The sequence below is a fragment of the Paraburkholderia sp. J10-1 genome (genome assembly GCF_905220165.1).
In the GTDB taxonomy this organism is placed as follows: Bacteria; Pseudomonadota; Gammaproteobacteria; order Burkholderiales; family Burkholderiaceae; genus Paraburkholderia.
Genome location: NZ_CAJMYW010000004.1, coordinates 341213 through 396748 on the forward strand (window position 1 = coordinate 341213; position 55536 = coordinate 396748).

The 55536-nt window shown below is 65.9% G+C and carries 57 protein-coding genes (2 of these 57 only partly in view); 44 read left to right on the forward strand and 13 right to left on the reverse strand.

Annotated elements, in window-relative coordinates; translation table 11 throughout:
• The 3 genes in view from U5A65_RS16685 to U5A65_RS16695 are tightly spaced (at most 53 nt apart) and all read right to left on the reverse strand, a layout consistent with a single transcriptional unit that may run on beyond the window.
• Positions 1 to 234: the 5' portion of a hypothetical protein gene (locus U5A65_RS16685; protein WP_321934373.1), read on the reverse strand. The gene continues 6 nt to the left of window position 1, outside the view; only the first 234 of its 240 coding nucleotides appear in the window; the start codon lies at positions 232 to 234; its stop codon lies beyond the left edge, outside the window.
• A gap of 53 nt (positions 235 to 287) precedes the next feature.
• Positions 288 to 1079 (reverse strand): type III pantothenate kinase, encoded by a 792-nt coding sequence (locus tag U5A65_RS16690; RefSeq protein WP_321946829.1) that lies wholly within the window; start codon positions 1077 to 1079, stop codon positions 288 to 290.
• Complete coding sequence (locus U5A65_RS16695) at positions 1076 to 1987, reverse strand: biotin--[acetyl-CoA-carboxylase] ligase (protein ID WP_321946830.1); 912 nt, start codon at positions 1985 to 1987, stop codon at positions 1076 to 1078. The genes U5A65_RS16690 and U5A65_RS16695 overlap by 4 nt, the downstream gene beginning before the upstream one ends.
• Positions 1988 to 2327: 340 nt before the next feature.
• Here U5A65_RS16695 and U5A65_RS16700 point away from each other — a divergent pair, with 340 nt between their 5' ends.
• The 10 genes from U5A65_RS16700 (at position 2328) to U5A65_RS16745 (ending at position 11646) form a co-directional block, all read left to right on the forward strand.
• Positions 2328 to 3461, forward strand: a complete 1134-nt coding sequence (locus tag U5A65_RS16700) for an ABC transporter permease (RefSeq protein ID WP_321907550.1) — start codon at positions 2328 to 2330, stop codon at positions 3459 to 3461.
• Between the two features lie 50 nt (positions 3462 to 3511).
• Entirely contained in the window at positions 3512 to 4393 is an 882-nt protein-coding gene (locus U5A65_RS16705) for an ABC transporter ATP-binding protein (RefSeq protein ID WP_321907811.1), read from the forward strand.
• A 49-nt stretch (positions 4394 to 4442) separates the two neighbouring features.
• Positions 4443 to 5408, forward strand: a complete 966-nt coding sequence (locus tag U5A65_RS16710; protein ID WP_321907552.1) for an MlaD family protein — start codon at positions 4443 to 4445, stop codon at positions 5406 to 5408.
• Between the two features lie 105 nt (positions 5409 to 5513).
• On the forward strand, positions 5514 to 6152 hold the full coding sequence (locus U5A65_RS16715; protein ID WP_415765070.1) for an ABC-type transport auxiliary lipoprotein family protein: 639 nt from the start codon (positions 5514 to 5516) through the stop codon (positions 6150 to 6152).
• Positions 6153 to 6245: 93 nt separating this feature from the next.
• On the forward strand, positions 6246 to 7616 hold the full coding sequence (locus tag U5A65_RS16720) for a VanZ family protein (protein ID WP_321946832.1): 1371 nt from the start codon (positions 6246 to 6248) through the stop codon (positions 7614 to 7616).
• A gap of 167 nt (positions 7617 to 7783) precedes the next feature.
• Complete coding sequence (locus U5A65_RS16725) at positions 7784 to 8110, forward strand: (2Fe-2S) ferredoxin domain-containing protein (RefSeq protein WP_321907556.1); 327 nt, start codon at positions 7784 to 7786, stop codon at positions 8108 to 8110.
• Between the two features lie 47 nt (positions 8111 to 8157).
• Positions 8158 to 8790, forward strand: coding sequence for an alpha/beta hydrolase (locus tag U5A65_RS16730; RefSeq protein ID WP_321907557.1), 633 nt, complete (start codon positions 8158 to 8160; stop codon positions 8788 to 8790).
• A gap of 290 nt (positions 8791 to 9080) precedes the next feature.
• Positions 9081 to 10385, forward strand: a complete 1305-nt coding sequence (locus U5A65_RS16735; protein ID WP_321907558.1) for a D-alanyl-D-alanine carboxypeptidase family protein — start codon at positions 9081 to 9083, stop codon at positions 10383 to 10385.
• Positions 10385 to 11356, forward strand: coding sequence for a D-amino acid aminotransferase (locus tag U5A65_RS16740; RefSeq protein WP_321946833.1), 972 nt, complete (start codon positions 10385 to 10387; stop codon positions 11354 to 11356). Before U5A65_RS16735 ends, U5A65_RS16740 begins: the two co-directional genes overlap by 1 nt.
• A gap of 2 nt (positions 11357 to 11358) precedes the next feature.
• Positions 11359 to 11646: a DUF493 family protein gene (locus U5A65_RS16745; RefSeq protein ID WP_407671784.1), complete on the forward strand. Its 288-nt coding sequence runs from the start codon at positions 11359 to 11361 to the stop codon at positions 11644 to 11646.
• Positions 11647 to 11724: 78 nt separating this feature from the next.
• Here U5A65_RS16745 and U5A65_RS16750 read toward each other — a convergent pair whose 3' ends face one another.
• The gene (locus U5A65_RS16750; RefSeq protein ID WP_321907563.1) at positions 11725 to 12702 is read right to left on the reverse strand and encodes a transcriptional regulator GcvA; all 978 of its coding nucleotides are present in this window, start codon (positions 12700 to 12702) and stop codon (positions 11725 to 11727) included.
• A 101-nt stretch (positions 12703 to 12803) separates the two neighbouring features.
• Here U5A65_RS16750 and U5A65_RS16755 point away from each other — a divergent pair, with 101 nt between their 5' ends.
• The 9 genes from U5A65_RS16755 (at position 12804) to U5A65_RS16795 (ending at position 23280) form a co-directional block, all read left to right on the forward strand.
• Complete coding sequence (locus tag U5A65_RS16755) at positions 12804 to 13130, forward strand: DUF2917 domain-containing protein (RefSeq protein ID WP_321907564.1); 327 nt, start codon at positions 12804 to 12806, stop codon at positions 13128 to 13130.
• 108 nt (positions 13131 to 13238) lie between these two features.
• The gene (gene lipB, locus U5A65_RS16760; RefSeq protein ID WP_321934367.1) at positions 13239 to 14099 is read left to right on the forward strand and encodes a lipoyl(octanoyl) transferase LipB; all 861 of its coding nucleotides are present in this window, start codon (positions 13239 to 13241) and stop codon (positions 14097 to 14099) included.
• Positions 14100 to 14112: 13 nt separating this feature from the next.
• Positions 14113 to 15102 (forward strand): lipoyl synthase, encoded by a 990-nt coding sequence (gene lipA / locus U5A65_RS16765; protein ID WP_158756805.1) that lies wholly within the window; start codon positions 14113 to 14115, stop codon positions 15100 to 15102.
• A 243-nt stretch (positions 15103 to 15345) separates the two neighbouring features.
• Positions 15346 to 16398 (forward strand): taurine ABC transporter substrate-binding protein, encoded by a 1053-nt coding sequence (tauA, locus tag U5A65_RS16770; protein WP_321934366.1) that lies wholly within the window; start codon positions 15346 to 15348, stop codon positions 16396 to 16398.
• 16 nt (positions 16399 to 16414) lie between these two features.
• Positions 16415 to 17260 (forward strand): taurine ABC transporter ATP-binding protein, encoded by an 846-nt coding sequence (locus tag U5A65_RS16775; RefSeq protein WP_321946834.1) that lies wholly within the window; start codon positions 16415 to 16417, stop codon positions 17258 to 17260.
• Positions 17257 to 18153, forward strand: a complete 897-nt coding sequence (locus tag U5A65_RS16780; protein WP_321946835.1) for an ABC transporter permease subunit — start codon at positions 17257 to 17259, stop codon at positions 18151 to 18153. Before U5A65_RS16775 ends, U5A65_RS16780 begins: the two co-directional genes overlap by 4 nt.
• Before the next feature lie 302 nt (positions 18154 to 18455).
• A complete protein-coding gene (locus tag U5A65_RS16785; RefSeq protein WP_321907572.1) occupies positions 18456 to 19739 on the forward strand; it encodes a dicarboxylate/amino acid:cation symporter in 1284 nt (427 codons plus the stop codon).
• A gap of 220 nt (positions 19740 to 19959) precedes the next feature.
• Positions 19960 to 21885, forward strand: coding sequence for a sensor histidine kinase (locus tag U5A65_RS16790; protein ID WP_321907573.1), 1926 nt, complete (start codon positions 19960 to 19962; stop codon positions 21883 to 21885).
• Between the two features lie 45 nt (positions 21886 to 21930).
• Positions 21931 to 23280: a sigma-54 dependent transcriptional regulator gene (locus U5A65_RS16795; RefSeq protein ID WP_321907575.1), complete on the forward strand. Its 1350-nt coding sequence runs from the start codon at positions 21931 to 21933 to the stop codon at positions 23278 to 23280.
• Between the two features lie 101 nt (positions 23281 to 23381).
• On the opposite strand, the gene U5A65_RS16800 is transcribed toward U5A65_RS16795, so the two are convergent.
• Entirely contained in the window at positions 23382 to 23867 is a 486-nt protein-coding gene (locus tag U5A65_RS16800; protein WP_415765071.1) for a TlpA family protein disulfide reductase, read from the reverse strand.
• Between the two features lie 197 nt (positions 23868 to 24064).
• Between U5A65_RS16800 and U5A65_RS16805 the strand changes: the two genes are divergently transcribed.
• Positions 24065 to 24661: a hypothetical protein gene (locus U5A65_RS16805; protein WP_321946836.1), complete on the forward strand. Its 597-nt coding sequence runs from the start codon at positions 24065 to 24067 to the stop codon at positions 24659 to 24661.
• Between the two features lie 421 nt (positions 24662 to 25082).
• Here U5A65_RS16805 and U5A65_RS16810 read toward each other — a convergent pair whose 3' ends face one another.
• Positions 25083 to 26732 carry a YifB family Mg chelatase-like AAA ATPase gene (locus U5A65_RS16810; RefSeq protein WP_321946837.1) on the reverse strand — a complete coding sequence of 550 codons (1650 nt, stop codon included), beginning with the start codon at positions 26730 to 26732 and terminating at the stop codon, positions 25083 to 25085.
• 192 nt (positions 26733 to 26924) lie between these two features.
• Entirely contained in the window at positions 26925 to 27182 is a 258-nt protein-coding gene (locus tag U5A65_RS16815; protein ID WP_028201802.1) for an accessory factor UbiK family protein, read from the reverse strand.
• A 529-nt stretch (positions 27183 to 27711) separates the two neighbouring features.
• Between U5A65_RS16815 and U5A65_RS16820 the strand changes: the two genes are divergently transcribed.
• The 7 genes from U5A65_RS16820 to ptsP all read left to right on the forward strand — a co-directional run bounded on the left by U5A65_RS16820 (position 27712) and on the right by ptsP (position 35670).
• On the forward strand, positions 27712 to 28050 hold the full coding sequence (locus U5A65_RS16820; RefSeq protein ID WP_028201804.1) for a P-II family nitrogen regulator: 339 nt from the start codon (positions 27712 to 27714) through the stop codon (positions 28048 to 28050).
• Positions 28051 to 28102: 52 nt separating this feature from the next.
• On the forward strand, positions 28103 to 29599 hold the full coding sequence (locus U5A65_RS16825; protein ID WP_321907586.1) for an ammonium transporter: 1497 nt from the start codon (positions 28103 to 28105) through the stop codon (positions 29597 to 29599).
• Positions 29600 to 29990: 391 nt separating this feature from the next.
• Complete coding sequence (gshA, locus tag U5A65_RS16830; RefSeq protein WP_321907588.1) at positions 29991 to 31280, forward strand: glutamate--cysteine ligase; 1290 nt, start codon at positions 29991 to 29993, stop codon at positions 31278 to 31280.
• Between the two features lie 101 nt (positions 31281 to 31381).
• Positions 31382 to 32335: a glutathione synthase gene (gshB, locus tag U5A65_RS16835; protein ID WP_321907589.1), complete on the forward strand. Its 954-nt coding sequence runs from the start codon at positions 31382 to 31384 to the stop codon at positions 32333 to 32335.
• 431 nt (positions 32336 to 32766) lie between these two features.
• The gene (locus tag U5A65_RS16840) at positions 32767 to 33363 is read left to right on the forward strand and encodes a PTS sugar transporter subunit IIA (RefSeq protein WP_321907591.1); all 597 of its coding nucleotides are present in this window, start codon (positions 32767 to 32769) and stop codon (positions 33361 to 33363) included.
• 85 nt (positions 33364 to 33448) lie between these two features.
• The gene (locus U5A65_RS16845; RefSeq protein ID WP_028201809.1) at positions 33449 to 33718 is read left to right on the forward strand and encodes an HPr family phosphocarrier protein; all 270 of its coding nucleotides are present in this window, start codon (positions 33449 to 33451) and stop codon (positions 33716 to 33718) included.
• A 212-nt stretch (positions 33719 to 33930) separates the two neighbouring features.
• On the forward strand, positions 33931 to 35670 hold the full coding sequence (ptsP, locus tag U5A65_RS16850; protein WP_321907594.1) for a phosphoenolpyruvate--protein phosphotransferase: 1740 nt from the start codon (positions 33931 to 33933) through the stop codon (positions 35668 to 35670).
• 82 nt (positions 35671 to 35752) lie between these two features.
• Here ptsP and U5A65_RS16855 read toward each other — a convergent pair whose 3' ends face one another.
• The 3 genes from U5A65_RS16855 to gpmA all read right to left on the reverse strand — a co-directional run bounded on the left by U5A65_RS16855 (position 35753) and on the right by gpmA (position 39369).
• Complete coding sequence (locus U5A65_RS16855; RefSeq protein ID WP_321907596.1) at positions 35753 to 36514, reverse strand: molybdopterin-synthase adenylyltransferase MoeB; 762 nt, start codon at positions 36512 to 36514, stop codon at positions 35753 to 35755.
• Positions 36515 to 36691: 177 nt separating this feature from the next.
• Positions 36692 to 38275: a S41 family peptidase gene (locus U5A65_RS16860; protein ID WP_321946838.1), complete on the reverse strand. Its 1584-nt coding sequence runs from the start codon at positions 38273 to 38275 to the stop codon at positions 36692 to 36694.
• Between the two features lie 344 nt (positions 38276 to 38619).
• Positions 38620 to 39369, reverse strand: coding sequence for a 2,3-diphosphoglycerate-dependent phosphoglycerate mutase (gpmA, locus tag U5A65_RS16865; RefSeq protein ID WP_321907599.1), 750 nt, complete (start codon positions 39367 to 39369; stop codon positions 38620 to 38622).
• Between the two features lie 211 nt (positions 39370 to 39580).
• Between gpmA and U5A65_RS16870 the strand changes: the two genes are divergently transcribed.
• From U5A65_RS16870 to U5A65_RS16890, 5 genes are all read left to right on the forward strand, one after another.
• On the forward strand, positions 39581 to 40006 hold the full coding sequence (locus tag U5A65_RS16870) for a rhodanese-like domain-containing protein (protein WP_042270087.1): 426 nt from the start codon (positions 39581 to 39583) through the stop codon (positions 40004 to 40006).
• Positions 40003 to 40263, forward strand: coding sequence for a glutaredoxin 3 (grxC, locus tag U5A65_RS16875; protein WP_321907600.1), 261 nt, complete (start codon positions 40003 to 40005; stop codon positions 40261 to 40263). Before U5A65_RS16870 ends, grxC begins: the two co-directional genes overlap by 4 nt.
• 240 nt (positions 40264 to 40503) lie before the next feature.
• A complete protein-coding gene (gene secB / locus U5A65_RS16880) occupies positions 40504 to 40968 on the forward strand; it encodes a protein-export chaperone SecB (RefSeq protein ID WP_133185322.1) in 465 nt (154 codons plus the stop codon).
• A 46-nt stretch (positions 40969 to 41014) separates the two neighbouring features.
• Positions 41015 to 42013 (forward strand): NAD(P)H-dependent glycerol-3-phosphate dehydrogenase, encoded by a 999-nt coding sequence (locus tag U5A65_RS16885; protein ID WP_321907603.1) that lies wholly within the window; start codon positions 41015 to 41017, stop codon positions 42011 to 42013.
• A 74-nt stretch (positions 42014 to 42087) separates the two neighbouring features.
• Positions 42088 to 42621: an O-acetyl-ADP-ribose deacetylase gene (locus U5A65_RS16890; RefSeq protein WP_321946839.1), complete on the forward strand. Its 534-nt coding sequence runs from the start codon at positions 42088 to 42090 to the stop codon at positions 42619 to 42621.
• 8 nt (positions 42622 to 42629) lie between these two features.
• Here the strand turns inward: U5A65_RS16890 and trmL are convergent, their stop codons facing one another.
• Together trmL and U5A65_RS16900 are read right to left on the reverse strand one after the other, a co-directional pair.
• Positions 42630 to 43100: a tRNA (uridine(34)/cytosine(34)/5-carboxymethylaminomethyluridine(34)-2'-O)-methyltransferase TrmL gene (trmL, locus tag U5A65_RS16895; RefSeq protein ID WP_321907606.1), complete on the reverse strand. Its 471-nt coding sequence runs from the start codon at positions 43098 to 43100 to the stop codon at positions 42630 to 42632.
• A 42-nt stretch (positions 43101 to 43142) separates the two neighbouring features.
• On the reverse strand, positions 43143 to 43904 hold the full coding sequence (locus tag U5A65_RS16900) for a ComF family protein (RefSeq protein WP_415765073.1): 762 nt from the start codon (positions 43902 to 43904) through the stop codon (positions 43143 to 43145).
• A 168-nt stretch (positions 43905 to 44072) separates the two neighbouring features.
• On the opposite strand from U5A65_RS16900, the gene U5A65_RS16905 reads away from it, so the two are divergent.
• The 8 genes from U5A65_RS16905 to U5A65_RS16940 all read left to right on the forward strand — a co-directional run bounded on the left by U5A65_RS16905 (position 44073) and on the right by U5A65_RS16940 (position 51475).
• Positions 44073 to 45068 (forward strand): methyltransferase domain-containing protein, encoded by a 996-nt coding sequence (locus U5A65_RS16905; RefSeq protein ID WP_321907608.1) that lies wholly within the window; start codon positions 44073 to 44075, stop codon positions 45066 to 45068.
• Between the two features lie 267 nt (positions 45069 to 45335).
• On the forward strand, positions 45336 to 45812 hold the full coding sequence (locus U5A65_RS16910; protein ID WP_158756827.1) for a DUF2244 domain-containing protein: 477 nt from the start codon (positions 45336 to 45338) through the stop codon (positions 45810 to 45812).
• Positions 45813 to 45901: 89 nt separating this feature from the next.
• Complete coding sequence (gene coxB / locus U5A65_RS16915) at positions 45902 to 47554, forward strand: cytochrome c oxidase subunit II (RefSeq protein WP_321907610.1); 1653 nt, start codon at positions 45902 to 45904, stop codon at positions 47552 to 47554.
• A 177-nt stretch (positions 47555 to 47731) separates the two neighbouring features.
• Complete coding sequence (gene ctaD / locus U5A65_RS16920; RefSeq protein ID WP_321934358.1) at positions 47732 to 49345, forward strand: cytochrome c oxidase subunit I; 1614 nt, start codon at positions 47732 to 47734, stop codon at positions 49343 to 49345.
• A gap of 148 nt (positions 49346 to 49493) precedes the next feature.
• Positions 49494 to 49634 (forward strand): cytochrome oxidase small assembly protein, encoded by a 141-nt coding sequence (locus U5A65_RS16925; RefSeq protein WP_208867222.1) that lies wholly within the window; start codon positions 49494 to 49496, stop codon positions 49632 to 49634.
• Between the two features lie 40 nt (positions 49635 to 49674).
• A complete protein-coding gene (locus U5A65_RS16930; RefSeq protein WP_321946840.1) occupies positions 49675 to 50253 on the forward strand; it encodes a cytochrome c oxidase assembly protein in 579 nt (192 codons plus the stop codon).
• A gap of 34 nt (positions 50254 to 50287) precedes the next feature.
• A complete protein-coding gene (locus tag U5A65_RS16935; protein ID WP_321907615.1) occupies positions 50288 to 50515 on the forward strand; it encodes a DUF2970 domain-containing protein in 228 nt (75 codons plus the stop codon).
• Between the two features lie 102 nt (positions 50516 to 50617).
• Positions 50618 to 51475, forward strand: coding sequence for a cytochrome c oxidase subunit 3 (locus tag U5A65_RS16940; RefSeq protein ID WP_321907617.1), 858 nt, complete (start codon positions 50618 to 50620; stop codon positions 51473 to 51475).
• 143 nt (positions 51476 to 51618) lie between these two features.
• On the opposite strand, the gene U5A65_RS16945 is transcribed toward U5A65_RS16940, so the two are convergent.
• Complete coding sequence (locus U5A65_RS16945; protein WP_028201826.1) at positions 51619 to 51828, reverse strand: twin transmembrane helix small protein; 210 nt, start codon at positions 51826 to 51828, stop codon at positions 51619 to 51621.
• Between the two features lie 105 nt (positions 51829 to 51933).
• On the opposite strand from U5A65_RS16945, the gene U5A65_RS16950 reads away from it, so the two are divergent.
• The 4 genes from U5A65_RS16950 to cyoE all read left to right on the forward strand — a co-directional run.
• Complete coding sequence (locus U5A65_RS16950; RefSeq protein ID WP_321934356.1) at positions 51934 to 52740, forward strand: SURF1 family protein; 807 nt, start codon at positions 51934 to 51936, stop codon at positions 52738 to 52740.
• Positions 52741 to 52844: 104 nt separating this feature from the next.
• Positions 52845 to 53501: a cytochrome C oxidase subunit I gene (locus U5A65_RS16955; protein WP_321907622.1), complete on the forward strand. Its 657-nt coding sequence runs from the start codon at positions 52845 to 52847 to the stop codon at positions 53499 to 53501.
• A gap of 38 nt (positions 53502 to 53539) precedes the next feature.
• Positions 53540 to 54649 carry a COX15/CtaA family protein gene (locus U5A65_RS16960; RefSeq protein ID WP_321907623.1) on the forward strand — a complete coding sequence of 370 codons (1110 nt, stop codon included), beginning with the start codon at positions 53540 to 53542 and terminating at the stop codon, positions 54647 to 54649.
• 9 nt (positions 54650 to 54658) lie between these two features.
• Positions 54659 to 55536 carry the 5' portion of a heme o synthase gene (gene cyoE / locus U5A65_RS16965; protein WP_321946841.1) on the forward strand. It continues 28 nt past the right edge of the window, so the window shows 878 of its 906 coding nt (coding positions 1-878); the start codon lies at positions 54659 to 54661; its stop codon lies beyond the right edge, outside the window.

The following is a 55536-nucleotide window of genomic DNA, read 5'->3' on the forward strand; positions in this document are numbered from 1 at the left end:
CGTCAGGGTCGACGCCTGCACCGCCGGGTCCGCCACCGGGCCGCCGACGGTCGGCACGTCGGCTGATTCGGAGGGCCGGATCGCCTTCACCACGAGCCGCTCGGGGTGGATCTGCCGGTTCAGGTGCTGGGTTTCGCGCGTGCCCGACGCGGGCGTCGGGCCGAACACGCCGCCAATGGCCGCAAAAGCCAGTCCGTTGGCGAGAATCAGAATGGCGATCAGCCAGCGCAGCATCGTGTGAAGCTCCTTCGAAATCGTTCGTTCAGTTTCAGGGCCGGGGTCGCAGCTCAGCACTGCGCCGCGATGAGCGCCAGGCCCGACAGCACCAGTGCGTCGTGGCGAGTATGCGGCACCTTGAGCGCCGCTGTCACTTCGGCTGCGGCGCCGCCGCTCACCACGAGCCGAACCGGGATTCTCCACGCGTCCTGTAAATCGGCCAAGGCGCGCTCGACGAGCGCCGCCTGCGCGAGCGCGCATCCCGCCGAGATCGAGCTTCGCGTGTCGGTGGCGAAGGCAATGCCCGGGTGGGCCGCATTCGCCATGCCGCCGGCGACCACGGGCAGTTGCGCGGTGTGCTCGCCGAGCGAGCGCATCATGAGCGTGAAGCCCGGCGCGATCATGCCGCCCACGAACGTGCCGTCGGCGCGCAGGGCTTCGAGTGTGGTGGCCGTGCCGAATGTCGCGATCAGGAGCGGTTCGTCCGGATAGGCCGCGTGTGCGCCGATCATGCCAGCCCAGCGGTCGCTGCCGAGCGCGTCGGGCGTGGCATAGCTGTTCGTCACGCCGCATAGCTGCGCGCTCGCCCGCACGACGGTGCGCGCGAGGCCCGGCCAGTGCGCCTCGACTAGCGCGTCGAGCCGCTGCGCGACCGCCGCGCCCGCGACGTTCGAGATCCACGCACCAGCGGGCCGGGGCAGCGCCGCCCATTCCTCGCAACGGGTGTCAGACGTGGCTTGCGTGGCGTCGGCGGGAACGTGATCGATGGTGCCCGCATGCAGGCGCGACCCGTCCGACGCGACGAGCGCCCATTTGATCCGGCTGTTGCCTGCGTCGATCAGGAGGAAGGGGCCCCGGCTCATGCTCCGCCGTCCGCGAGCCGCAGCGACACGTCGCCGGTCGTGACGGTTTCGCGCCCGTTCGGCGTATCGACGAGTAGCTGGCCGCTCTCGTCCACGCCGGCTGCCGTGCCGCGCAGCAGCTCCTGGCCTTGCTCGTAGATGGCGACCTCGCGGCCCGCGTAAGCGTGGCACGCGTTCCAGCGTGCCTGGAAGGGTGCGAAGCCCGCCGCGCCGAAGCGTTGCAGCGCGGCTTCGAGCGCATTGAGTTCGGCGGCGAGCGTGTCGGTGAGGTTGGCGTTCGGCCACGCGCGCGAGAGCGCCGTGGGCGTCGTGCCCGGCACGACCGCTGCGCTGCCACCGGCGGCGTTGAGCGCCTCGACCTTGGCGGCGAGCGCGTCTTCGCCGCGCACGTTCGTGCCGATGCCGATCACGACCGCCGTGGCGTCGGCGGTCGTCCACGCCGTCTCCACCAGGATCCCCACCAGCTTGTCGCCCTCGAGCAGCACGTCATTGGGCCACTTGAGCGCGATTTGCCCCGGCGCGGTCACGGGCAGCGTGCGCAGGCCATCGACCAGCGCCGAGCCGATGGCGAGGCTCAGGCCCGCGAGGCCTTCGATCGGGCGCGGCAGCACGCAGCCGATCGAGAACAGCAGCGCGTCGCCGGGCTGTGCGACCCAGGTGCGGCCGCGCCGGCCGCGTCCGGCCGTTTGCAGGTAGGCCACGCGCACGATCGGGCGCGCGAGCGCGTCGCGCTTTTGCGGCAGCGCCTTCAGGCGCGCCATGAGGTCGGCGTTGGTCGAGCCGGTTTCCTCGACGATCTCGATGGGCCAGTCGTGCGCGGCCGGGCCGAACAGCGTGATCGCGCGGTTGCGGTCGATGCGCCAGTCGCCGGCGCTCGGTGTATCGGGGGTGGGGGGCGTCGCGTTCATGTCTCATATTGTAGTGGCTGGGGCGTGAACAGCAGGACGCAACGCCCGTTTCGGCCCGAAATGCGGGTATCCACATGCCGCCCACAGCCAGCCCACAGGTTATCCACGGATTCATCCACAGGCGCTGCGGTGCTGGGCGCTGACCACCGCACCGCCGAATCCCGCGCAATTTGCTTAATCTTTAGGCAATTCACAGGCCGCCCACAGGCAGTCCACAAGTTATCCAGAGTGTTACCCACAGTTCGCCTCGCGTTTGCATGTCGGCCGTGCGCTTTCGGACCGACGAAACGGGGCGCGTTCGCTACAATGTTTGCTCACCCTGCCTGTCGAGTGCTTACCCTTGAATCAAGCCACGCCGCCCGGCATTGAAGTCTCGGCCGGCACCCACGGAAAGACCGTGCGCCTGTCTGGCCAGTGGACGGCGCTCGCGCTCGCGCGCGACCGCGAAGAGGGCGGCGCCGCCCGGCGTCTGCGCGCGCTCGCGCAAGAGCGCATTGGGGAATGGGACCTCTCGCGCGTGGAGCGCATGGATCACGTGGGTGGACAGGCGCTCTGGAGTGTCTGGGGCCACAAGCTGCCCACCGATCTCGTGGACCTCACGCAAACGCAGCGCGACATCTTCGAGCGCATCGCGCTGCTCGATTCCGTGCGCGAGCCGGCGGAGCGCGTCGTGCGCGTCGACCCGGTCACGCAGCTCGGCCTTGCGATCTTCTCGTTCTTCGACCACCTGTACGGCGGCATCGCCATGTTCGGGCGCGTGATCCTCGACTTGCTGCTCGTGCTGCGCAAGCCCAAGGTCACGCCGTGGATCGAGATTTCGGCGAACATATACAACGCCGGCGCGCGCGCGCTGCCTATCACGGCGCTCGTCGCGTTTCTGATCGGCATCGTGCTGTCGTACCTCTCGGCGCAGCAATTGCGCCTTTTCGGCGCGAACCAGTTCATCGTCAACATTCTCGGTCTCGCGGTGATCCGCGAACTCGGGCCCGTGCTCTCGGCGATTCTCGTGGCGGGGCGCTCGGGCTCGGCCATCACTGCGCAGATCGGCGTCATGCGCGTGACCGAGGAACTCGACGCCATGCGCGTGATGGGCATCTCGCACGGGCTGCGGCTCATCCTGCCGCGCGTCATCGCGCTCGGCGTCGCCATGCCGCTGCTCGTGATCTGGACCGACATCATTGCGTTGCTAGGCGGCGCGATCGCGGCGAAGATCGTGCTGGGCATCGACATTTCGTGGTTCATGCGCTCGTTGCCCAGCGTCGTGCCGATCGCCAACGTGTGGATCGGCCTCGGCAAAGGGGTGGCGTTCGGCATGCTGGTGGCGATCGTGGGCTGTCACTTCGGCTTTCGCATCAAGGCGAACTCGCAGAGCCTGGGCGAGGGCACGACCACATCGGTCGTCACGTCGATCACGATCGTGATCCTCGCCGACGCCGTGTTCGCGATCCTGTTCCAGAACGTGGGGTTGTCATGAGCACGACGGGCACGACGGTAACGACGATCGAGACGAAAACGACCGGTACGATCACCACGCCGCTCAAGGAGGTCGTGCAGGACTTGCCGCTGCCGACCATCGGCGAGCCGGTGATCGAGGTCCACAATCTCTCGAAGCGCTACGGGCGCAACATCGTCCACCAGCATCTGAACCTCGAAATCCGCCGCGGCGAGATCGTCACGCTCGTGGGCGGCTCGGGCTCGGGCAAGACCACGCTCGTGCGCCAGATCCTCGGGCTCGAAAAACCGACCTCGGGCAGCATCAAGATGTTCGGCGAAAACATCTCGACCGTCGACCCCGAGCGCGCCCGCCTCATGCGCACGCGCACCGGCATGCTGTTCCAGCAAGGCGCGCTGTTCTCGTCGCTCACGGTGTTCGACAACATTGCCCAGCCGGTGCGCGAGCTTGGCAAGGTGCCGGCCGCGCTGCTGCGCGACATCGTCATGCTCAAGCTCGAAATGGTCGGGCTGCCGTGCAAGCACGCCTCCAAAATGCCGGCGGCGCTCTCGGGCGGCATGATCAAGCGCGTAGGCCTTGCGCGCGCGATCGTGCTGGAGCCGGAACTGCTCTTTCTCGACGAGCCCACGGCCGGGCTCGACCCGCGCTCCTCCGACGAAGTGGTGGAACTGATCAGCACGCTGCATCGGGCCCTCGGGCTCACCGTCGTGCTCGTCACGCACGACCTCGACGCCATGGTCGCGCTCTCCACGCGCGTAGCCGTGCTCGCCGAGCGCCGCGTGCTCGTGGCGGCGCCCGTGGAGGAGGCGGCGAGCGTCGATCATCCGTTTATCCGCGAGTATTTTCTGGGCATGCGCGGTCGCCGCGCGCTCCAGGCGCTGCCGCCCGAGCGGCGCGCGAAGCTGCCGCCGGCGGCGCTCGCTCCCGCAGCCGTGGGGTACAAGCCGTGGTAGGTGACCGGCTCAACTGGCGCGCTGCGGCCGCCAAAGAAGGAATCTGACGATGGAAAACAAACCGCATGCGTTCTGGGCGGGCATGTTCACGATAGGCCTGCTCATCGTGATCGCGCTTGTCGTCATCTTCTTCAGCGCTGACCACACCGTGCGCGTGCCGTACGACCTCATCTCGCGCTCGAGTGTGACGGGCCTTTATCCGGACGCGTCGGTGCGTTTTCGCGGCATCGACGTGGGCAAGGTGCAGTCGATCAAGTTCGATACCCAGCATCCGGGCCAGATCCGCATTCGCATTCTCGTCGACCAGAAGGCGCCGATGACGCGCTCCACTTTCGGCTCGCTCGCGCTGCAGGGCGTGACGGGCATCGCCTTCGTGCAGCTCGACGACAACGGCGTGGATCTTTCACCGCTGCATTCGTCCGCGGCACATGTGGCCGAGCTGCCGCTGCGCCCGGGCCTGCTCGATCAGCTCCAGCGCCGCGGCGACGCGCTGCTGCGCAAGCTCGACAACATCGCCGGGGACATCGACGAAATGCTCTCCGAAGACAACCGCAAGCAGGTGATGGAGGCCGTCACCAGCCTGCAGCAGGCCGCGAGCAGCGTGAACGTGCTCGCCCAGCAGCTCCAGCCCACCGCGAAGCAGCTTCCCGGCGCGGTGACCGACCTGCAGCACGCGCTGCAGTCGACCAACACGCTCATTACGAGCATGAACCGCCCGGACGGCCCGTTCCAGACCAACCTGAACAAGGCCGGCACGGCGGCAGCCCAGGCGGGCGCGGCGCTCAGCTCGATCGACGTGTCGATCCAGGACCTGTCGGCGCGCGTGGGTTACGACACGCTGCCACGCGTCGATTCGCTCACCGACGACGTGCGCTCGGCCATGCGCGCCGTGGACCGCGCGGCGGGCACCTTCAGCACGAGCCCGCGCAGCGTGCTGTTCGGCGGCGCGCCGCAGCCGGCGCCCGGGCCCGGCGAGCCGGGCTTTGCGTGGCCGTCTGCCGGGGGCACGAAGTAGGCCGCGCCACGAGTCATACGGCCTTTCGCGACACCATTCGATGCACACCGCGCGGCGTATGCGCCGCGCGCCAAAGAAGGAAACGCAATGTCACGCACATCACGCCTGCCACGAACGATGCAACGCGCCGCGGCGGCCAGCTCGGGCTGGCTGGCGGCGCTCGCGCTCGGCGCGCTCCTGGCCGCCTGCGCGGGCAATCCGGGTTCGATCAACGATGTTCGCTATGACCTTGGCCTGCAGTCGTCGCAGAGCCCTCAGGGCGCCCCCGCCGCGCAAGGCAAGCCGCTGCTGAAGGTGCTGGCAGTCAACGCGCCGCCGCCGCTCGACAACGACGGCATCCTCTACCGGATGAGTTCCGATTCCCAGCGCACGGCGCGCTACGCGAACAGCCGTTGGACGATGTCGCCCGCGCGCCTGCTCACGGAGCGCCTGCGCACGTCGCTCGGCGCGTATGCAACGGTGCTCGCGGGCGGGGACGCCGTGCAGGCGCCGATGCTCAAGGTCGAACTGTACGAGTTCGAGCAGGTGTTCGAGAGCCCGACGCAAAGCGCGGGCGTACTGGCCGCGCGCGCCACGCTCATGCAGGGCGGCCGCGTGCTGGCGCAGCGCTCGTTTGCCACGCGCGCGCCGGCGGCCACGCCCGACGCCGCGGGCGGCGTGCATGCGCTGCAGGCGGCCAGCGACGAGTTCGCGAGCCAGCTCGGCGCGTGGCTGAGCACGCAGTCGCTCGCGGGCACGCCTTGAGGGGCACGTTCAAGAGCGCATTCAAAAGCGCAGACCGGCGTTGCGCGACGGCGGCGCGCGGCGCGGCATCGGGGGCAAGGGCAGGATAGCGGCATGATCGAAGCGGGACGGCTCCGGCTGCGCGCCCCGCATGGCGGGCGGCGCGCGATGGACGGCGACGAGGGTGGCCAAAGCGGTGGCCAGAGCGCGAGCGGCGAGCGCGGTACGCTCGCCAGCGGCGACACGCCCGCGCCGCACGCTGACACGTCGGCGGCGCCATCGCCACCATCGCCACCACCGCCCGCCGCCCGCGAGCCCCTGCCGCGCCAGGCGTCGACGCTCTCGCGCCAGTCGCTCGCGCTTTACACGGCGCTGATCGTCTACGGCTCGTGGTATCCGTTCTCCGGCTGGCGCTCGCTCGGCCTCAGTCCGTTCGCCTATCTCGGCGATCCATGGCCGCGCTACTGGACGGTTTTCGACATCGTCACCAACGTGCTCGGCTACATGCCGTTCGGCGCGCTCGTCGTGCTCGCCGCGTGGCCGCGCTGGCGAGGCGTGCGCGCCGTGCTGCTCGCCGCGATTGCGGGCACGCTGCTCTCGGGCGTGATGGAGGCCGTGCAGACCTGGCTGCCCACGCGCGTGGCGTCCAATCTCGATCTCGCCTCGAACGCACTCGGCGCACTGCTCGGCGCGCTCGTGGCGGCGCCCGCCACCGGCGCGCTGCTCGAGCGCGGTTTCCTGCGCCGCTTGCGCTTTCGCTGGTTCGAGCGCGACGCGGCCGTGTTGATGGTGCTTGCAGGGCTCTGGCCGTTCGCGACGATGTACCCCACGCCGCGCCTGTTCGGTCTGGGCGAATGGGCGCGCGCGCTGTGGCAACGCCTCGACGGCTCGATGCAGGACGCCGTGCTCGCCTGGACGCCTGCCGCCTGGCATCTGCGCGCGTTGCCCGACATGCTCGCCGCGCGCCTGCCCGATAGCGGCTGGGAGGCAATCGTCACGACGCTCAACCTGTTCGGCGCGGCGGCGTTCGCGACGCTCCCCATGCGAGCGCGCGCGCCGCGTGCGCGGCTCGTCGTCGCGCTCCTTGCGGCGACGCTCGTCGTCAAGGTGGGCGCGACCTTTCTGCAGTCGCAAAGCGGGCTCATCTTCGACTGGGCCACGCCGGGGGCCCTCGCGGGCCTCGTATGGGGCACCTTGCTCGCGTTGCTCGCCTTGCGTCTGCCGCGCGCCTTGCGCGCTGCGGCGGCGACGCTTGCGCTTGCTGTGGCCCTCGTGTTCGTGAACGTGCTGCCCGTGAACCCGTACTTCGACGTCGTGCTCGCGGACTGGCGGCAGGGCCGCTACCTGCACTTCAACGGCCTCGCGCGCTGGCTCGCATGGACGTGGCCCTGGGCCGCGCTCGCGTGGACGGCGTTCTCGCTCGAACGCGCGTGGCTCGTGCGGCGCGCGCGCCGGGCCGCGAAGCGCGCTCGCCGCGGCGCATGAAGGCACGCGGCGCTCACCAGAGCGTTCGCGCCGCGCTCGTTATAATCGACCGGATCGCCGCACGGCCACGCCGGCGCGCAACACAATGCTCAAGTCATACCTCAGGCGGGCCACACGCTTTCAGCCAGCCTGCGCTCACTGCACGACACTCACCGGTGCCCCACGCCATGACCGATTCGTTCTACAAGTACCACGTCTTTTTCTGCCTGAACCAGCGCGAGCCTGGCGCGGACCGCCCGAGCTGCGCGAATTGCAATGCGCAAGCCATGCAGGAGTACGCGAAAAAGCGCGTGAAGCAGCTTGGTCTCGCAGGACCGGGCCAGGTGCGCATCAACAAGGCGGGGTGCCTCGACCGCTGCGAGGAAGGCCCGGCCGTCGTCGTGTATCCGGAAGGCACGTGGTACACGTATATCGATGAGAGCGACATCGACGAAATCGTCGTTTCGCATCTGCAGAACGGCCAGGTGGTCGAGCGCCTGAAAATCGATCGCTGATCGACCCTCATGCAAGGCCAATCTGTACCCGTAAGGACTGCCGCACGATGAACGCCCAGACACAAAAATTCCAGATCGACGGTCCCGTCGGCAAGATCGAATGCGCGCTCGACCTGCCCGACGCGGGCACGACGCCGCGCGGCATTGCGCTCGTCGCGCATCCGCATCCGCTCTTTGGCGGGACGATGGACAACAAGGTCGCGCAAACACTCGCACGCACGCTGGTGCAACTCGGCTACACGACCTATCGCTCGAACTTTCGCGGCGTGGGCGAAACGGCGGGCACGCACGACAACGGCATCGGCGAGCAGGACGACCTGCTCGAACTGATTGCACACATGCGCGCGCAACCGGGCCAGGCCGACGTGCCGCTTGTGCTCGCGGGCTTTTCGTTTGGCACCTTCGTGCTGTCGCACGTCGCGAAGCGCTATCTCGAAGCCGGCGGTGCCATCGAGCGCATGGTGTTCGTCGGCACCGCCGCAAGCCGCTGGGACGTCGCGCCGGTGCGCGACGACACGCTCGTGATCCACGGCGAACTCGACGACACCGTGCCGATTCTCTCGGTGTACGAATGGGCGCGCCCGCAGGAATTGCCGATTGTCGTGATTCCGGGGGCAGAACATTTCCTGCATCGCAAGCTGCATATCCTCAAGCGCATCATCGTCGAAGCCTGGCGCTGACAGTTCACGGGCATCGGGCGCCGATGTTTCGGGGCCCGATGCAAGCCGCTCGTCACCTGGCCGTCACGTCGCGTCTGGCGAGAGAAATGCGTGAAAAATGCACGACAGGTATGCGCAAACGTGTGACATCGCGAAAATTCGCCGCGACGTGACGCGTATAATGTTCGCCAATTTTGTGCTTGCTGCGCTGCGATCGGCGCGTGCACGGCACCCGCATTCCGGCTTTCTCCGACCGTGCGCCGCATGGCGCGCTACGTTCATCCCGTCCCCATTCAGCCCGACCTGAACCTATGCGTTTTCTCTCCTCCGGCCAACCGTCTTCTTTTGTTCCTTCTTCCCTCGTTCGCAATGTCACGCTCGCAGCGCTTGTGCCCGCCGCGCTTCTGGCGAGCGCGAGCGCGTTCGCTCGCACGCCCGCACACACTGCGGGCGTGAAAGTACAGGCGCAGCCGCAAGCAGAAGTGGCTGTCGGCACCCCTGCGGACAACGTACTCGGCGGGCTGCCGCCTCCGGGCGTGAATGCGCGCTCGTGGGTGCTCGTCGACGCCACCGCGAATCAGGTGCTCGCTTCCGGCAATGCCAATGAGCGCGTCGAGCCTGCGTCGCTCACGAAGCTCATGACCGCGTATCTCGTGTTCGAGGCGCTGCAGAGCAAGAAGATCACGATGGACCAGATCGTCACGCCGAGCGAAGCCGTGCGCCGCGTGAAGAACGACGAGTCGCGCATGTTCATCGAAGCGAACAAGCCGGTCTCGGTGCATGACCTCGTGTACGGCATGATCATCCAGTCGGGCAACGACGCGGCCATCGCGCTCGCCGAACTGGTGGGTGGCAGCGAAGCGAACTTCGTCACCATGATGAACGCCGAAGCGCAGAAGCTCGGCATGACGCACACGCATTTCGCCGACGTGAACGGCATGCCCGACCCGAATCACTACACGTCGGCTGGCGACCTCGCCACGCTCTCCACGCGTCTGATCCGCGACTATCCCGAGTACTACGAGATCTTCTCGGTCAAGGAATTCAAGTACAACAACATCAAGCAGCCGAACCGCAACCGCCTGCTGTGGATCGACCCGACGGTCGACGGCCTGAAGACCGGCCACACGCAAGCCGCGGGCTACTGCCTGATCGCATCGGCCCACCGTCCGCTCGCGAGCGGCGGCAACCGCCGTCTCGTCTCGGTGATGATGGGCGAGGAGAAGGAACACGACCGCGTGCAGGACAGCCTGAAGATGCTGAACTACGGCTATAGCGCGTACGACACCACGCGCATCTATCAGGCGAACCAGGCCGTGGCGACGCCGCGCGTCTACAAGGGCACGCTCGACGCCGTGAAGGTCGGCGTACAGAAGGACCAGTACGTGACGCTGCCCAAGGGCGCCGCCGACAAGGCCAAGCCGCAGGTCGAACTGAGCAGCCCGCTGATCGCGCCGTTCACGGTTGGCCAGCAGGTTGGTACCGCGAAGTTCGTGGGCGCCGACGGCAAGGTGCTCGCACAGGTTCCGCTCGTGGCACTCGAAGCCGTGCCGCAAGCCGGTATCGTCGGCCGCGTGTGGGATTCGCTCATGCTCATGGTCAACAAGAAGAAGTGATGACAGGCGCCCCAGCGACGCAAGCCGCCGAGCCGCTCGTCTGGCTCAACGGTGAACTCACGCCGCTTTCCGAAGCGCGCATTCCCGTGCTCGATCGCGGTTTCATCTTCGGCGACGGCATCTACGAGGTCGTGCCCGTTTATGCGCTCGACGCAGCCGATGGTGAAAGCAAGGTGCGCGTGCCGTTTCGCATTGCGCAGCACCTCGCGCGGCTCAAGCGTTCGCTGGAGAAGGTTGGCATTGCGAATCCGTTCGACGAGGCGGGCTGGCGCGCACTCGTCGCGCGCCTGATCGAGGCGAACGAAACGGCGGGCGCGCTCGCGCGGGATGCGCACGCCAACTTCTACGTGCAGGTCACGCGCGGCGTCGCGCCGCGCGGCCACGCGTTTCCCGCGGCGGCCACGCCCACTGTGTTCGCGATGGTCAATCCGCTCAAGCTGCCCGGCCAGGCGCAGCGCGAGCATGGCGTGCGCTGCGTCACCGCTGAAGACAAGCGCTGGCTGAATTGCGACATCAAGTCGACTTCGCTGCTCGGCAACGTGCTGATGGCGCAGCACGCAGCGGAAAACGACGCGTTCGAGACGATCCAGCTGCGCGACGGCTGGCTGACCGAGGCTTCGTCGGCGAACGTGTGGGTCGTGAAGGGCGGTGCGCTCTTTGCGCCGCCGCGCAGCAACCGCATTCTCGAAGGCATCCGCTACGGCCTGATCGAGGAACTGGCCGAGGCGTGCGGCGTGCGTTTCGAAGCGCGCGAAGTGGCCGAGGCCGAACTGCGCGAGGCAGACGAAATTCTCGTGACGTCGGCAACGAAGGAAGTGCTGGCGGTCGTCGCGCTCGACGGCAAGCCGGTCGGCGCCGGCAAGCCGGGCCCGGTGTACGCCGCGCTCCATGCGGCGTACCAGCGCGCGAAGCAACGCGAGGCGGAGGCTGTGCAAGCACTGGCCGCCGAGCTACAGGTAGTGGAGAAATGAATATGACACAGCAGGCAAGCAACCCCGAAGCGAAAGAATCGCTGATCGAATTCCCCTGCGACTTCCCGATCAAGGTGATGGGCAAGACGCATCCGGAATTCCAGGACACCATCGTGACGGTGCTGCGCGAATTCGACGGCGGCTTCGACGCCACGACCATCGAGACGCGTCCGTCGAGCGGCGGCAACTACACGGGCCTCACCGTCACGGTGCGCGCCACGAGCCAGGCACATCTCGACGACATCTATCGCGCCCTCACCGGGCATCCGATGGTGAAGATCGTGCTGTAAGCGCTGGCGCTTCGCTGGCAGTGATTCGAACGACAAGGGCCGCCATGCGCGGCCCTTGTTGCATCTGAGGCATTCGTTTCAGGGCACGTCGCCCACACGGGCGCGTTGCGCCGCCGCGGCCGCCGTCATCAGCGGACCGGCTTCGCAGGCGTCTTCGTAGAGCCGCCGAAAGCGAGCGACCTCGTCGAACACCCAGTCGCGGAAGGCCTGCACGCGCTCGGTCTGCATGCGTTGCGGCTGGCAGATGAAGTAGTAGCGCCAGGGGCTCGGCCCGTCGACGTCCTTGAAGAGGCGCACGAGACGCCCGAGCGTGATCTCGTGCATGGCGAGCGAGCGGCGCACGAGCGCGATGCCCTGGCCGTCCATGGCCGCCTGCAGCAGGTTCGACGAGTCCTGGTAGAGCACGCCGCGCTTCGGTTCGGGCAGGTCCTGGAGGCCCGCGGCGTCGAACCAGGGGCGCCAGAGTTCGTCGTCCGAGCGCAGCAGCGGCAGCTTCGCGAGGTCGCGCGGGTCGGTGGGCAGCTTGCCGCCGTTGAAATCGGGCGAGCAGGCCGGAAAGAAGATCTCGTCGAGCAGCAGCTCGGCGTGCAGGCCCGGATAGTGTCCGTAGCCGAAGCGGATGGCGACATCGACATCGTCGCGCGCGAAATCGGTGAGCGAATTCGTGGATTGCAGCTCGACGTCCCACTGGGGATGCGCCTCGATGAAGCGGCCGATGCGCGGCGTGACCCAGCGCGCCGCGAACGACGACAGCATCGACACCACGAGCCGCCGGTCGCGGTCGCCCGCGCGGATTTCCTGGGTGGCGTGCGCGAGCTGGTTGAGCGCGTCGCGCACCTGGCCGGCGTAGCGGCGGCCGGTGTCGGTCACGCGCACGCGCTTGCCGTCGCGCGCGAAGAGCGCCACGCCCAGCTCCGCTTCGAGCGCGCGGATCTGGTGGCTCACGGCGCCGTGCGTGACGAAGAGTTCGTCGGCGGCGCGCGAGAAGCTTTCGTGGCGGGCGGCGGCTTCGAAGGCCTTGAGCGCATTCAGCGCGGGTAGCTGGCGCAGATCCATATCGTATTTTTTCTCACATAGCCGTGAAAATTGATCGTTTTTCCCGATCCCTTATGGCGTCTACGATTGTAGCCATCGGAGCAGGTCATTCGGAGTCGAAAATGAGAGAAATTTCTTCGGATATCACGTTTGAAGTGGCGGCCGACCAAACGGCCTCGGTGCGCGTCACGCGCAGCACGCGGCTCACCGTGAAGTGCGGCACCGTCTGGGTCACGCGCAGCGACGACACCGCCGACTACTGGCTGGAACCCGGCCACACGCTGCGGCTGCGGCGCGGCGAACGCTTGTGGATCGGTGCGGAAGGCGGTGCGGCCGCGTGGGTTGGGTTCGCCGCGCCGGCGCGCCTGAGCGAGCGCGTGGTCGATATCGCCGCACGCGCTGCGCAGCGCGCAGGCGTTCACATTGGCGACGGCTGGCGCACGGTTTGAGCCCACGGTTTGACCCAAAAGCGGCGGCGATGGGAGGGCAACCCATCGCCGCCGTTATCCGCAGCATGCCCGGCGCGCTTGTCCCGAATTCGGTAAACTCCCGAAATCATGTGCGCCACCCCGGTTTCACCCTCGCAAATCTCTTCGGACCCCGGCATAGCCGCGGCCGATTCCCAAACGGCAGGTTCGTCCATCGTCGTGCGCTGGCGCGGCAACGAGGCTTATCAAACAAGCTTCGACGCCATGCGCGAGTTCACGGCCGCCCGTGACGCGCATACGTCCGACGAAATCTGGCTCGTCGAGCATCCGCCTGTGTTCACGCTGGGCCAGGCCGGCAAGCCCGAGCACCTGCTGGTCGCCAACAGCGGCATCCCGCTCGTGCAGATCGATCGCGGCGGGCAGATCACGTATCACGGGCCGGGCCAGGTGGTGGCCTACCTGCTGCTCGACTTGCGGCGCCGGAAGCTGATGGTGCGCGAGCTCGTCACGCTCATTGAGGACGCCGTGATCGAAACACTGGCGGCGTATAATCTCGCGAGCGAGCGCAAGGCAGGCGCCCCCGGCATTTACGTGCCGCAAGAGGCCAGCGGCGCGAGCGCCGCGCACAAGGGCGCGAAAGTCGCCGCCCTCGGGCTGAAGATCCGCAACGGCTGCAGCTATCACGGCGTGAGCCTGAACGTATCGATGGATCTGAACCCATTTCTCGCGATCAATCCGTGTGGTTACGCCGGTCTCGAAACCGTCGACATGGCCACGCTGGGTGTGGAGGCGAGTTGGCGCGATGTTGCCGCCACGCTGGCGGCGCGGCTCGAGGCGAACCTCGCGGCGCACGCAGCAACACTTCTCACGGTAGCCGAAGCGGCTGCCACAGACCCTTCGGCCGAAGCGGCTGGAGTGGAACCGGCCGTATCGGCCGTCTCCGGCGGGGAACCGCCGCAACCGCAGGCTGGCGTTGCACCGGCGGCCTGACTGGATCGAAAGCATGACTGACATCACTGCGAACCCCGCTGGCGCCAACGCCGACGCCGTTCCCTACGACGCCACCGCAAAACAGAAGGCGCAGGCCAAGACCTCGCGCATTCCGATCAAGGTCATTCCCATCGAGAAGCTCAAGAAGCCCGAGTGGATCCGCGTGAAGGCGGCCACGGGCAACTCGCGCTTCTACGAAATCAAGAACATCCTGCGCGAGCACAACCTGCACACGGTGTGCGAGGAAGCGAGCTGCCCGAACATCGGCGAATGCTTCGGCAAGGGCACGGCCACGTTCATGATCATGGGCGACAAGTGCACGCGCCGCTGCCCGTTCTGCGACGTGGGCCACGGCCGCCCCGATCCGCTCGATCCGGACGAACCGGCGAATCTCGCGCGCACCATCGGCGCGCTCAAGCTCAAGTACGTCGTGATCACGAGCGTTGACCGCGACGACCTGCGTGACGGTGGCGCCGGCCACTTCGTCGAATGTATCCGCCAGGTGCGCGAGCAGTCGCCCGAAACGCGTATCGAGATTCTCACGCCGGACTTCCGCGGCCGTCTCGATCGCGCGCTGCAGATCCTCAACGCCGCGCCGCCTGATGTGATGAACCACAATCTCGAAACGGTGCCGCGTCTCTACAAGGAAGCGCGCCCGGGTTCGGACTACGCGCACTCGCTCAAGCTGCTCAAGGACTTCAAGGCGCTGCATCCCGAAGTCGCGACGAAGTCGGGCCTGATGGTGGGCCTGGGCGAAACCGAAGAGGAAATTCTTCAGGTGATGCGCGACCTGCGCGCGCACGACGTCGACATGCTGACGATTGGCCAGTACCTCCAGCCTTCCGAGCATCACCTGCCGGTGCGTTCGTACGTGCATCCGGACACGTTCAAGATGTACGAGGAAGAGGCATACAAGATGGGCTTCACGCACGCGGCCGTTGGCGCCATGGTGCGTTCGAGCTATCACGCCGATCTGCAGGCGCATGGGGCAGGGGTGGTTTAAACCAGCCCCCGCTTCCTGCAAGCACGCAACACGAAAAGCCCGCTGAAAAGCGGGCTTTTTCGTTATGCGCTGCGCTCGAGCAGCGCGTGTCGTGCGTCGATTTCCACGCCATCCATTGCGGCGCGAAAAGCAATGCTCCAGCAGCGTCATTAGCTAACGCGGATAAGTTAGAACCACCCGCCGCCAGACTCCCTATAGTCGGAACCTTCATTCACTCGAACGTCGTTCCGCCGGAGTCTCCCGATGAACCCACGCGCTCTCCCTGCCTTCGTACGCCGCCCGCACATCGCCGCCGTTGCATTCGCCGCCGCCTGCCTCGCAGCCACGTTCGGCGTGCCGCGCGCGCATGCCGAAACGCGTGAGGTCGTGATTGCGTATCAGGACATGGTGGTGCCGTGGCGCTATGCGCAGGCCACGGGCGAAGTCGAGAAGGAAACGGGCTACAAGGTCACCTACCGCAAGCTCGCGAGCGGCGCCGACGTGATCCGCGCGCTCGCATCCGGCTCCGTGCAGCTCGGCGAGGCCGGTTCGAGCCCGATCGCAGCGGGCCTTTCGCAGGGTGTGGATCTCTCGCTGTTCTGGATTCTCGACAACATCAACGACGCCGAAGCGCTCGTCGCGCGCGACGGCTCGGGGGTGACGAGCATCGCGGGCCTCAAAGGCAAGACCATCGGCGTGCCGTATGTTTCGACCTCGCACTTTCACGCGCTCGTCGCGTTGCAGAACGCGGGCGTGAATCCCGCCGACGTGAAGATCGTCAACCTGCGTCCGCCCGAAGTCGCGGCCGCCTGGCAGCGCGGCAACATCGACGCGACCTACATCTGGGACCCCGTGCTCGCGCAGGTCAAGAAAAACGGCAAGGTGCTGATCACGTCGGGCCAGGTGGCGAAGGCCACGGGCAAGGCGACCTTCGACGGCTTCGTCGCGGACAAGCGCTTCGCGAAGGACAACGCCGATTTCGTCGCGAAGTTCGTCAAGGTGCTGGCCGCCGCGGACGCCGATTACAGCGCGCATCGCGGCGCCTGGAACGCGGCTTCGCCGCAGGTGCAGGCCGTCGCGAAGGAGTCGGGGGCGAATGCCGCCGAAGTGCCGGCGAGCCTTGCGCTCTACGCCTTCCCCACGCCCGCCGAGCAAGCCTCGAAGCAATGGCTGGGCGGCGGGGCGCAGTCGGGCGCGGCGCAGTCGCTGCTCGCCACGGCGACCTTCCTCAAGGAGCAGGGCACGATCCAGAACGTGCTGCCCGACTACTCGGTGGGCGTCGATCCGCAGTACGTGCAGCGCGCCGCCGCGCACTGAACGCAAGGAGCTTTGCATGAGCGCGCTCGCGATCCGCGATCTCACCGTCATCTATGAGGGCGCGCAACGCGGTGCGCCGCCGAACGTCGCGCTCGCGAACGTGAACCTCGAAGTGGCGCGCGGCGAGTTCGTCGTCGCGCTCGGCGCTTCGGGCTGCGGCAAGACCACGTTGCTCAACTGCATCGCGGGCTTCATCGAACCCGCGCAGGGCGAGGTGCGCGTGAACGGCGCGCGCGTGGAGGGCCCGGGCGCGGAGCGCGGCGTGGTGTTCCAGAAGCATGCGCTGCTGCCGTGGCTCGACGTGCTCGACAACGTCGCGCTCGGTTTGCGTTTTCGGGGCGTGCCGAAGGCGCAGCGCGAGCGCATCGCGCGCGAGCAGCTTGCGCTCGTGGGGCTCGAAGCGCAGGCGCGCGAACGCGTGTATGCGCTCTCCGGCGGCATGCAGCAGCGCGTGGGCATTGCGCGCGCGCTCGCGAGCGACCCGCAGATTCTGCTGATGGACGAACCGATGGGCGCGCTCGACGCCCTGACGCGCGAGCAGGTGCAAACGCTCGTGCTCGACGTCTGGGCGCGCACGCGCAAGACGGTGTTCTTCATCACGCACAGCGTGGAGGAGGCGCTTTTTCTCGCGACGCGCATCGTGGTCATGACGCCGGGGCCGGGCCGTATCGAGCGCGAGTACGAAGTGCCGTTCGCGCGCCAGTACCTCGCCACGCGCGATGCGCGCGCGGTGAAGTCGTCGCCGGAATTCATTGCGTGGCGCGAGCGGCTAGTCGATTTGCTGCATGCGGACGCGGACGCGGACGCGGACGCGGGCGCGGGCGCACACGCACACGCACACGCACACGAGGAGCCGGTATGAGCGTGCCGCAGGAATCGTTGAGAGAAGTCGCGCTGAAGGCGCGTCGCGTACAGCTCCACGGCGGCGAGGCGCATGGGGCGCGCGAGGCGCAAGCCGCCCGCTCGAAAGTCTGGCGCATGCCCGGCGAAGGCCCGACCGCCGCGCTGAGCGCGGCGTCGGTGGCGGCGCTCGCGCTGCTCTGGTGGCTCGCCACGCACCTGCACTGGCTGCCGCCGCTTTTCCTGCCAACGCCCGAAGCCGTCTGGCAAGCGTTCGCCGACGCCTGGCACGGCCGCATCCAGGGCGGCTTGCCGCTTTCCGAGCATCTGTTCTGGAGCGCGCTGCGCGTGTTCGGCGCGTTCCTGCTCGCGGTCGTGACGGCCGTTCCCGTGGGCATCCTGATGGGCGTGTCGCGCATCGCGCGCGGCCTGCTCGATCCGCCGCTCGAGTTCTACCGGCCGCTGCCGCCGCTCGCCTATCTGCCGCTGGTGGTGATCTGGTTCGGCATCGACGAGACGGCGAAAATCGTCGTGATCTGGCTCGCCTGCTTCGCGCCCATCGCAATGGCCGCGCGCGCCGGTGCGAAGAGCGCGAGCGTCGAGCAGATCCGCGCGGCAGCGTCGCTCGGCGGCGGCTTCGCGCAGATCGTGCGCTTCGTCGTGCTGCCCGCCGCGCTGCCGGAGATCCTCACGGGCCTGCGCATCGCCATCGGCTTTGGCTGGACCACGCTCGTGGCCGCCGAGATGGTCGCCGCGACGGCGGGTCTCGGCCAGATGGTGCTCAACGCGTCGAGCTTCCTGCGCACGGATGTCGTGGTGATGGGCATCGTGCTGATCGGGCTCATCGCCTGGGGCTTCGATCTGGGCATGCGCGCGCTCGAAAAGCGCCTCGTGCCGTGGAAGGGGCGAGGCTGACGCAACACCCCCGCCGTTTCTGGAAATCCAAACAGCAGTAGGGCGCGATTCTGGAAAACCAGATTCGCGCCTTTGTTCATTGAGTAAAAGTCCTTATAAATCAACGTGATGAGCGTTGATGCTTGCTGGCATTCTCCTTGCAACTAAGAACGCGCGGCCACCCAGGCCGCGACAAAAAAACAGTCAGGAGACAGCCGATGTCCGATCCCATCTTCCGGTTTCGCTGATTCCCCAGTTTCGTCCTGTCGCGGCCCGAACCTCCTTCGTTCGGCCATTGGCTTAACTCATTTGCAGGAACCATCGTGAAGAAACCTCTGCACAAAGTCCTCTACGTCCAGGTGATCGTGGCGATCGTCATCGGCGTGATCCTGGGCCACTACTGGCCCGCCCTCGGCATCGACATGAAGCCGCTCGGCGACGCCTTCATCAAGCTCATCAAGATGGTGATCGGGCCGATCATCTTCTGTACCGTCGTGACCGGCATTGCGGGCATGGAGGACATGAAGAAGGTGGGCCGCGTGGGCGGCAAGGCGCTGCTCTACTTCGAGATCGTCTCGACCTTCGCGCTCGTGCTCGGCCTCATCGCCACGCACGTGCTCAAGCCGGGCGCGGGCTTCAACGTCGACGTGAACACGCTCGACGCCAAGGCCGTGGCGAGTTACGCCGAAAAGGCGCACGGCCAGAGCAGCGTCGACTTCCTGATGCACATCATTCCCGACACGATTTCCTCGGCGTTCGCGCAGGGTGAGATCCTGCAGATCCTGCTGATCGCGCTGCTGTTCGGCGCGGTGCTCACGCAGATCGGCGAGCGTGGCCGCCCGGTGACCGCGTTCATCGAAAGCGTCTCGGGCGTGCTGTTCGGCATCGTGAAGATCGTGACGAAGCTGGCACCGATCGGCGCGTTCGGCGCGATGGCGTTCACCATCGGCAAGTACGGCGTGGGCTCGCTCATTCCGATGCTCAAGCTGATCGGCACGTTCTACCTCACGTCGATCGTGTTCGTGCTCGTCGTGCTCGGCGCGATCGCGCGCTTCACGGGCTTTTCGATCATTCGCTTCGTTTCCTACATCAAGGAAGAGCTGCTGATCGTGCTCGGCACGAGCTCGTCGGAATCGGCGCTGCCGCAGCTGATGCAGAAGCTCGAGCGCCTTGGCTGCTCGCGCTCGGTGGTGGGCCTCGTGGTGCCGACCGGCTACTCGTTCAACCTCGACGGCACCAACATCTACATGACGATGGCAGTGCTTTTCATCGCGCAGGCGACCAACACGGACCTCACGTGGACCCAGCAGCTCACGCTGCTCGCGGTGACGATGCTCACCTCGAAGGGCGCGAGCGGCGTGACCGGCGCGGGCTTCATCACGCTGGCGGCAACGCTTGCCGTGGTGCCGACCATTCCGCTCTCGGGCATGGTGCTGATTCTCGGTATCGACCGCTTCATGAGCGAGTGCCGCGCGCTCACGAACATCGTCGGCAACGGCGTGGCGACGGTCGTGGTCTCGGCATGGGAGAAGGAGCTCGACCGCAACAAGCTGCGCGCCGTGCTCTCAGGCCAGACCGAAGATCTGAAGGAAAGCGCGGGCGCGTAAGCGGCGCCGGCGGTGGCGCGCAAGCCGCGAGGCGCGCGCCGCCCGCCGATGTTCCTTCTCTCGATGTTTCGCGGCCATGGCCGTTGGGCGGCGCGCCCGTTTCCCCTGCGTGAGCGCACCGCCCGTTTTTGCCTGTATCGTCTGACGCGGCTGCACGTTTGCCTGAGCGCGCCCGAAGGCCGCTGTCCGCCCCGGACGAGCCGGACGCCCCAGCGCGGCCGTGTGCCACAATCTCCCTCATCCCCTTGACCGCCTGGAAGCCGCTCACGTGACGCGCCGCCTCATCATCCTCTTCGCGCTCGCAGCCGGTCTCGTCGCGGTCTGCGCGCTGACGTGGGCGCTCACGTGGCAGGCCGGCATCGACGCACTGCGCCGCAACGCGGCCGTGCGCGGCGACCGCACCGCGGCTTCGCTCAAGAGCACGCTCGAGCGCTACGACTCGCTGCCCTATATCGTCGGCGAGCATCCGCTCGTGCAGAACGTGCTCGTCGATCCGCGACCCGAGTGGGTGGCCGCCGCGAACCGCTATCTCGAAGACGTGAACCGCCACGCGCGCGCCACGACGACCTATATCATCCGCGCCGACGGCATGAGCATCGCGGCGAGCAACTGGCGCGACCCCGATAGCTTCGTGGGCGTGGATTACCGCTTCCGGCCGTATTTCATCGGCGCGATGCAGGGCGGCGTGGGCCGCTTCTTCGGCATCGGCACGGTCTCGCACGATCCGGGCTACTACGTGTCGCAGCCGGTGCGGCGCGACGGCAAAATCGTCGGCGTGGCCGTGGTGAAGCTCAATCTCGAATGGTTTCCGGGCACCGATGCCTCGGAGCCGCTTCTCGTGACTGACGATCACGGCGTGATCTTTCTCTCCTCGGTGCCCGCGTGGAAGTACCGCACGGTGCGCCCGCTGCCACCGGCTGTCGTGGCCTCGATCGACGCCACGCGCCAGTACGCGAGCGAGCCGATCGCGCCGCTGCCGGCAAGCGTCGAGCGCGTGTTGCCGGGCGACGCCGACATCGTGCGCATGGGTGCGGGCATCCGCGCCCCGCGCTACCTGGAGACGCGCCGCTCGCTTGGCGAGCCCGACTGGCATCTCGTCACCATGTCGTCGATCGACCCGGTGCTCGAAGCCTCGCGCAATGCGACCATCATGACGGGCTTCGGCTATGTCTCGCTGTGCCTCTTTGGCTTTTACTGGCGCATGCGGCGCGCGCGCGTGAAGGAAGTAATGCGCAGCCGCGCGATGCTGCAAAAGGCCTACGCGATGCTCAACGAGCGCGTGGCCGAGCGCACCGCTGATCTCTCGCAGGCGAACGAGCGTCTGCAGAGCGAGGTGGCGGAGCGCACGCGCGCTGAAGGCGTACTGCGCGCGACCCAGGACGAGCTGATCCAGGCGAGCAAGCTCGCGGCGCTCGGCCAGATGGCGGCGGGCATCACGCACGAACTGAACCAGCCGCTTGCGGCGCTGCGCAGCTTCTCGGACAACACGCGTGTGTTTCTCGAGCGCGGCCAGTACGCGGCGGCCACCGAAAACCTGGAGGCGATCGGTGCACTCACCGAGCGCATGGGCAAGATCGTGAACCAGCTCAAGCTGTTCGTCGGACGCGCGCGGCCGAGGAGCGCGCGCGCGCCGGTTGCCCGCGCGCTGCGCAACTCGCTCGCGTTGCTCGGCAAGCGGCTCGACGGCGTGCGCGTGGATCTCACGTTGACGGAAGACGGCGCGCCGCCCGTGCCGCTCGATGTGGACGCCGAGTACCCGGACCTGAGCGCGCAGAGCGACGATTTGCGGCTCGAACAAGTGCTCATTAACGTGCTTGGCAATGCGCTCGACGCCGTGGCGGGGCTGCCCGCGCCGCGCATTGCGATCGACGTTCAGGCGAGCGCGGCGACGCTTGCCATCGCGGTGAGCGACAATGGACCGGGCATTCCCGAGGATGTGTTGCCGCGCCTCTTCGAGCCGTTTTTCACGACGAAGGAAATGGGGCAGGGGCTTGGCCTCGGACTCGCGATTTCCTCGTCGATCGCGCGTGATTGCGGCGGCTCGCTCACGGCGAGCAACGCACCGGAAGGCGGCGCACGCTTCGTGCTGACGCTGCGCCGCGCGCGTGCCGATGCCGCGAGCGCGGCGCGTGCGGCAGGATTGTGATCAAGCGCTCCGAAGCGCGCTTATGAATCAGGATGACGAACGAACATGGTGAACACGACGCCCGGCCGGGTGCTCTACGTTGAGGATGACGAACTCGTGCGCCGCGCGGGCGTGCAAAGCCTGCAGCTCGCGGGCTTCGACGCCGCCGGTTTCGCCAACGCGGAAGGCGCGCTGCCGCTGATCGACGCCGAGTTCGCGGGCGTCGTGGTAAGCGATATCCGCCTGCCGGGCATGAGCGGGCTCGATCTGCTCGCGCAATGCCATGAGCGTGCGCCCGAAGTGCCCATCATCCTCGTGACGGGCCATGGCGATATCTCGATGGCCGTGCAGGCCATGCGCGACGGCGCGTACGACTTCATCGAGAAGCCGTTTGCCTCCGAGCGCCTGATCGAAACGGTGCGGCGCGCGCTGGAGCGGCGCCTGCTCGTGCTCGAAAACCTCGCGCTGCGCCGCGAGCTGGCGGGGCAGAACGCGCTCGCGCCGCGCATCATCGGCAAGAGTCCGGCTATCGAGCAGGTGCGCAAGCTCATTGCGAACGTCGCGCCCACGGACGCCTCGGTGCTCATCAACGGCGACACCGGCGCGGGCAAGGAGCTGATCGCGCGCAGTCTTCACGAGCTTTCGCCGCGGCATGACAAACCGTTCGTCGCCGTGAACTGCGGCGCGTTGCCCGAGCCGATGTTCGAGTCGGAGATGTTCGGCTACGAGGCGGGCGCGTTTACCGGGGCGGCCAAGCGCCGGATCGGCAAGCTCGAGCACGCGAGCGGCGGGACGCTCTTTCTCGATGAGATCGAGAGCATGCCGCTTTCGCTGCAGGTGAAGCTGCTGCGCGTGCTGCAGGATGGCGTGCTCGAGCGCCTCGGCTCGAACCAGCCGGTGCGCGCCGACTTGCGCGTGGTCGCGGCGGCCAAGGGCGACATGAGCGAGCACGTCGCGGCGGGCACCTTCCGGCGCGACTTGCTGTACCGGCTCAACGTCGTGACGATCGCGCTGCCGCCGCTCGCCGAACGCCGCGAGGACATCGTGCCGTTGTTCGAGCATTTTCTGCTCGACGCGGCGGTGCGCTATCAGCGCAGCGCGCCGCTCCTCACCGAGCGCGACCGCATGCGCCTTGCACAGCGCGACTGGCCCGGCAACGTGCGCGAACTGCGCAACGCAGCGGACCGGCGGGTGCTCGGGATTCCTGACGATCTTTCGGCAGGCGCGGTGGCCGGCGACGACGACGCGCTGCCGCTCAAGGAACGCGTGGAGCAATACGAACGTGCGCTGATCGCCGACGCGCTTGCGCAGAGCAACGGGGCGGTCGCCCAGGCCGCCGAGCGGCTGCAGATGGCGAAGGCCACGCTGTACGAGAAGATTCGCCGCTATGGGCTGGTGGCGCGCGGCGAGGGTTAGCTCCGGTTCGCGATACGTTGTGCAGCGTGCAGGCGTAAAAAAAAGCAGCGGGGCTTCCGCTGCTTTTTTGTTGGTTATTGGCCTACCGGCCTGGCCGCCCTTCAGGTCGCCAGCGCCTTCTGAAGCAGCTGGTCGAGCTCCGCGAACTGCGGTTCGCCCACGTAGCGCTTGAGAATCTTGCCGTCGCGGCCGATCACGAAAGTGGTGGGCGTGAGCTGGACGTTGCCGAACTGCTTCGCGGCCGAGCCGTCGTCCATTGCCACCTTGAACGGCAGCTGACGCGTTTGCGCGTAGTTGGCCACGTACATCGGCGCGTCGTAGTTCATTGCGACCGCCACGAACTCGAGCCCTTCGCCCTTGAAGCGGTTATAGGTCTGGACCATCTTCGGCATTTCCGCCATGCAGGTGGTGCAGCTCGTCGCCCAGAAGTTGACGAGATAGACCTTGCCCTTGAGGTCGTTCGTGGAGACCTTCTGGCCCGACAGAAGCGTGAAGGTGGCGTCGGGCACGCGCTGCTGGCTGCCGAAGAACGCGAAGTAGCCGGCGATGGCGATTGCGACGACGACCACCGCCGCGCCAACGCGCATGAGCACGCCGGAGCGCGATTTCGAAGAATTCGGGGATGCAGCGGTCATGAGCCTTGCCTCGTGCGCCGAAAGACGCGGGTGTTAAGCCAAAACATTGTAGCGCCGAATTTCCCGGCATAGCGGTTACGCGACAACATCCGGGTATGCGCCGGCGGATAATGTCGCGCACCTTTCACTCCCGTGACAAACCGCGCCCCATGGTCCTGGACATCCTTCGCCGTGCCCGCCTCCCGTTGAACCCGTTGCTGCGCGCTATCGTCGCTGCCCGCGTGGCGGTGCTGGGCCTGCTTGCCACGGCGTTCGCGCTGGCTGCGTGCTCGCCCACCTACGACTGGCGCACGATTTCGAACGACGCGAGCGGCTACTCGATCGACCTGCCGGCCAAGCCGGACAAGGACGAGCGCCGCATCGACGTGAATGGCACGCCGATGCGCATGCGCGTTCAGACGGCCGAAGTCGCCGGCGACGTGTTCGTCATCGGCACGCTCGATCTGCCCGACGCGCAGCCCGCGACGCAGCAAAAGGCGCTCGACTTCCTGCGCGCAGGCCTCGCGCGCAACGTGGGCGCGCCGCCCGACGCGCGCGCAGTGGCGGTGCCGCTCGCAACGGGCGGCTCGATCGAAGGCGTGGAAATGCACATGGCCGGCAAGGCGGGCGCCAACGGCGAGTCGCGCACGATCCACGCGCGGCTCGTCGCGAAGGGCGCACGGGCCTATCAGGTGGCGATTGTCGGTCGCACCGAGCCGCCGGTCGAGCAGGTCGACCAATTCTTCGGATCTTTCAAGCTGTACTGAGATTCGGGACTCCGCAGCACAGCTTGTGAAGCGATGTTTGGCTCTCGCTGCGGTGGGCGTTTGGCGGTCGAAGTGAATGTTGCGCAGCAGGTAAACACGCTAATTATCGGATTTGATTGAGGGTTTACCGGTTACCCACAGGAGCTGTGGGTAACTTTGTGGAAAACAACGCCGCGTTGGCCGGAAAGGGCCGTCCTGTGGGCTTTCTGTTAGTTTTGGCCGCTTTTCTGTAAATCCAGAAAATCAGAAGAATCAAGGAGTTATCAAACCAGCCGGCGCGTAATGCGAACCATGAACAAATCCGGGGCACACACGACGAAGTGTGCATAAGTCAAGTCTTGACTTCGATTTATTGGTGCTATTCACATTCCCGGGCGGCACAAGCTCAGCGGCTTACGCCACCGAAATTGACTGTGCCTCGCTAACGTTCCGCAAACACCCGCCGGTATTGCACGGCCTCTGCCACATGCGCGGCCTCGGGCATGGACGCGCCGGCGAGGTCCGCAATCGTGCGCGCGACCTTGAGCACCCGATAGTGCGCGCGCGCCGACCAGCCGAAGCGCTCGCCCGCTTCGCGCAGCAGCGTTTCACCTGCAGCGTCCGGCTGGCAGACCGCGTCGGTCTCGCGGCCGGTCAATTCGCGATTGGTTTTGCCCTGACGCGCCAACTGCCGTTCGCGCGCCGCCTGCACGCGAGCGGCGATCGCGGCGCTCGGTTCGGCACGCGTGCTGGCGCGAGCGGCCAGTTCGGCGGGCGGCAGCGCGGGAATCTCGATCTGGATGTCGATGCGGTCCAGCAGCGGTCCCGAGAGCTTGCGCAAATAGCGCGCGGCGCTTTCGGGCGTGCAGCGGCAGCGCCCCGCGGGGTCGCCGCGCCAGCCGCACGGACAGGGGTTCATCGCGGCAACGAGCTGACACGCGGCCGGGAAGTCGGTTTGCCACGCGGCGCGCGAAATGGTGATCGAACCCACTTCGAGCGGCTCGCGCAGCGTTTCGAGCACGTGGCGGTCGAATTCGGGCAACTCATCGAGGAACAGGACACCTAAATGTGCGAGCGTGATCTCGCCCGGTTGCGGCGGATTGCGCCCGCCGATCAGCGCGGCCGCGCTCGACGAGTGGTGCGGCGCGCGAAACGGCCGCTGTCGCCACTGCTGCGGCGTGAAGCCTATCGCGCTGGCCGAGAGCAGGGCGGCGGAAGCTAGCGCTTCGTCTTCGGTCATGAGGGGCAGGAGTCCGGGCAGGCGCGCGGCGAGCATCGACTTGCCAGCGCCGGGCGGCCCGACCATCAACAGATGATGTCCGCCGGCCGCGGCGACTTCGAGCGCCCGGCGCGCGCCGCGCTGGCCCACCACGTCGGCCATATCGAGGGGCGTGGCGCCGGGGGCGGCGTCGAGGGCGCTCGCACGCACGGGGGCGAGGCGCGCTTCGGGGTTGGCGCCTGCAAGGTGCGCGCAGAGCGAGCGCAGGTCGGCCGCGCCGTACACCGCGACCCCCGGCACGAGCGCCGCTTCGACGGCGTTTTGTGCAGGCAGATAAAGCTCGGGCACGCCTGAGCGCTCGCGCGGCGTAGGCGCGAGAGCGAGCGTTGCTTCGTCGGTCTCAGTATCAGGAATGCGAAGGATCTCGCCCTGGCCGGGCGATGCCGCGTCGTCCACACGCGCTGCGCGCTCCCTGTGTGCGCGGGCGGTGCCGCATGCCATGGCGAACGCACCGCGCATCGGCCGCACGGCGCCCGTGAGCGAAAGCTCGCCCGCGAACTCGCGGTGCGCGAGCGCCGCAGCCGGAAGCTGCCCGCTTGCCGCGAGAATGCCGAGCGCGATTGGCAAATCGAAGCGGCCTGATTCCTTGGGCAAATCAGCCGGCGCGAGGTTGACGGTAATTCGCCTCACCGGGAAATCGAAGCCGCAGTTCGAGAGCGCGGCGCGCACGCGCTCGCGGCTTTCGCGCACTTCGAGATCGGGCAGCCCAACGATGGAAAACGACGGCAGCCCGTTGGCGAGATGGACTTCTACGGTGACTTCGGGCGCGCGGCCAGCAGCCGGCGCGCGGCTGCGCACCACGGCAAGCGACATGGGATTCTCCGGAAGGCTCGCATGCTGGCGTGGCGCGCGCGTTGTACTGACAAACTTCGCGCGCCATGCATGCGCCAGGCTGGTGAGGCGTATGCCCCTTTACGGTTCCATTGCGTTTCACGTACGAATCGCTTGCGGCGGTGCGGCAAGGGTGCTGCACTCAATTGCGCACAGGAATGCGCAACGAAATGATCAGGAGGACTGGCTAGTCACCGGCAGCTTTTGTTCGAGTTCGGCCACGCGGCGCTCGAGTTCTTCGAGGCGTTGGCGCGTGCGCACGAGCACCTGCGTTTGCGCGTCGAATTCCTCGCGCGTGACGAGGTCCAGCTTCGAAAAGCCTTGCGACAACATTGCGCGCACATTGCGCTCGACATCGCGCGCCGGCGAGTTCTTCAGCAGATCGCTCACGCGGGACTGCAGATCATTGAATACGTCGTTTGGTTGCTTCATTCGATTCCCCTTCGCTGCACAAAAAATGTGCAAGTTTTGTTTCGCCTGTGCCCCGCGACGAACCGTGATCGATCTTGGTGCGAACTCGCAGGGCCACGGCCACGTGTGCGCGCAACTGGTGCGCACCGCAGGCCAGTGTGCTTCGCGCGGCGGCGCAGCGGGCCAATTCCAGCCGCTATGCGGCTCCCAGCGCGGCAGCGATGCCTGAGAACACTGTAGCAACGTTCCCCCCGCCACGCCACCGCGCGCGCCCCACGCTGGCCGTTCGGCCAGGGCCTTGCGCGCCGCGCCCCTCAAGGCGCGGACCGGCATTGTCCACGGCTTTGGGCGCGCTTGCATCGAAGTCCATCAGATCGGCGTTGCAGACCGGGTGCAGCATATTGGCACGGGTGTTGCTACTACTGCCCCGCGCACCGAACGACGGTTGGCTCACGGTGCGCCAGCGGGGCGGTTACGCATCATGCGCCGCTCGCAAGGCGCCCGTTGCAGAAGCAAACAAAGGTATGAAGCAAACCACAGCGAGGACTACATGAAACTGATTACAGCAATCATCAAGCCCTTCAAGCTCGATGAGGCGCGCGAAGCCCTCTCGGCAATCGGCGTGTCGGGGATCACGGTGACGGAGGTGAAAGGCTTCGGTCGCCAGAAGGGGCACACCGAGCTGTACCGCGGCGCGGAGTATGTCGTGGACTTTCTGCCGAAGGTGAAGATTGAAGCCGCCGTGGCCGACGACATCGTCGAGCAGGCCATCGAGGCGGTCGAACGCGCGGCCCGCACGGGCAAGATCGGCGACGGCAAGATTTTCGTCACGCCGATCGAACAAGTGATCCGCATCCGCACCGGCGAGACCGGCGCCGACGCACTGTAAAGCCCGCAGTAAGGCCTAAAGAGACCGAGACAAGAGGAAAGAGGAAACCGAGATGCGCAAACTTTTGATGTCCCTGATGATGGCTGGCTCGCTGCTGGCCGGCGGCGTCGGCGCCGCGCTTGCGGACGACGCATCCGCGCCCGCCGCGGCTTCCGCACCGGCGGCCGCCGCTTCGGCGCCTGACGCAACGGCCGCCGCACCGGCTTCGGCGCCTGCCGCCGACGCCGCTTCGGCACCGGCAGCCGCCGCCAGCGCCCCGGCAGACGCATCGGCTGCAGCCGCAGCCGCCGCGCCCGCCGCACCGACCGCGCCGTTCTCGGTCGATTCGTCGAAGATCAATTCGGGCGACACCGCCTGGATGCTGACTTCCACCGCGCTCGTGCTGTTCATGACGATCCCGGGCCTCGCGCTGTTCTACGGCGGCATGGTCCGCAAGAAGAACGTGCTCGCCACGCTCATGCAAAGCTTCGCGATCACCTGCGTGGTCACGGTGATCTGGACGGTGGTGGGCTACTCCATCGCGTTCACGCCGGGCGGCTCGTTCATCGGCGGCTTCTCGCGCATCTTCCTTGAGGGTATGAACTACATCAAGGGCGACAAGGCGACGACGCTCACCGTGAGCCACCTCGCGCCGACCATCCCCGAGACCGTGTACTTCGTCTATCAGATGACGTTCGCGATCATCACGCCGGCGCTGATCACCGGTGCGTTTGCCGACCGCATGAAGTTCTCGGCGATGCTCGTGTTCATGTCGCTGTGGTCGATCATCGTCTACTCGCCGATCGCGCACATGGTATGGGAACCGACCGGCTGGCTCGCCAGCGCCGGCATCCTCGACTTCGCAGGCGGCACGGTCGTGCACATCAACGCCGGTATCGCGGGTCTGGTGTGCTGCCTCGTGCTCGGCAAGCGGGTTGGCTACGGCCGCGAAGTGATGGCTCCGCACAACCTCACGCTCACGCTGATGGGTGCGGCCATGCTGTGGGTGGGCTGGTTCGGCTTCAACGCGGGTTCGGCAGTCGCGGCTGACGGCCGTGCCGGCTTCGCGATGCTCACGACGCAAATCGCTACCGCCTGCGCAGCACTCGGCTGGATGTTTGCGGAGTGGATCGCCAAGGGCAAGCCTTCGGTGCTCGGCATCGCTTCGGGCGCAGTGGCTGGTCTCGTGGCAGTTACGCCGGCATCGGGCTTCGTCGGTGTGCTCGGCGCGATCGTGATCGGTGTGGTGGCGGGCGTGGTCTGCTTCTGGTCGGCTACGTGGCTCAAGGGCAAGCTCGGCTACGACGATTCGCTCGACGCATTCGGCGTGCACGGCATCGGCGGCATCATCGGCGCGATTCTGACCGGCGTGTTCGCGGTGAAGGACATCGGCGGCGCGGATGGCAGCATCGTCCTGCAGATCAAGGGCGTGCTCACGACCCTCATCTACAGCGGCGTGGTGAGCTTCATCCTGCTGAAGGTGATCGACATGGTCATGGGCCTGCGCGTTTCGGAAGAAGACGAGCGCGAAGGTCTGGATGTGGTTCTGCATGGCGAGCGCGTGGAATAAACGCGCCGTTCTCGACGGTTTGATCTAGCAGGGCAGCAAGCAGCGACCTGGGCCCGCCTTTTCGGCGGGCCCTTTTCTTTTTGGGGCTGTGTTGGGGCCGGAGTGGGCCCGCGCGCAGGGCGACGCGCAAGGGAATAAGCGTCCCGCCCGCGCGTTCGCATAGTGCCCCTTCAATCCGTGTGCCCAATTGCGCCGGGCGGCGCGGGCGGTCCAGAATGGATATCCGGCGTGAATATCCGCACGGGCGGAACCGGCAATTGACCCTACTGCACTGAAGGGATTTCATGACGGAGTTCATGAGGGCAGATCCGTCTTGCAACTGGCGCAATCGTCCCCAGATAACCGACCGGTTTCCCTACAATCAAAGCATTTTGTCTGCGAGTCACCCCTTATGGTCCCGCATCTGGTTACGGCGTTGAATGGCCCGCTCCTCGAGCTGGAGCAGCGCATCCTCGACGCGACGCCGGCCATCGAGCGCTGGTTCCGCCTCGAATGGCAGGAGCACACGCCGCCGTTCTACGCTTCGGTCGACCTGCGCAACGCCGGTTTCAAGCTCGCGCCCGTCGACACCAACCTGTTTCCCGGCGCCTTCCACTGCTTGCCGCAGGAAGTGCTGCCGCTCGCCGTGCAGGCGGCCATGGCCGCCATCGAAAAGATCTGCCCGGACGCCAAGAACCTGCTCGTGATTCCGGAGATGCACACGCGCAACGCGTTCTACCTGGAGAACGTCGCACGCCTCGCCACGATCATGCGCCAGGCGGGCCTGAACGTGCGCTTCGGCACGCTCGACGACACCATCGCCGGGCCGGTGACGATTTCGCTCGCGGACGGCCAGAAGATCGTGCTCGAACCGCTCGAGCGTTCGCAGCGGCGCCTCGGTCTGAAGAACTTCGACCCGTGCTCGATCCTGCTGAATAACGATCTTTCCGGCGGCATTCCGCCCGTGCTCGAAAACCTGCACGAGCAGTACGTGCTGCCGCCGCTGCACGCGGGCTGGGCGGTGCGCCGCAAGTCCACGCACTTCTCGTGCTACGACGACGTGGCGAAGAAGTTCGCGAAGATGGTGGGCGTGGACCCGTGGATGATCAATCCGTACTTCGCGCACGTGGAAGGCGTGGACTTCGAGGCGCGCACGGGTGAGGAGCAGCTCGCCACCGCCATCGACGCCGTGCTCAAGAAGATCGCGAAGAAGTATCGCGAGTACGGCATCACCGAAAAGCCCTATGTCGTCATCAAGTCCGACGCCGGCACGGACGGCCGCGGCGTGATGACGGTGCACGACGCCTCGGAGGTCGCCGCACTCACGAAGCGCGAACGTGCGAAGATGTCGGCCACGAAGGACGGGCTCGAAGTGCGCGACGTGATCGTGCAGGAAGGCGTCTACACGTTCGAGCATATCGGCGACGAAGTGGCCGAGCCGGTCGTGTACATGATCGACCGCTACGTGGTGGGCGGCTTCTACCGCGCGCACGGCAGCCGCGAGCGCGACCAGAACCTGAACGCGCCGGGCATGCACTTCGTGCCGCTCGGCTTCGAGCACACGGCGCTGCCCGACACGCGCGCGAAAGCGGGCGCGGCGCCGCCGAACCGCTTCTACATGTACGGCGTGGTGGCGCGGCTCGGTTTGCTGGCGGCGTCGGTCGAGCTGGAGAAGACCGACCCCGAGGCGATCCAGGTCTGACCGGCACCTACACCTCGTCCGTCATTATTCGGACAATTCAACGCAGCGCCCGCCCCGTGCGGGCGTTGCCGTCATGACACCAGGGACAACGCAGGGACGATATGGACATTCTCTTCATCGCCGATCCGCTCGAACGGTTCAAGATCTACAAGGACTCGACCTACGCGATGATGGCCGAGGCCGCGAAGCGCGGCCACACGCTTTTCGCGTGCGAGCCGCAGCACCTCGCATGGGTGAACGGCCAGGTCGAAGCCGATGTGCGGCGCTTCGAGATCGTCGGCGATACGGCGGACCTGCATCGTGAAACGTGGTTCAAGGACTCGCCCGATGCGCGCGCGCTCACGGGCTTCGACGCCGTGATCATGCGCAAGGACCCGCCGTTCGACATGGAGTACGTGACGTCCACATGGCTGCTGGAGATCGCCGAGCGCGCGGGCGCGAAGATCTTCAACAAGCCGCAGTCGATTCGCGATCACTCGGAAAAGCTCGCCATCGGCGAGTTTCCGCAGTTCGTCGCGCCTACGCTCGTCACGCGCAGCGCGGCGCGCCTGCGCAAGTTCCACGAAGAGCATCAGGACGTGATCCTGAAGCCGCTCGACGGCATGGGCGGCATGGGCGTGTTCCGCGTGAAGGCGGACGGCATGAACCTCGGCTCGATCATCGAGATGCTGAGCCATGACGGCGCGCGCAGCGTGATGGCGCAGAAGTTCATCCCCGAGATCAAGGCCGGCGACAAGCGCATTCTGCTGATCGGCGGCGAGCCGGTGCCGTACTCGCTCGCGCGCATTCCTCAGGGCAATGAGGTGCGCGGCAATCTGGCGGCGGGCGGACTGGGCGTCGCGCAGCCGCTCACGGCGCGCGATCTGGAGATCGCGAAAGCGCTCGGCCCGACGCTCGCGGCTCGCGGCCTGCTGCTCGTGGGGCTCGATGCCATCGGCGACTGGCTCACCGAGGTCAACGTCACGAGCCCGACGTGTTTCCGCGAAATCATGGAGCAGACGGGCTTCGACGTGGCCGCCATGTTTATCGACGCGCTGGAGCGTGCGGCGGCCTGAGCTGGGTTTGGCCCCGAAACGTTGGCCGGGGCGCATTTGAAGGCCGCACCTGGAATGCGCACTTGAAAGCCGCATGTATGGCGGCATCTGCCGGCTGTGGGCGTCTTGCAGGGCGGGCGCTACATCAAGACCTTGGCTGGCGGGCAGTTTCGGACCACGAAAGGTCGCGTACTTGCCTGGCGTTTGTGAATCGCGCGCGACACCTGTCGCCGCTGTGAGCAAAACCGCCTCGCGTGCGCGAAAATGACCCTGCTACAATGCCGCGAGCCCGCGTTCCGGGCTGGCGAGCCTGCGTCGTAAAGCGATCTGGCTGCCGCGCGGCGCGTGTTCCGACCCTGCGAGCCCACGGCTGGCCGCAGGCTCGGCGCTGCAGGACGCGATTGACGAAACGTCCCGGCATCAACTGAGCCGTTTTTTGCAGTCAAGCTGACATGGCAGGGATTCTGATCATTGCGCACGCACCGCTCGCCACCGCGCTACGCGAGTGCATCGCGCATATCTATGGCGGTTGTCCGGCGCGTATCGGCGCGCTCGACGTGCTCCCCGACAGCGACCCGGCTGAAGTGGTCGCCAAAGCCAATTCGGAGATCGAGCGCTTGCGCGAGGATAACGGCGCGCTCGTGTTGACCGACATGTTCGGCGCTACGCCTTCGAACATCGCGGCGCGTCTTGCCACGGTGCCCGAGGTGCGCGTGCTGGCCGGCGTGAATCTGCCGATGCTGGTGCGCGCCGTGTGTTACCGCGCGACGCCGCTCGACACGCTCGTCGAAAAGGCGCTCGCCGGCGCGAGCAAGGGCGTCCAGACGATCGGGCCGACCATGCCGCCCGTTGCGGCCGCGGCGAGCGAATGCGGCTGCCCGCCCGCGCCCTGCGCCGAAGGCGCTGCCGACGCGACCAAGCTCGCCGCAACTCAGCCCCCCAATCAGGCCGCAGGCCAGGGCGCAAGCCAACCGGCCGCGGCAACGCTAGGCGCGGCTTGTACAGGCGGCGTCGCGGCGGGCGTATTGAGGCCGGCAGGCGCCGCCTGAAGCCGCGTCGCGGCACCAAAAGCCAACAACAAGGCACACCGAAAGACCCCAGTCACACTTCCACACACTGCGTCCGGATCGACCTATGCTGCAACAAGAAACGACCATCGTGAATAAACTCGGCCTGCACGCGCGGGCGTCGGCGAAGCTGACGCAGCTCGCAGGCAACTATCAGGCGGAAATCTGGATGAGCCGCAACGGCCGCCGCATCAACGCCAAGAGCATCATGGGGGTCATGATGCTGGCGGCAGGTATCGGCAGCACGGTGATGATCGAAACCGAAGGCCCCGACGAGGCCGACGCCATGAGCGCGCTGCTCAAGCTGATCGCCGACAAGTTTGGTGAAGGTCAGTAAGACGCGCACGGTCGTTGCGCCTTGCTTGAAACGCCGCGGTTTGCCGCGGCGTTTTCATTGGTGCGCCGGGCACTGCAGCACAACGCCGCAGTAAGGCGCGAACAGGTACGCATGGCCACATTTGGCCGCGCCGGAATTTATAATCATCGCCGGGGTCTGAGAGAGCGCATTGCAGCGGTTTGCCGCAGCATCAAATAACAGAGGAGGTGCGCGTGCCGTTCACGCTGCATGGAATTCCCGTATCACGCGGTATTGCCATCGGGCGAGCGTATCTGATCGCCCCGGCTGCGCTCGACGTCGACCACTACCTCATCGAGCCCGCGCAGATCGAAGACGAAATCGTGCGCTTTCGCGCCGCGCTTCAGGCCGTGGAGCTGGAGCTCGACACGCTGCGCGCCGACCTCGCCGCCGACGCCCCTTCCGAAATGGGCGCGTTCATCGGCGTGCACCTCATGATCCTGAACGACGTGATGCTCGTGCAGGAGACCATCGACCTCATCCGCACGCGCCGCTTCAATGTGGAGTGGGCGCTTACCGAACAGCTCGAACGCCTTTCGCGCCACTTCGACGACGTGGAGGACGAGTACCTGCGCGAGCGCAAGGCCGATATCGAACAGGTCGTGGAGCGCGTGCTGAAGTCGCTCGCGGGCGCCATGCCCCCGTCGCTGCACGGCGGCTGCGACGAGATGATCGTCGTCGCGCACGACATCGCGCCTGCCGACATGCTGCAGTTCAAGGGGCAAACCTTCCAGGGCTTCGTGACCGATCTCGGCGGGCGCACCTCGCATACGGCCATTGTCGCGCGCAGTCTGGGCATTCCGGCGGCCGTCGGTATGCAGCAGGCGAGCGCGCTGATCCGTCAGGACGATCTCATCATCGTCGATGGCGATCATGGCGTCGTGATCGTCGATCCCGCACCCATCGTGCTGGAGGAGTACACCTACCGGCAAAGCGAGATGGCGCTCGAGCGGCGCAAGCTCCAGCGCCTGAAGTTCTCGCCCACGCAAACGCTGTGCGGCGCGAAGATCCAGCTCTACGCGAACATCGAGCTGCCCGACGACGCGCAGGCCGCGCTCGACTCCGGCGCGACGGGCGTGGGTCTCTTTCGCACCGAGTTCCTGTTCATGAATCACAAGGACCACTTGCCGGAGGAGGACGAGCAGTTTGCGGCCTACCGCCGCGCGGTGGAGCTCATGAACGGACTGCCCGTGACGATCCGCACGATCGATGTGGGCGCGGACAAGCCGCTCGACGCCATGAGCGGCAGTGACGGCTTTGAGACGGCCGCGAACCCCGCGCTCGGCCTGCGTGCGATTCGCTGGAGCCTTTCCGAGCCGCAGATGTTCCTCACGCAGTTGCGTGCGATCCTGCGCGCCTCGGCGTTCGGTTCGGTCAAGATCCTGATTCCGATGCTCGCGCACGCGCAGCAGATCGATCAGACGCTCGACCTGATCCGCGAGGCGAAGCGCCAGCTCGACGACGCCGGTTTCGCCTACGACCCCAACATCCAGATCGGCGCGATGATCGAGATCCCGGCGGCGGCGCTCGCGCTGCCGATGTTCCTGCGCCGTCTCGACTTCCTCTCGATCGGCACCAACGACCTGATCCAGTACGCGCTCGCCATTGACCGGGCCGACAACGCGGTGGCCGAGCTGTACGATCCGCTGCATCCGGCCGTGCTGCAGCTGATCGCCCATACGCTGCGCGAGGCGAAGCGCGCAGGGGTGCCGGTTTCGGTGTGCGGGGAAATGGCGGGTGACCCGGCGTTTACGCGCTTGCTGCTCGGCATGGGGCTCACCGAATTTTCGATGCATCCGAGCCAGTTGCTCGTGGTGAAGCAGGAGATCCTGCGCTCGCAGCTCAAGGCGCTGGAAAAGCCGGTGTCGGAAGTGCTGGCCGCTTACGAGCCCGAGGAGTTGCAGGCGGCGCTGCAGCGTGTGGCGCAAGCCTGAACCTCTCCATGCGCACACACGCGCAAAGGCAAAAAAGCCCCGGCAGGTCCGGGGCTTTTTTGTGTCCAGGTTCTTGAGCGCATCACGCGTGCCGGTGCCGCTCGCCGCACACCGGGCAATCGGGCTGGCGCGCCACGCGCATCGTGTTCCACTCCATGCGCAGCGAGTCGAGCATCATGAGCCGCCCGACGAGCGGCGCGCCGATGCCGCCAATCACGCGCAGCGCCTCGGCCGCCTGCATCGCGCCGATGATGCCCACGGTGGGCGCGAACACACCCATCGTCGAGCACGCCACTTCCTCGAAGGGTTGATCTTCGGGGAACACGCAGGCGTAGCACGGCGAGGCCTCGTCGCGGAAGTCGAACGTGCTGATCTGCCCGTCGAAACGCAGTGCCGCGCCCGAGACGAGCGGCACGCCGTGCTTCACACACGCGCGGTTGATCGCGTGGCGCGTGGCGAAGTTGTCGGTGCAGTCGAGCACGACAGTCGCGCCCGGCACGTGTGCATCGAGCCACGCGTCGTCGATGCGCGTTTGCAGCGCGTTCACCTTCACCTCGGGATTCAGGCGCGCGATGGCGTCGCGGCCCGACTCGACCTTCGCGCGGCCCACCGACGCCGTCTCGTGCATGATCTGCCGCTGCAGGTTGGTGAGGTCGACCGTGTCGTTGTCGACGAGCGTGAGCGTGCCGACGCCCGAGGCCGCGAGATACATGGCCGCCGGCGAGCCGAGGCCGCCCGCGCCCACGACGATGGCATGTGCGTTCAGAAAGCGCTGCTGCGCCTCGATGCCGATCTCGTCGACGAGGATATGGCGGGAGTAGCGAAGGAGTTGGTCGTCGTTCATCGCGATGCGCTTGCTCGATGGCGCTGCGATGGACCTCGAGAGCCCGAATGGCTCTGAATGGGGAAGCGCGCGCCGGGGAAATTCCGTGCCGTTATTGTAACGACGCCAGCGGCTGGAGGAGGGGCGGCCTCGCGACCGGCGCACAAGACGCGCGGGTCGCGAGGCGGGTACGGCGTGTTACTTGGCCGGCGCCGGAGCGGAGGCCGGCGCGGCAGCGGAGCCCGGAGCCGGCGCCATGATGAGGGCGCCCGGCTTCACCGCGATCGGCGCGGAAGCCGAGGTCGGCGGCTTCTGCTGCGCGAGGCGGCGCTCCATCGGCGACTTCGACTCGGTCACCGGCTTGCCTTGCAGCTTGTTCAGCGCCTGCTGGAGCATGAAGTCGTCGGTGGAACCGAACTCGACTGGCTTGCGCTCGCGATCCTTCTGGCGCTGCTCCGGCGTCTTCTTGTCGTTCTGCTCTTCGAGCTGGCGCAGCATGTCCATGCGCTCCTGCTCGCGCACTTCCTGCTCCTTCTTCTCGTCCGGGTCCTGCGTGTTGGCGAGGTGGTTCTGGTAGTCCACTTCGCGCGTGACGAGTGCGTCGTCCGGATCGCCGTCGGAGTACTGGTCGACCGCGATGTCAGGACGGATGCCCTTGTTCTGGATCGAGCGGCCGCTCGGCGTGTAGTAGTACGCCGTGGTCAGGCGCAGCGCCGTGTCGGCCGTCATCGGGCGCACGGTCTGCACCGAACCCTTGCCGAACGTCGTCTTGCCGACGATGAGGGCACGCTTGGAGTCCTGCAGCGCGCCCGCCACGATTTCGGAAGCCGACGCCGAGTAGGCGTTGGTCAGCACGATCATCGGCACCGTCTTGAACTCGGCCGCCTCGCCCTTGAGCGGGTCGCCGTCGAACGACGGCAGACGGTAGTTCTCGTAGGTGTCGCGGTAGACCTGCTTCGAGTCCGGAATCTGGCCGTTCGTCGAAACGACGACCGAATCCGGCGGCAGGAACGCGCCCGCGACGCCCACGGCGCTTTGCAGCAGGCCGCCGCCGTTGTTGCGCAGGTCGAGGATGATGCCCTTGAGGTTAGGCTCCTGGCGCGCGATGTCCTGCAGCTTCTGGGCGAGGTCGGGGACCGTGCGCTCCTGGAAGCTCGTGATGCGGATATACGCGTAGCCCGGCGCCACGATCTTCGACTTCACGCTCTGCACCTTGATGATGGCGCGCGTGATGGTGAGCGGGAAGGTGCGGTCGTCGGTCTTGCGGAAGATCGTGAGCGTGACCTTGGTGCCCGGGTCGCCGCGCATCTGCTTGACCGCCTGGTCGAGCGTCATGCCGCGCACCGGCTTGTCGTTGATGCGCGTGATGAGGTCGCCCGGACGAATGCCGGCGCGGTACGCGGGCGTGTCTTCGATGGGGGAGATGACCTTGATCAGGCCGTCTTCCGACGAGATTTCGATGCCGAGGCCCGCGAAGCGACCCTTGGTCTGCTCCTGGAGCTCCTGATAGTCGGTCTTGTCGAGATACGACGAGTGCGGGTCGAGGCTCGACACCATGCCCTTGATGGCGGCGGTGAGAAGCTTCTTGTCGTCGACCGGGGTGACGTACTCATGCTTGATTTGACCGAACACTTCGGCGAAGAGCCGCAGCTGGTCGAGCGGCAGCGGTTCGACGACCGTCTGCTGGGTTTGCTGCGCCTCGGCGGAAATCTGCAGGGTGGCAAATACGCCGGTCGCGAGGCCAGCGGCGATCAGGCCGATATTTTTCAGGTTCTTTCGCATAGAGTATGTTGCGTGCGGTCGAAAAGGCGCGTGGCAGCGTCTATTGGAAAAGCGACGGACAAGTATAACTGCACACCCGCCGTGGCTGTGTATAAGGCGCGTACGATGGGACTAAGACAGTGCGGCCGGCACCTGGTTCGCAAACCGTGTGCCGTCAATCCAGTGCTGGCGCGGTGCTGGCAGGGCGCTGGCAATCTTGCCAGCCAGGACCCGAAAAGCGGAAAAGGGGAATGTGCAACGAATTGCGGAGGCCGCCGGTCCGTCGGGCCGGCGGCTGCCTGAACGTACCAGGCACGTGAACGAGGCACGGCCGGGACGCGGCCGATAAAGGAAAACGCGGACCCTTAGCCTGCCTTCTTGCCCTGGTTCGCGACAGCGGCCTGCGCCTTCGCGATGGCTTCGGCGTCGCCCAGATAGTAGTGCGTGATGGGCTTGAGGTTCTCGTCCAGCTCATAGACGAGCGGCACGCCGTTCGGGATGTTCAGCCCGACGATGTCGTCATCCGAGATGTTGTCGAGGTACTTCACGAGCGCGCGGATCGAGTTGCCGTGCGCGGCGATCACCACCTTCTTGCCCGCCTTGATGGCCGGTGCGATCGACTCGTTCCAGATCGGCAGCACGCGCGCGACCGTGTCCTTCAGGCACTCGGTGAGCGGCAGTTCCTCGCGCGGCACCCTGGCGTAGCGCGGATCGTTGTACGCCGTGCGCGAGTCGGTCGGCTCGAGCGCGGGCGGCGGCGTGTCGTAGCTGCGGCGCCAGACCAGCACCTGCTCGTCGCCGAATTTTTCGGCCGTTTCGGCCTTGTTCAGGCCCGAAAGCGCGCCGTAGTGACGCTCGTTCAGGCGCCACGAGTGGACCACGGGCAGGTACATCTGGTCCATCTGGTCCTGCACGTGCCAGAGCGTGCGGATCGCGCGCTTGAGCACCGAGGTGTAGGCGATGTCGAACGTGTAGCCGGACTCCTTGAGCAGCTGGCCTGCCTGCTGCGCTTCGCGGTTGCCCTGCTCGGTGAGGTCGACGTCCACCCAGCCGGTGAAGCGGTTTTCCTTGTTCCACGTCGATTCGCCGTGGCGGATGAGTACGAGTTTGTACATGAGGATGCCGGTCGGTAGTGAAGGAAGCGGTAATCGGGGACGGGAGGCGCAACGCCGCGGCTACACCATGGCGGCCGTCCAGTCCGGCGGGCTGCACGCCCGGGCTGGGGGGCGGTAACCCTGCGACAAACGGTTATTTTATAATGAGCGGATTGCCCGAACCCGATTTCGCACGATTTCTCTGACTTTCCCTTTTTCCGGCGGACCCTCCGTGACGTTCTTCACCAATTACATCAACCTTGTACTCATCGCGATCGTCCTCATCTCAGGAGGGTTGCTCCTGTGGCCGACGCTCAAGCGCGGCGGCCGCGGCGGCGTTTCGACCGCCGAGGCGACGCAGCTCATCAACCGCCGCAATGCCGTGGTGGTCGACCTGCGTCCCGCGGGTGAATTCGCGAAGGGCCATCTTCCGTCGGCGCGCCAGGTTGAATTTGGCGAACTCGAGACGAAGATCGGCCAGCTCGTGAAGAACAAGAGCAACCCGGTGTTGCTGGTCTGCCAGACGGGCCAGCAGTCGCACAAGGCGCTGCGCCTCGTGAAGGACGCCGGTTTTGCCGAGGTCCACGTGCTGGACGGCGGCGTGAACGCCTGGCAGCAGGCCGGAATGCCGGTCGTGAAACAAGGAGGTTCGAAGTGAGCAAAGTGGTCATGTACAGCACCCAGGTGTGCCCGTATTGCCAGATGGCCGAGCGTCTTTTAAAGTCGCGCGGCGTCGAACACATCGAGAAAGTGCTGATCGACCGGGACCCGGCGCGGCGCGAAGAGATGATGACGCGCACCGGCCGGCGTACTGTGCCTCAGGTTTTCATCGGCGAGACGCACGTGGGCGGTTACGATGACCTCTCCGCGCTCGACCGTGCGGGCGGCTTGACGCCGCTGCTCGAAACCGTCTGAGGTTAGAGGCGCTGAGCCCAGGCTGATTCATAGCCTGATTAGCAGCCACGATCGCCGTGGGACCTCGTCCGCGGGCGGGCTGCGCAGCGTGGCGTAGCGACGCAGGGTTTCGGCCCGCGCGAGCCAGCGAGGCTTGCGCGGGCCTGTTGCCGTTCATTGCCGTAGTGCGGCGCATTTTCGGGACTTCGAGATGTCGCGATAATGCCGCCGTGATCCATTCAATCAGGGAAGCCATACACCATGTCTGACGAGAACAACCAGCCGTTCTTCAATATCCAGCGCATCTACCTCAAGGACATGTCGCTCGAGCAGCCGAATTCGCCGGCCATCTTCCTTGAGCAGGACATGCCTTCGGTCGAAGTGGAAGTCGACGTCAAGGCCGAGCGCCTCGCCGATACGGTGTTCGAGATCATCGTCACCGGCACCGTCACGGCCAAGGTCAAGGACAAGGTTGCGTTCCTGATCGAAGCCAAGCAAGCCGGCATTTTCGACATCCGCAACATCCCGGCCGAACAGGTCGATCCGCTCGTCGGCATCGCCTGCCCGACCATCCTGTTCCCGTACCTGCGCTCGAACATCGCCGACGCGATCACGCGTGCAGGCTTCCCGCCGATCCACCTGGCCGAGATCAACTTCCAGGCGCTCTACGAGCAACGCCTGCAGCAACTCGCCCAGCAAGACGGCGCAAGCAGCGCGACGCACTAAAGCGCGCGTTGATCGTTTCCACGAACTACCGGTGCGGAGTATCGGAATGAACATCGCCGTTCTCGGCGCCGGAGCGTGGGGCACCGCGCTGGCAGGGCACCTCGCCCAGGCGCATCACACGCTGTTGTGGGCGCGCGATGGCGCGCTCGTCGACACCTTGCGCAAGACGCATGAAAACGCCCGCTATCTGGCGGGCGTTGCGCTGCCCAAGTCTCTCGAATACGAAACCGATCTCGCTGCCGCGCTCGACCATGCTTCGGGCGAGGCAGATCTCGTCGTGCTCGCCACGCCCGTGGCGGGCCTGCGCGGCATGCTCTGCACGCTGCGCGACATGGGCCGCGTGCCCGCGCACTTCGTCTGGCTCTGCAAGGGCTTCGAAGCTGAATCGCAACTGATGCCGCATCAGGTCGTGGCCGCCGAACTGCCCGGCCACGCGAGCAACGGCGTGCTGTCGGGGCCGAGCTTCGCGCGCGAAGTGGGCGAGGGCCTGCCCGTCGCGTTGACGGTGGCAAGCACCTCCGCCGACTGCCGCGAGCGCACGCTCGCCGCGTTCCATCACCGCGCCATGCGCATCTATACCGGCGACGACGTGGTCGGCGTCGAGGTGGGCGGCGCGGTCAAGAACGTACTCGCGATCGCGACCGGCATCGCCGATGGCCTGGGCCTCGGCCTGAATGCACGCGCCGCGCTCATCACGCGCGGCCTCGCGGAGATGACGCGCCTTGGCGTTACGCTCGGCGGGCGTGCGGAAACCTTCACGGGGCTCACCGGCCTCGGCGACCTCATTCTCACGGCCACGGGCGACCTTTCGCGCAATCGCACCGTGGGCAAGCAACTCGCGAGCGGCCGCACACTCGACGACATCCTCGGCGCACTCGGCCATGTGGCCGAAGGCGTGCGCTGTGCGCAGGCCGTGCTGGCACTCGCGCGCGCGCATGGCATCGAGATGCCGATTACCCAGGCGGTATGCGCCGTGCTGTTCGACGGTGTCACGCCGCGCGACGCCGTGAGCGCGCTGCTGCGGCGCGACGCGAAGGCGGAGTAGGGCGCTTCGGTCCTGCTGCGCTTTGCGTGAACTACGCTCGTATTGCGTGGGACCCGAGCGCAAAGGAGGACTGTATGCTGACCATCGGAAAGTGCCGCATCGAGGCGCAGGCCGTCGACATCACCACGTTGAAGGTCGATGCGATCGTCAACGCCGCGAACGGATCGCTGCTCGGCGGCGGCGGCGTGGATGGCGCGATTCATCGCGCCGCCGGGCCGGACCTGCTGCGCGAGTGCGAGACGCTGAACGGCTGCCCGACCGGCGACGCCAAAATCACTGGCGGCTATCGCCTTCCCGCGAAACACGTGATCCACACCGTGGGCCCCGTCTGGTATGGCGGCGGCCGTGATGAAGCACATCTGCTGGCTTCGTGTTACCGGCGCTCGCTCGACTGCGCGCGCGAGGCGGGCGTGGCGAGCATCGCGTTTCCGGCAATCAGTTGCGGCATCTACCGTTTTCCCGCCGACGAGGCGGTGAAGACTGCAGTCGCGACTGTGATCGACGCATTACCCAAATCGCCCGCGCTCGAGCATGTGATCTTCGCGTGCTTCGACAACGCGATGCTCGCGCGCTACGAGGATGAACTCGCGGCGCGGGGCAACGCGTAGCATTTGCTCTATTCGCCCCCTTCGAACCCGGCCTGACGCCACGCTTCGAAAACCACGACCGCGACCGTGTTCGAGAGATTCAGGCTGCGGTTGCCAGGCCGCATCGGCAGCCGTACGCGTTGTGGCGTTTCGAAGCGCTCAAGCACTGCATCGGGCAGGCCGCGCGTTTCCGCGCCGAACACGAACCAGTCGCCGGGCTGGAAGGCGTGCGAGTGAAAGCGGCCCGAGCCTCGCGTCGTGAACGCGAACATGCGTGCTGCATCCGGTGCTTCTTTGGCGATGAAGGCGTCCCAGTTGGCGTGGACGTGCATCTGCGCGTATTCGTGGTAATCGAGGCCCGCGCGGCGCAGCTTCGTGTCGTCGAGGGGGAAGCCGAGCGGCTCGATCAGATGCAGCCGCGCCCCGGTGTTCGCGCACAGGCGAATCACGTTGCCGGTGTTCGGCGGAATTTCGGGTTCGACGAGAACGACGTTGAACATGGCGATAAAACTCTCTCGATGTCTTGAATAGTGTGAGGCCGATCAGTCTTTCGGCGTGCGCAGTGCGACAAAATTCGTCACGCGCCGTGCGCCGGCGGCTTTGAGCGTACGTGCGAGCGCGTCGAGCGTAGCGCCCGAAGTCATCACGTCGTCGACCACGCCCACATGTTGGCCGCAAAGTGGCCGCGTGAGCGCGAACGCCCGGCCAACATTGCGGCGGCGCGTTTCGCGATCGAGCTTCGATTGCGGCGCCGTATGCAGAATGCGTCGGACGAGCGTGGCGTCCGCGTGCGTGCCCAGGCGCCGTGCGAGCGGCCGCGCGATCTGCCAGGCCTGGTTGTAGCCGCGCTCGATCAGGCGTTCGCGCGAGAGCGGCACCGGCACGACGATCTCGGGCATGCCCTGTTCGTCGGACATATCTTGTGCGGCGAGCGCGAGGCGTCGCGCGAATTCGTCGCCGAGCGCGAGGCGCGCACGAAACTTCAGGCCCCGGGCGAGCAGGTCGAGCGGCGCGCGATAGTCGGCGAGCGCGAGCGTCGCGTCGAATGCGGGCGGCGCGTCGACGCAGGCCTCGCAGCGGTAGCGTGCGCGCGCCGCCGCACCGCGCCTGTGCGCGAGCGGCATGGCGCAGACCGCACAGCGCAGCCGTGGCTCATTCCAGTACGCCGCATCGCAGCACACACAGAGCGTGGCTCGCGTCAAATTGCCGCATAATGGGCACAGATTGGGCAGCACGAAGTGGGCAAGCCGTGACGGCAGCGCCCGCGCCTGTCGACAGACGCGCGCAACAACCGCATGACGAATGCGGTGCGGTGCGTGGTCCGAAGCGGTCGGCGTGACACGCGGTGGATTGCGTGGCTCACGTGAAATAGGGCGCGGCGGCATCGAAGGACGGCCCGGGCAGCGGGCTCGCGTGACTGAAAGGAAAGGAGTGAGCGAGTATACTTCGCAGACTTCGCCAATACGACCGACATGTCCCCGTCTCCCGCAAGAACTGGCCGTCCGGACTATGACACCCGGCACCTGCGGCGCATCTTCGATCGCCGCGCGGCGACTTTCGACGACGTTGCGTTCCTGCCGCGTGAAATCGCGCAACGCATGCGCGAGCGCCTCGAATACATCAAAGTGAATCCCGCGGCCGTGCTCGACATCGCGTGCGGCCAGGGCGACGATCTGCCCGGCTTGCGCGAGCGCTTTCCCGAAGCGCCCGTGTTCGGCACCGATCTCTCCCTCGCCATGCTGCGCCGCGCCCGCGAGCACGACGCCCCCGACACGAGCTGGCGGCGCTTTCTGCCCGCATCGGTTGGCCGCGCGCTCGGCTCGCGCGGTCCGCGTGTTGCGCAGGCCGACTTCGCGGCACTGCCGTTCGCGCATGACGCGTTCGAACTGCTGTGGTCGAATCTCGCACTGCATTGGCATCCGCGCCCCGACCTCGTGTTCGGGGAGTGGCAGCGCGTGCTCAAGGTCAACGGGCTGCTGATGTTCAGCACGCTCGGGCCCGACACGCTCAAGGAGTTGCGCGGCGCGTACGCCGAGGTCGAAGCCGCGCACGGCGTGCCGACGCGCGCGCACGTGATCGATTTCGTCGACATGCACGATCTTGGCGACATGCTCGTCGAGAACGGCTTCGAGATTCCGGTGATGGACCAGGAAACGCTCACCATCACCTACAAGACGCCGGAAAAGCTGCTCGCCGATGTGCGCCGCTGGGGCGCGTATCCGTTCGAGCGCCACGGCGATGGCGAGGGTGAAAGCGGCGGTACGCACGGCGCGCGGCGCCTGCACCGTGCGCTCGTGGCCGCGCTAGAGGCGCGCCGCCGTACGGATGGGCCGCACGCGGGCACGATCCCGCTGACCTTCGAGATCATCTACGGCCACGCGTGGAAGGCCGTGCCGCGCATGACCGCCGAAGGCCATGGCATCGTGCGCATCGAAGACATCGGCCGGGGTCCGGCAAGGAATCGGTAACGTGGTAAGGGGGCTTTCGTTATGCCTGAAATTAGCGCCTGAAAAGCCCCTGGAAAATGCTTGAAAAATCGCTGCAAGGCCTGTCTGGCATGGGTTTGCGGGCGATTGATGCTTGCTTGTGAGGGCTGGGGATCGCGCCTATAATGCGTCAGTTTGCTGCACGGAAGGGTCCCCAAAATCCATTGTGGCAAGTCCAGATGTTCCCGTAGTTGTGCGCGGCGCAGCGCGGCGATAGTCTGGCGAAGTTGCAAGTGGGGGAGGCGAGCGATGCAGGCGCCTGATCTGCTGGCGAGTCCGGAGCCGGTCCTGAAAGACTGGACCATGAAGCGCAACTGTTCGGTTTCGCCCAGGCAATTCGTGTTCTTCTATGTTTCGCTGGCGCTGGTTTCCATCGCGATCGCCGTTCTGTTGTTGATCCACGGCGCCTGGCTGGTTTTGCCGTTTACCGGTATCGATCTGTTGGTAGTAGGCGGCGCTTTTGTCATTTATGCGCGCCATGCTGTCGATTACGAACGTATCAGGCTTTATCCGAACCGGCTGGTGATCGAACAGATGAGCGCCGACGCGCTCACGCAGTTCGAATTCAATCCCCGCTGGGTCCGGGTCGAGCCGGGCGCGACCCCACGCGACCCGGTGCGTCTCGTGTCCCGCGGTCAGGCGGTCGCTGTCGGGTTGCATCTGCCGCAATATCGGCGTGCGCAGTTCGCGCGGGAACTGCGTGCATGGCTTGCGCGCGCGGGTTAATGCGCGGCGCGTGAGTTGGCCGGTTGGCGGTATGAGCGTCCCAGGGGGCGCCCTGGTTGCAAAACCTTCCTGCGGGGTCGAGGGTTTGAATGGAAATTATGGGTAAGGAAGCTATGAAAACAATCAAGCGAGCCCTCCAGGGCGTGCTGGCGTGCAGCGGATTCCTCGTCGCCGGCGCGGCACTCGCAGTCGGAGACAGCCCAGGCGGCCCTGCGGTGAACGAGATCAATTTTCAGCCGCCCGTCACGCGCATCGCCGAAGAGCTCTACAGCCTCCACATGATGATGCTGCTCTTGTGCGCCGTGATTTTTGTCGGCGTGTTCGGCGTCATGTTCTATTCGATCTACGCGCACCGTAAATCGAAGGGCCACAAGGCGGCTCACTTCCATGAGAGCACCACGGTCGAAATCATCTGGACGGTGGTGCCGTTCATCATCGTCGTGCTGATGGCGCTGCCCGCCACCAAGGCCGTCGTGGCGATGAAGGACACGTCCAACGCCGACCTCACCGTGAAGGTCACGGGCTACCAGTGGAAATGGGGCTACGACTACGTGAAGGGGCCGGGCGAGGGCATCAACTTCCTCTCCACGCTCAGCACGCCGCGCTCCGAGGTGAACAACCGGGTGCCGATCACCGATACGTATCTGCAGGAAGTCGACAATCCGCTCGTCGTGCCGGTGAACAAGAAGATCCGCATCATCACGACGGCCAACGACGTCGTGCACTCGTGGTACGTGCCCGCATTCGGCGTGAAGCAGGACGCAATTCCGGGCTTCGTGCGCGACACGTGGTTCAAGGCCGACAAGGTCGGCACCTATCGCGGCTTCTGTACCGAACTGTGCGGCAAGGAGCACGCATTCATGCCGGTCGTGGTCGAGGTGCTCTCCGACGACGACTATGCAAAGTGGGTCGATACGCAAAAAGCGAAGATGGCCGCCGCCAACGACGACCCGAACAAGACCTACACACTGGCCGAGCTCAAGGAGCGCGGCGAGAAGGTCTATGCGTCGAACTGCGCGGTGTGCCACCAGCCCACCGGCAAGGGCGCGGGCGCGTTCCCGGCGCTCGACGGCAGCAAGGTGGCCAATGGCCCGGTTGCCGAGCACGTGAGCATCGTCCTGAAGGGCAAGAACGCCATGCCTTCGTGGGCGCCCACGCTCAACGACGTGGAGATCGCCTCGGTCATCACGTACGAGCGCAACGCGTGGGGCAACCACACCGGCGACATTCTGCAGCCGCGCCAGGTGGCCGACGCGCGTAACGGCAAGATGCCCGAGGGCGGCGACCATACCGCCGCGGCAGGTGCGGGCGGCGCGAGCGACGCGGCTGCGGCGAGCGGCGCGCAAGAGGCTAGCGGCGCTGCCGAAGCGAGTGGGGCCAGCGGTGCGGCAGCGGCAAGCGGCGCTGAACAGGCGCCGAGCGCGGCGGCACTGCCGGCAAGCGTGTACTTCGAAGTGGGCAAGAGCACGCTGCCCGCCGATGCGAAGGACGCCATCCAGGCTGCAGCCGACTACGCGAAGGCGCATCCCGACGCGAAATTCACGCTCTCGGGCTACACCGATGCGAGCGGCAACGCCAGCACGAATGCGGACCTCGCCAAGCGCCGCGCGCAAGCCGTGCGCGACGCGCTGAAGGCGGCAGGCATTGCTGAAGACCACATCATTCTGAAGAAGCCGGAAACGATCACGGGCGGCGCGAACGCGAAAGAGGCGCGCCGGGTGGAGATCAGCGCGGCGGCCTGAGCGGTCGCCACGCCAGTACGGCAAGCAGCACAGACGCAGGACAAGCGCTGCGCGAGCACATAACAAAGCAGGCAAACGCTGCAGCAAGAGACGCAAGGCCATTCGCTTTCGCAATCATTTTGCAAGGGATCGCAGTCAGCGCATCGGCGTGAGGCGGCGATCGACAGGAGATAAGAAATGTCTAGCATCGGACACGATGTAGCTGGAGGGCACGGCCACGTGCACGGCGACCACGCGCACGCCACGCCCCACGGCTGGCGCCGCTGGCTGCTCGCGACGAACCATAAGGACATCGGAACGCTGTATCTGCTCTTCTCGTTCGTGATGTTCCTTTCGGGCGGCGTCATGGCGCTCGCGATTCGTGCGGAACTGTTCGAGCCGGGCATGCAGATCATGCGCCCCGAGTTCTTCAACCAGCTCACCACGATGCACGGCCTCATCATGGTGTTCGGTGCGATCATGCCGGCGTTCGTGGGCTTCGCGAACTGGATGATTCCGCTGCAGATCGGCGCCTCGGACATGGCGTTCGCGCGCATGAACAATTTCAGCTTCTGGCTGCTGCCCGCCGCCGCGTGCCTGCTGGTCGGCTCGTTCTTCTCGCCGGGCGGCGCGACCGCAGCGGGCTGGACGCTCTACGCGCCGCTCTCCACGCAGATGGGCCCGGGCATGGACTTCGCGATCTTCGCGGTGCACATCATGGGCGCCTCGTCGATCATGGGCGGCATCAACATCGTCGTGACCATCCTGAACCTGCGCGCGCCGGGCATGACGCTCATGAAGATGCCGATGTTCGTGTGGACCTGGCTCATCACCGCCTACCTGCTGATCGCCGTGATGCCGGTGCTCGCAGGCGCGATCACGATGCTGCTGTTCGACCGCCACTTCGGCACGAGCTTCTTCAATGCGGCCGGCGGCGGCGACCCGGTCATGTACCAGCACATCTTCTGGTTCTTCGGGCACCCCGAGGTCTACATCATGATCTTGCCGGCGTTCGGGATCGTCTCGCAGGTCATTCCGGCGTTCTCGCGCAAGCCGCTGTTCGGCTATAGCTCGATGGTGTACGCCACGGCGTCGATCGCGATTCTCTCGTTCATGGTCTGGGCGCACCACATGTTCGCGACCGGCATGCCGGTCACGGGCCAGCTCTTCTTCATGTACGCGACGATGTTGATCGCCGTGCCCACGGGCGTGAAGGTGTTCAACTGGGTCGCCACGATGTGGCGCGGCTCGCTCAGCTTCGAAACGCCGATGCTGTGGGCAGTGGGCTTCCTGATCGTGTTCACGTTCGGCGGCCTCTCGGGCCTGATGCTCGCCATGGCGCCGCTCGACATCCAGTATCACGGCACCTATTTCGTGGTGGCGCACTTCCATTACGTGCTGGTGGCGGGATCATTATTCGCGCTGTTCTCAGGGTGGTACTACTGGGCGCCAAAATGGACCGGCTGGATGTACAACGAAATGCGCGGCAAGATTCACTTCTGGTGCTCGCTGATCTTCTTCAACCTCGCGTTCCTGCCGATGCACTTCGTCGGCCTCGCCGGGATGCCGCGCCGCTATGCCGACTATCCGGCCCAGTTCACGGACTGGAATCAGGTGATCACGATCGGCGCCTTCGGCTTCGGCCTTTCTCAGGTGTACTTCCTGTTCGCGGTGGCGCTGCCTGCATACCGCGGCGGCGGCGAACTGGAGAAAGCCGGCGACAAGCCGTGGGACGGCGCAACGGGCCTCGAATGGACCGTGCCGAGCCCGGCGCCGTTCCACACGTTCGAGAATCCGCCGACGGTCGAGTAAGCCGTTGAGTTTGTGGCGTCCGGCTGCGCACAGCCGGATGCGAACGAAGCCCGCGGTGTTCACGCAGTCTTCGCGCAGTGTTCACCGCAGCACGCACAAGAGGCGATTCACGATGCAAGGAGAAGCCGCGGCCAGCCGCGTTGCACGTATGACCCGGGATCCACAAAAAAGACGTACGCCCGAGCAGATCCGCGCGGGCAATCTGCGGCTCGGCCTCATTCTGCTGGCCGTCGTAGTCGGCTTCTTTGTGGCTGCCGTCGTCAAGCAGGTGTATTTCCCCGGCCACTAACGCGAAGTGCGTTTGCCGGAAGATCGTTCGAGGAAGTCCGATGTCCACGCAAGCTGGAAATGATCGCGCATTCAACCGGTCGATGCTCATCAAGCTCGTCGTCGTGGCGCTGCTGATGTTTGGTTTCGGTTTTGCTCTGGTGCCGATGTATCGGGCGATTTGCCAGGTCACGGGCATCAACAACCTCGTGCAGCGCGACGCCACGGAGCGCGAGGCGCGCAACACGCAGGTGGACATGACGCGCACGATCTCGGTGGAGTTCGACGCGAACGCACGCGGGCTGCTCGGCTTCAGGCCGGAGCAAACGAGCCTCGACGTGCATCCGGGCGAAGTCATGACGGTGATGTACGACATTTCGAACAACGAAGGACGCACGATCGACGCGCAGGCCATTCCGAGCTATGCGCCGAAGCAGGCCACGGAATACTTCCGCAAGATCGAGTGTTTCTGCTTCACGCAGCAAACCTTGAAGGCGAACGAGACGAAGCGCATGCCGGTGGTGTTCGTGATCGACCCGAAGCTGCCGAAGGACGTGAAGACGATCACGCTGTCGTACACGTTTTTCGAGTTGAACAAACCGGCCGTGCCGCCGCCGCCGAAACAGTCGGCGGGAGCATGAGGCTCTGGCAACGAAGCCAGGAGGCGAAAGGCGCATGAGCGACGAACGCGGCGGCGCAGGTACAGGGCCGGCGAAGAAGAAGGGCGGCATCCTGCAGGTGATGAAGGCGGTGGCGTGGTCCTTTCTCGGCGTGCGCAAACGCGCCGACCTCGAAGACGACGCCGCGAACCTGCACCCCGTGCAGCTGATCGTCGCGGGCATCATCGGCGCGGTGCTGTTCATCGTCGTGCTGCTCTTGATCGTGCACGCGGTGGTGGGATGAGCCTGGCGCGCGCAACGTCGCGCGATGCAGTGAATAACGAGGACACACTCGGGTACAAGCAGCCGGCGACGTCCGGTGCAACTGGAAATTGGAGAAACAGGCATGAGCGGCCAAAACGATAGCCCGTACTACTTCGTACCGCACCCGTCGCGGCATCCGATCAGCGCGTCCATTGGGCTTCTGGTCATGCTCTCCTCGCTCGCATCGTGGATCAACGGCGAGTCGTGGGGACCGATTGGCGTGCTCGCCGGCCTGCTGTGGCTGCTCTTCACGCTGTGGCACTGGTTCGGCGACGCCATCGCCGAATCCGAAGGCGGCATGTACGGCAAGCGCGTCGACGTGTCGTACCGCTGGAGCATGAGCTGGTTCATCTTCTCGGAAGTGATGTTCTTCGGCGCGTTCTTCGGTGCGCTCTTCTACGCCCGTGCGATCGCCCTGCATCAACTCGGCAGCCTCGATTACAAGCTGATCTGGCCGGACTTCTCGGCCGTCTGGCCGAACACGGGTCCTGCGGCACTGGTCTCGCACTTCCGCTCGATGACGCCGTGGCCCGTGCCGACCATCAACACGGCGCTGCTGCTTTCCTCGGGCGCGACGCTCACCGTTTCGCACCACGCGCTGCGCGACAACCATCGCTCGAAGGCCATCGCGTGGCTCGCCGCGACGATCGTGCTGGGCGTGTGCTTCCTGTTCCTGCAAGCGTTCGAGTACATCCACGCGTACGGCGAACTGAACCTCACGCTCGCTTCGGGCATCTACGGTTCGACGTTCTTCCTGCTCACGGGCTTCCACGGCTTTCACGTGTTCCTGGGCGGCACGATGCTGACGGTCGTGATGATCCGGCTCATTCGCGGTCACTTCACGGCGGAACATCATTTCGCCTTTGAAGGCGCGGCATGGTACTGGCACTTCGTTGACGTGGTGTGGCTCGGCCTCTACGTCGTCGTGTACTGGCTGTGACGCGTGTTGCGCCGCGCAGGCCGCGGCGCTTGCACAGAGAAGGGATGAGAATGAAACAAGGCGCCGCCCGACCTCGTCGGCGCGGCGCCTTGTGTTTTGAGCAGTGGATTTGCGCTGCGGTGTCCGGTGACGGCCAGCTTCGCTCAGCGGCCGTAAGGAATCCCGGTGGACTGAATCCAGCCCATCCAGTGCGCGAACAGAATGAACAGAAAGAGCGAGATCGACAGACCCACGCGCGTGGCGAGCGACCAGACCATCCGCTTGGTGCGGCCCCGGTCGTGCATCATGAAGTAGAGCGCGGAGATCATGCTCGCGATGATCAGCGCGAACGCAACGGGGACGAGTATGTGCATGAAGTTCACGGAATTTGGCATGCCTGAAAACGCCTGTCTCATTATCGCACCGTGCCACACGGCGCGGGGTTCGATCACTTGTATGTTTCGCATCGGACGTGCCCAATGAAATTCAGGCTCGTCCCCGCATTGCTCATCCTGATCGTGATGGCCGTGACGATCCGGCTCGGCTTCTGGCAGCGCGATCGCGCGCATCAGAAGGAGGCGCTGCAGGCGCAAATAACGCAGTACGAATCGTCTACGCCGCAACCGGTAGGTGCCACACCGCTCGCGCTGAAGGCCATTGAGTTTCATCGCGTGCGTGCGACAGGCACATTCCTGCCCGAGCGCGTGGTGTATCTCGACAATCGTCCCTATAACGATCAGCCGGGCTTTTATGTCGTCATGCCGCTTAAACTCGAAGGCGGTGGCTACGTGCTGGTGAATCGCGGCTGGTTGCCGCGCAACATAGCAGACCGCGCCACAATCGCGCCCTATGTCACGCCGGCAGGGCCGGTCGTCGTGGAAGGCATTGCGCGCGCGGATGCCTCGCGTGCGTTCGAACTGGGTGCGGGCGGCTCTGCAGCGCATCAGAAGATACGGCAGAATCTCGGCGTCGCTTCCTACGCAGCGGAAACCGGGTTGCCGCTGCAACCGTTCGTGATCCAGCAAACCGGCTTCGTGCCGGCCTTCCAGGATGGGCTCGTGCGCGACTGGCCGGTGCCGAATACCGACGTCGAGCGCAACTACGGCTATATGCTCCAGTGGTGGGGCATGGCGCTCGCGGCCCTCGGGTTCGGTCTTTTTGCGGCTCGTAAAGCAGGGAAAGGCGCAGGCAAAGCCGCTGCGACAAAAGAGCGCACCGAAGGCGAGGTCAGGCAGGACGCCGAAGCGCCCGGAAGGCAAAACGCTGGCAGCGCGAAGGACGCCTGATGATTGGTCGGACGAATCAATTCCGTTCCGACACGATCCGGACAATGGCGCTGCACGTGCAGCACATGGACAACTGAAAGCGACAGAAGCGAGGTTCCACGAGAGTGTCGACGCAATCCCCCCGTTCCGCCCAGGTCGCACAGCCGGCCGCCACGCCCGCGCAGAAAGACGCGCACAAGGACGCAAAGCGGCGTGGCCGCTGGACGCTGCTCGCCATCGCGCTGATCTGCGGCGCGCCTATCGCAATTTCGTACTTCACGTACTACGTGATCAAACCGAAGGGCGGTACAACGAGCTATGGCGCGCTCATCGAGCCGCAGCGGCCCATTCCCGACGCGCTCATGGTGACGGGCGACGACGGTCACGAAGTGCCGCTCGCCTCGCTCAAGGGCCGCTGGCTGATGATCTCGGTGAATGGCGGCGACTGCGACGAAGCGTGCGCCACGAAGCTCTACTTCATGCGCCAGGTGCGCGCGACGCAGGGCGCGGAGCGCGAGCGCGTCGTCACGGTCTGGCTGCGCACCGACGACGCAAGCGTTCCCGCGAAAGTGAAGGGCGCCTACGCCGACACGCGCATGCTGCGCGCCGATCCGGTTGCGGTCGCTGCGTGGCTGCCCGCCACGCAAACGTCGAAAGACACCGACCACATCTATCTGGTCGATCCGAACGGCAATCTCATGATGCGATTCCCGGCGAATGCCGATCCGTCGAAAATCAAACAAGACGTCACTAAACTGCTCAAGTGGTCCCGCATCGGTTAAGGTGCGCAGCGCGAGTCTGACAGAGAAGAGTAATAGAGATGTTTATCCTGGAGCTGGGCCTGATTGGCCTGTGCATCGCGTTGCTGCCGCTCTCGTGGGTCTGGGTGAAGGCCGACGACAACAAGTTTCGCAAGCTCGTGTGGCTTACGACGTTCATGACGCTCGACCTCGTGATGTTCGGCGGCTTCACGCGCCTGACCGACTCGGGCCTTGGCTGTCCTGACTGGCCGGGCTGCTATGGCACGTCGTCGCCGTTCATTGCGCATGCGCAAATTGCCGCAGCGCATCTCGCCATGCCGAGCGGCCCCGTGAGCATGTCGAAGGCGTGGATCGAGATGATCCACCGTTATTTCGCCATGGCGATCGGGGTCCTGATCATTGCGCAGATGGCGATTGCCTGGCGCGCGCGCATCAAGCGCCTGCCGCTCCACGTGTCGCCGTGGTGGCCCACCGCGCTGCTCGGGCTGATTCTCGTGCAGGGCGTGTTCGGCGCGTGGACGGTGACGATGAAGCTGCAGCCCATCATCGTCACGACGCACCTCCTGCTTGGCCTCACGCTGCTCGGCTCGCTCGCGTGGCTTGGCGCGCGCATGACGCCGCTGCCCGCGTACGAACCCGACGCCGCGCGCTGGCGCGTGGCCGCGCTGGCGGCGCTCGTGCTGCTCGTCGCGCAGATCGCGCTGGGCGGCTGGGTGAGCACGAACTACGCGGTGCTCGCCTGCACCGACTTCCCGACCTGCAACGGCGCATGGATTCCGCCGATGGATTTCCATCACGGCTTCCATCTCTGGCGCGCGCTCGGCATGGACGGCAACGGCGACGTGATCACCCAGGACGCGCTCGTTGCGATCCACTGGACGCATCGTACGTTCGCGTTCGTCGTAATCGCTTATCTGGTATGGTTCGCCCTCAAGTTGCGACGCTATGCCTCGCTGCGACGCCCGGCAAATTGGATCATGATCGTGATCCTCATCCAATTTCTGACAGGGCTTTCTAACATCGTGCTGCAGTGGCCGCTGCCCGTGGCAGTGGCGCACAACGGTGGCGCGGCGATCCTGCTGCTTTTGGTCGTCGTGCTAAACTTTCGAATTGCTTGTAGCCGCCCCGGCCGCGCCGTTCTCCCTGCGCGCGACACCGCTGCGGTGTGACCCCGCCCTATGGAAAGTACAACCCTATCCCAGACGCCCGGTAGCCGGATTTCCCAATATCTCGCGCTCACCAAGCCGCGCGTCACGCAACTGGCCGTGTTTTGCGCCGTCATCGGCATGTTTCTCGCCGTGCCGGGCATGGTGCCCTGGAAACAGCTGATCGGCGGCACCATCGGTATCTGGCTCACGGCCGGCGCGGCCTTCGCGATCAACTGTCTGGTCGAGCAAAAGGTGGATGCGCGCATGCGTCGCACTGCCTGGCGTCCTTCGGCACGCGGTGAGATCACGAGCACGCAGATCCTGATCTTCTCGGCGGTGATCGGCGGCATCGGCATGTGGGTGCTGTACACGTTCGCCAATCCCCTGACCATGTGGCTCACGGTGGCGACCTTCATCGGCTACGCGATCATCTACACGCTGCTGCTCAAGCCGGCCACGCCGCAGAACATCGTGATCGGCGGCGCCTCGGGCGCCATGCCGCCGGCGCTCGGCTGGGCCGCTGTCACGGGCCACGTGCCCGGAGACGCCTGGATTCTCGTGCTGATCATTTTCGTGTGGACCCCGCCGCACTTCTGGGCGCTCGCGCTCTACCGCCGCAAGGACTACGAAAACGCCGGGCTGCCGATGCTGCCCAACACGCACGGCGAGAAGTACACGCGTCTGCATATCCTGCTCTACACCGTGATCCTGTTCGCGGTCACGCTGATGCCGTACATCTCCGGCATGAGCGGCGTGGTGTATCTGGCTTCGGCCGTGCTGCTCGGCGCGGTGTTCCTCGCCTACGCGTGGAAGATCTATGTCGAGTATTCCGATGCACTCGCGCGCAAGACTTTCCGCTATTCGATCGTCTACCTCTCGTTGCTGTTCATGGCGCTGCTCGTCGACCA

What these genes read in the sequence shown, in the direction of transcription:
- U5A65_RS16690 (WP_321946829.1), bottom strand. Translation starts at nt 1,079, where the DNA reads ATGAGCCGGGGCCCCTTCCTCCTGATCGACGCAGGCAACAGCCGGATC.
- U5A65_RS16695 (WP_321946830.1), bottom strand. Translation starts at nt 1,987, where the DNA reads ATGAACGCGACGCCCCCCACCCCCGATACACCGAGCGCCGGCGACTGG.
- U5A65_RS16710 (WP_321907552.1), top strand. Translation starts at nt 4,443, where the DNA reads ATGGAAAACAAACCGCATGCGTTCTGGGCGGGCATGTTCACGATAGGC.
- U5A65_RS16720 (WP_321946832.1), top strand. Translation starts at nt 6,246, where the DNA reads ATGATCGAAGCGGGACGGCTCCGGCTGCGCGCCCCGCATGGCGGGCGG.
- U5A65_RS16725 (WP_321907556.1), top strand. Translation starts at nt 7,784, where the DNA reads ATGACCGATTCGTTCTACAAGTACCACGTCTTTTTCTGCCTGAACCAG.
- U5A65_RS16730 (WP_321907557.1), top strand. Translation starts at nt 8,158, where the DNA reads ATGAACGCCCAGACACAAAAATTCCAGATCGACGGTCCCGTCGGCAAG.
- U5A65_RS16735 (WP_321907558.1), top strand. Translation starts at nt 9,081, where the DNA reads ATGCGTTTTCTCTCCTCCGGCCAACCGTCTTCTTTTGTTCCTTCTTCC.
- U5A65_RS16740 (WP_321946833.1), top strand. Translation starts at nt 10,385, where the DNA reads ATGACAGGCGCCCCAGCGACGCAAGCCGCCGAGCCGCTCGTCTGGCTC.
- U5A65_RS16745 (WP_407671784.1), top strand. Translation starts at nt 11,359, where the DNA reads ATGACACAGCAGGCAAGCAACCCCGAAGCGAAAGAATCGCTGATCGAA.
- U5A65_RS16750 (WP_321907563.1), bottom strand. Translation starts at nt 12,702, where the DNA reads ATGGATCTGCGCCAGCTACCCGCGCTGAATGCGCTCAAGGCCTTCGAA.
- U5A65_RS16755 (WP_321907564.1), top strand. Translation starts at nt 12,804, where the DNA reads ATGAGAGAAATTTCTTCGGATATCACGTTTGAAGTGGCGGCCGACCAA.
- lipB (WP_321934367.1), top strand. Translation starts at nt 13,239, where the DNA reads ATGTGCGCCACCCCGGTTTCACCCTCGCAAATCTCTTCGGACCCCGGC.
- lipA (WP_158756805.1), top strand. Translation starts at nt 14,113, where the DNA reads ATGACTGACATCACTGCGAACCCCGCTGGCGCCAACGCCGACGCCGTT.
- tauA (WP_321934366.1), top strand. Translation starts at nt 15,346, where the DNA reads ATGAACCCACGCGCTCTCCCTGCCTTCGTACGCCGCCCGCACATCGCC.
- U5A65_RS16775 (WP_321946834.1), top strand. Translation starts at nt 16,415, where the DNA reads ATGAGCGCGCTCGCGATCCGCGATCTCACCGTCATCTATGAGGGCGCG.
- U5A65_RS16780 (WP_321946835.1), top strand. Translation starts at nt 17,257, where the DNA reads ATGAGCGTGCCGCAGGAATCGTTGAGAGAAGTCGCGCTGAAGGCGCGT.
- U5A65_RS16795 (WP_321907575.1), top strand. Translation starts at nt 21,931, where the DNA reads ATGGTGAACACGACGCCCGGCCGGGTGCTCTACGTTGAGGATGACGAA.
- U5A65_RS16800 (WP_415765071.1), bottom strand. Translation starts at nt 23,867, where the DNA reads ATGCGCGTTGGCGCGGCGGTGGTCGTCGTCGCAATCGCCATCGCCGGC.
- U5A65_RS16805 (WP_321946836.1), top strand. Translation starts at nt 24,065, where the DNA reads ATGGTCCTGGACATCCTTCGCCGTGCCCGCCTCCCGTTGAACCCGTTG.
- U5A65_RS16810 (WP_321946837.1), bottom strand. Translation starts at nt 26,732, where the DNA reads ATGTCGCTTGCCGTGGTGCGCAGCCGCGCGCCGGCTGCTGGCCGCGCG.
- U5A65_RS16815 (WP_028201802.1), bottom strand. Translation starts at nt 27,182, where the DNA reads ATGAAGCAACCAAACGACGTATTCAATGATCTGCAGTCCCGCGTGAGC.
- U5A65_RS16820 (WP_028201804.1), top strand. Translation starts at nt 27,712, where the DNA reads ATGAAACTGATTACAGCAATCATCAAGCCCTTCAAGCTCGATGAGGCG.
- U5A65_RS16825 (WP_321907586.1), top strand. Translation starts at nt 28,103, where the DNA reads ATGCGCAAACTTTTGATGTCCCTGATGATGGCTGGCTCGCTGCTGGCC.
- gshA (WP_321907588.1), top strand. Translation starts at nt 29,991, where the DNA reads ATGGTCCCGCATCTGGTTACGGCGTTGAATGGCCCGCTCCTCGAGCTG.
- gshB (WP_321907589.1), top strand. Translation starts at nt 31,382, where the DNA reads ATGGACATTCTCTTCATCGCCGATCCGCTCGAACGGTTCAAGATCTAC.
- U5A65_RS16840 (WP_321907591.1), top strand. Translation starts at nt 32,767, where the DNA reads ATGGCAGGGATTCTGATCATTGCGCACGCACCGCTCGCCACCGCGCTA.
- U5A65_RS16845 (WP_028201809.1), top strand. Translation starts at nt 33,449, where the DNA reads ATGCTGCAACAAGAAACGACCATCGTGAATAAACTCGGCCTGCACGCG.
- U5A65_RS16855 (WP_321907596.1), bottom strand. Translation starts at nt 36,514, where the DNA reads ATGAACGACGACCAACTCCTTCGCTACTCCCGCCATATCCTCGTCGAC.
- U5A65_RS16860 (WP_321946838.1), bottom strand. Translation starts at nt 38,275, where the DNA reads ATGCGAAAGAACCTGAAAAATATCGGCCTGATCGCCGCTGGCCTCGCG.
- gpmA (WP_321907599.1), bottom strand. Translation starts at nt 39,369, where the DNA reads ATGTACAAACTCGTACTCATCCGCCACGGCGAATCGACGTGGAACAAG.
- secB (WP_133185322.1), top strand. Translation starts at nt 40,504, where the DNA reads ATGTCTGACGAGAACAACCAGCCGTTCTTCAATATCCAGCGCATCTAC.
- U5A65_RS16885 (WP_321907603.1), top strand. Translation starts at nt 41,015, where the DNA reads ATGAACATCGCCGTTCTCGGCGCCGGAGCGTGGGGCACCGCGCTGGCA.
- U5A65_RS16890 (WP_321946839.1), top strand. Translation starts at nt 42,088, where the DNA reads ATGCTGACCATCGGAAAGTGCCGCATCGAGGCGCAGGCCGTCGACATC.
- trmL (WP_321907606.1), bottom strand. Translation starts at nt 43,100, where the DNA reads ATGTTCAACGTCGTTCTCGTCGAACCCGAAATTCCGCCGAACACCGGC.
- U5A65_RS16905 (WP_321907608.1), top strand. Translation starts at nt 44,073, where the DNA reads ATGTCCCCGTCTCCCGCAAGAACTGGCCGTCCGGACTATGACACCCGG.
- U5A65_RS16910 (WP_158756827.1), top strand. Translation starts at nt 45,336, where the DNA reads ATGCAGGCGCCTGATCTGCTGGCGAGTCCGGAGCCGGTCCTGAAAGAC.
- coxB (WP_321907610.1), top strand. Translation starts at nt 45,902, where the DNA reads ATGGAAATTATGGGTAAGGAAGCTATGAAAACAATCAAGCGAGCCCTC.
- ctaD (WP_321934358.1), top strand. Translation starts at nt 47,732, where the DNA reads ATGTCTAGCATCGGACACGATGTAGCTGGAGGGCACGGCCACGTGCAC.
- U5A65_RS16925 (WP_208867222.1), top strand. Translation starts at nt 49,494, where the DNA reads ATGACCCGGGATCCACAAAAAAGACGTACGCCCGAGCAGATCCGCGCG.
- U5A65_RS16930 (WP_321946840.1), top strand. Translation starts at nt 49,675, where the DNA reads ATGTCCACGCAAGCTGGAAATGATCGCGCATTCAACCGGTCGATGCTC.
- U5A65_RS16935 (WP_321907615.1), top strand. Translation starts at nt 50,288, where the DNA reads ATGAGCGACGAACGCGGCGGCGCAGGTACAGGGCCGGCGAAGAAGAAG.
- U5A65_RS16940 (WP_321907617.1), top strand. Translation starts at nt 50,618, where the DNA reads ATGAGCGGCCAAAACGATAGCCCGTACTACTTCGTACCGCACCCGTCG.
- U5A65_RS16945 (WP_028201826.1), bottom strand. Translation starts at nt 51,828, where the DNA reads ATGCACATACTCGTCCCCGTTGCGTTCGCGCTGATCATCGCGAGCATG.
- U5A65_RS16950 (WP_321934356.1), top strand. Translation starts at nt 51,934, where the DNA reads ATGAAATTCAGGCTCGTCCCCGCATTGCTCATCCTGATCGTGATGGCC.
- U5A65_RS16960 (WP_321907623.1), top strand. Translation starts at nt 53,540, where the DNA reads ATGTTTATCCTGGAGCTGGGCCTGATTGGCCTGTGCATCGCGTTGCTG.